The following is a 56499-nucleotide window of genomic DNA, read 5'->3' on the forward strand; positions in this document are numbered from 1 at the left end:
CCAGCTTCACCGTCGTGAACAACGGTTCTTGCATCTCGTCCATTCCACGCATCGGCTCATCTGCTCAAGATCATGAACACGATATCTCTAACGCACCGCCCTTCGAGCCCGCTTACACCGTTCCCAATTTCAACAGCCTGCTAGGCCTTGCTCGTTGTCCTTGCAAGCCTTGTGGCAACTCATGTCGAGTAAGCCTCAGAGAGATACGGAGGTAACTCGGTATTCCGATGTCGGAACAACCAATAAGTCAGAAGATGGCTCCGCTAACGGATTCCAATGGCAATTGGATCCTTGGTCAGGACAAAAGCCAGCCATGACACGGGAGCTGACTTATCAGATTGGTGGTAAAAATGTGATCGCAAGGAAGCCGAACTGTTGATCTTGTGGGCGATCGTCGAACGCGGCCTGGCTTTGTCATCGCTCACGACTGATGACGCGATCGCGTACCGGGCATTCATCCGAGGTCCAGCGCCGCGTGAACGGTGGGGCGGCCCGCCGCGACCGCGCGATTCAGTGGAGTGGTGACCGTTCTCGGGGGGCTGTCGGCTCGCTCGGCAGCCTATGCGCTGACCGTACTCTCAGCGCTGTTTCGCTGGCTGATCGAGCAACGCTACGTGCTGGCTAATCCGTTCGCCGGAGTCAAGGTTCGCGGACATGCATTGCGCCTGGCGCTCGACACGACGCGCGGCTTCACGGAAGGCGAATGGTTGCTGCTGCGCTCAATCGCGGACGGCCTGGAGTGGTCATACGGCTGGTCGGAACCGGCCGCACAACGGCTACGCTTCCTGCTCGACTTCGGGTACGCGACGGGCCTGCGTGCCAACGAACTCGTCGGGGCAACACTTGGCGACGTGCGCGTCGACGAGCGCGGTGACCAATGGCTCCATGTGACCGGCAAAGGAGGCAAACGCGCCCGAGTGGCATTGCCACCGCTCGCACGCGACGCACTCGATCAGTGTCTCGTACAGCGCCGATTACCAATTATGCCTGAGCAGTGGCAGCCCAGAACTTCATTGGTGGCGAGTCTCGGCGAAGACGGTGGCGCCGGCATTGCCGGCGCGCGACTATGGCACGTCATGCGCCGGTTCTTTCTGCAGGCTGCCGATATCATCAGGTCGGCTCACCCCGCGCTCGCCGAAAAGCTGCAGCGGGCAAGTCCCCACTGGATGCGTCATAGCCATGCCAGCCACGCCCTCGCTCGTGGCGCTGGATTGACGACGGTTCGCGACAACTTGCGCCACGCCTCGATCGCGACAACTTCAATGTACCTGCACGGCGACGATATCCTGCGCGCACGAGAGATCAATCAGGCGTTCGGACGACGGTAGCACCGACCCCGACCGGCCTTAGCGTGCAATATTTTCCGTTTTCTGAAGTCACCCCTAATGGTGCCGGCAGCAACGTGGCAAGACGCGGATTCGAACGGTGTCAAGACGGCAGGCGCCGTCGCGCAGTCGATCGAGCGTCGTCGCGTCGCGACAAGATTGCCCGGTTTAAAAACGCATCGGGCCGCAGACCCGCTACCATTAGCCGTTCCTTACATATCTGAAAGGATATCGTTGGTTATCGGTAACTACGATAATTTCTATTGTAGATACGTCTCTACTCGCAAAACCGGCCTTCGACTACTGTAGCTGTCACGTTACTACCGAGGCCATACATGTCCAAACTCAATCTCAAACTACTGGGTCCATGCCTGCTCGCCATTGCGATCGACGCGATGGGGTTCGGGCTCGTGTACCCGATCATGGCGGCGATCTTCTCCGATCCCCAATCCGGCATCATCGGCGCCGATACGAGTCCGCAACTCCGCAATTTCTACCTGGGGCTCGGGTACGGCGTCTATCCGTTCTGCATGTTCTTCGGTTCCTCGCTGATGGGTGAGCTGTCCGACGGCTACGGCCGGCGGAAGATCATGCTGCTGTGCGTGTTCGGGCTGGCTCTCAGCTACTTGCTGATGGCGCTCGGCGCGCTGCTGCCGAGTATCGCGCTGTTGCTGATCGGACGCGGCCTGAGCGGCCTGATGGCCGGTTGCCAAGGGATCGCGCAGGCCGCGATCACGGACATGAGCACGCCGGAAACCAAGGCGTACAACATGAGCATCATGTCGATCGCGTTCAGCGCGGGCGTCATCGTCGGCCCCGTGCTCGGCGGCGTCACGTCGGACCGCACGATCGCACCGTTCTTCAACTACGGCACGCCGTTCCTGCTGGTCGCCGCGCTGTCGGTCGTCTGCGGGCTCTGGACGTTCTGGTCATATCGCAACGCGGTCGCGCCGACCGGCAACACGCGTGTGGACCTGCTGATGCCGCTGCGGATCATCTACCAGGCCGGCACGCACCGCCGCATCGCGTTCCTGTCGATCGTGTTCTTCCTGATGCAGGTCGGTTACGGGCTGTATCTGCAGACGATCATGCTGGTGCTGCAGACGAAATTCCAGTACACGAGCTCGCAGCTCGGCCTGTTCAGCGGCCTGATCGGCATGTCCTTCGTGTTCGGGCTGATGGTGATCGTGCGGCTGATGCTGAAAATCTGGAACGTGGTCGACATCGCGAAGACGGGCCTGCTGATCGCGGGCGTCGGGCAAGTGCTGTCGGCACTGTTTCCGCACGAAAACACGCTCTGGGTGCTCGGCATGGTGGTCGGCTGCTTCGACATGGTTGCATACACCACCATGTACACCGCGTATTCGGACGCGGTGACCGAGGACCGCCAGGGCTGGGCGCTCGGCGTCGCCGGCTCCGTGATGGCGATCGCCTGGGTCGTGACGGGCTTCCTCACCAACCTGTTGCCCGTGCTCGGCGAGCTCGGCCTGCTGATGGTCGGCGGCCTGAGTTTCGTCCTCAGCTTCGTGATGATGCTGGCTTATGGCCGAAAGTGGTCCGCGCCAACCGTGTCCGTCGGCTCGCGCGCCTACGACTGATGTGTCTTCTCCCGGCGCGCGCATCGCTGCCGCGATGCCGCCCGGGCGCCAGCCGGATTCCAGGCCGGCGCATGCTCTCCCTGTATCGAAACGGAAGTACCCGATCAATCCAGCAACACGTTCATATTGAAGGACTGACATGGTGAATATCGCATCAAGAGACGAGGACGCCGCATTCGATATGGTCATCGTCGGCGCCGGCGTAGCCGGCCTGTACATGCTGCATCGGGCCAAGGAAGCCGGTCTGTCCGTACGGCTCGTCGACGCGGCGGACGGCATCGGCGGTACCTGGTTCTGGAATCGCTATCCCGGCGCACGCGTCGATATCGAGAGCTTCGAGTATTCGTACTCGTTCTCGCGCGAACTCGAACAGGAATGGCGCTGGACCGAACGCTATGCATCGCAGCCCGAACTGCTGCGCTATTTCGATCACGTCGCGCACCGCTTCGGGCTCTATGAACACATCCAGCTCGGCACGCGGATCGATGCCGTGACGTTCGACGAATCGCGCGCCCGCTGGACGCTCGTCACTCACGCCGGCGAACGACTGCACGCCCGCTACTGCGTGATGGCGACCGGCTGCCTGTCTGCGCCGAAGGTGCCGGACGTCCCCGGATACGGCAGCTTCGCCGGCGAAACCTACTTCACGTCGCGCTGGCCGACCGGCACGGTCGACCTTGCCGGCAAGCGCATCGGCGTGATCGGCACCGGCTCGTCGGCGATTCAGTTCATCCCGGTCGCCGCGCAATCGGCCGCGCACGTCACCGTGTTCCAGCGCACGCCGAACTACAGCATCCCGCTGCGCAACCGTCCAATGGACGCGGAATACGAGCAGCAAATGAAGGCGAACTACGCGGAACTGCGCCGCATGGAATGGCAATCGCCCGGTGGCTTCGTCTGTGTCGGCGGCGAACCGCGTCAACCGCTGCGGATTTCCGCGCTGTCCGTCACGCCGGAAGAACGCCTGCGCGAATACGAAGCGCGCTGGGCCGCGGGCGGGCTGTGCTTCTACACGTCGTACAACGATCTGCTGACGAACAAGGAGGCGAACGACACGCTCACGGCGTTCGTCCGCGCGAAGATCCGGGAGAAGATCGACGATCCCGTGCTGGCGGACAAGCTTACGCCGAGCGGCCATCCGATCCTGACGAAGCGCCTGTGCGCCGACAGCGGCTATTTCGAAACCTTCAATCGCGACAACGTGTCGCTGATCGACCTGAAGGAAACGCCGATCGAGTCGATCACCCGCAACGGCATCGTCGCGGACGGCCGTGAGATCGAACTCGACATGATCGTATTCGCAACCGGCTTCGATGCGGTGACGGGCGCGCTGCTGAACGTGGACATTCGCGGGCGTCACGGCGAATCGCTGCGCACCGCGTGGAAGAACGGCCCGCAGACGTATCTGGGGCTCATGAGCGCGGCGTTCCCCAACCTCTTCAACATCGCGGGTCCCGGCAGCACCGCCTCGCTGAGCAGCGCGGTGCCGTGCGACGAGCACCAGGTCGAACTCGTGATGAAGCTGATCGAGCGCGCCGCGCACCACGATGCGGCTACCGTCGAGCCGACTCGCGCGGCGCAGGAAGCGTGGACTGCTCGCATCCAGGCGATCGCGGAGAAGACGCTGATCCATCAGAGCAACTCCTGGTACGTCGGCGCAAACGTGCCCGGCAAGCCGCGTGCCGTCCTGCTCGATCTCGAGGGATTCGATTCCTACATCGCCGTATGCGAAGGCATCATCGAACGCGATTACGAAGGATTCCTGTTCAACACCGAAACTTCAGATCATTCACTTCCTGAAAGTGTGGCCGAAGTCTGACCCCGCGACATCCTCCCGCTGAATCGGTTTCCTACACCGGCGATTCGCGTCCGACGGGCGCGAATATCAATAAGGATTACGTATGAGTAAACTTCATTCGAGCGCTGCTTCAGCGCTCCGGGACATCGTGCGCGACGGCCAGACCTTCGCGATCGGCGGCTTCGGCCTGTGCGGGATTCCGGAGGCGCTGATCGCGGCGTTGCGCGATTCGGGCGTCAAGGGCATCACCTGCATCAGCAACAACGCGGGCGTCGACGGTTTCGGTCTCGGCCTGCTGCTGGAAACGCGCCAGATCAAGAAGATGATCTCGTCGTACGTCGGCGAGAACAAGGAGTTCGAGCGCCAGTACCTGGCCGGCGAACTCGAGCTCGAATTCACGCCGCAGGGCACGCTGGCCGAGAAGCTGCGCGCGGGCGGCGCGGGCATCCCCGCGTTCTTCACCAATACCGGCTACGGCACCGTGATCGCGGAAGGCAAGGAGACGCGCCAGTTCGGCGATCGCCACTACGTGCTCGAGCCGTCGCTGACGGCCGACGTCGCGCTCGTGAAGGCGTGGAAGGCCGACAAATCCGGCAACCTGATCTATCGCCGCACCGCGCGCAACTTCAACCCGATGTGCGCGATGGCCGGCAAGATCACCGTGGTGGAGGTCGAGGAGATCGTCGAGAACGGCGCACTCGATCCGGACCAGGTCCATACGCCGGGGATTTTCGTGCAGCGCATCGTGCTGAACGCGACGCCGGAAAAACGCATCGAACAACGCGTCGTACGCGCGAAAGGAGACTGACATGGCCTGGAATCGTGACCAGATGGCCGCGCGCGCGGCGCAGGAACTGCAGGACGGCTTCTACGTGAACCTCGGCATCGGCCTGCCGACGCTCGTCGCGAACCACGTGCCGGAAGGTGTCGAGGTGTGGCTGCAGTCGGAGAACGGGCTGCTCGGCATCGGCCCGTCGCCGACCGAGGACGAAGTCGACGCCGATCTCATCAACGCCGGCAAGCAGACCGTCACGACGCTGCCGGGTTCGTCGATCTTCTCGTCGGCCGACGCGTTCGCGATGATCCGAGGCGGCCACATCAACCTCGCGATCCTCGGTGCGATGCAGGTCAGCAAGCAGGGCGACCTCGCGAACTGGATGATCCCGGGCAAGATGATCAAGGGGATGGGCGGCGCGATGGACCTCGTCGCGGGCGTGAAGCGCGTCGTCGTGCTGATGGAGCACGTCGCGAAGGGCGACCAGCACAAGATCCTCGACGAATGCAACCTGCCGTTGACGGGGGTCGGCGTGGTCGACCTGATCATCACCGATCTCGGCGTGATCGAAGTGACGCCGGCCGGCCTCAGGGTCGTCGAGCTCGCCGACGGTGTGAGCGTCGGCGAGATCAAGGCGAAGACCAGCGCGCCGCTCGATGTAAGCGCCGTGTCCTGAGAACCGGCGGCGAACGGCAAAGCAACACGCCGTTCCATCTATTTCGATTTGCATTAGTCGTTTCGCTGTACTTAACGCATCACATTTATCACCAGGAAGTTGATTCAGATGTCGTCACATTCATAAATCTAATCTGCTGGAGAGGGCCGTCATGAGTCAGGATCAGATGTGGAAGTTCAAGCCGTATACGAGGCACACCGTTTCCCAATCGCCGCAATGGCAGCTGTTGCCGGGCGAGCTTCGGGAAGCCGTCGACGTCGTTTCGCGCGTGCTGCCGTTTCGAGTCAATCCCTATGTGCTGAATGAACTGATCGATTGGGACAAGGTTCCCGACGACCCGATCTACCGGCTCACGTTCCCGCATCGCGACATGCTGAAGGACGACGAGTATGCGGCGATCCGCGATCTCATCCAGGAAGGTGCCGACGAAGCGCGCATCGAAGCCGTCGTCCGCCAGATCCGCCTGCGGATGAACCCGCACCCCGCCGGGCAGCTGACCCACAACGTGCCCTATCTCGACGGCGTGCCGTTAAGCGGCCTGCAGCACAAGTATCGCGAGACGGTGCTGTTCTTTCCGAGTGCGGGGCAATCCTGCCACGCGTATTGCACGTTCTGCTTTCGCTGGCCGCAGTTCGTCGGCATGGACGAGCTCAAGTTCGACGCTCGTTCGTCGCAGGAGCTCACCGCCTATCTGCGGCGTCATCCGGAAGTCACCGACATTCTCGTGACGGGCGGCGATCCGCTTGTGATGAGTGCCCGCGCGCTCGGAGAATACCTCGAGCCGCTGCTCGCGCCGGAGTTCGACCATCTGCAGAACATCCGGATCGGCACGAAGTCGGTCGCCTATTGGCCGCAGCGCTTCGTGAGCGACAAGGACTCGGACGACCTGCTGCGCGTGTTCGAAAAGGTGGTGGCGTCCGGGCGCAATCTCGCGATCATGGGCCATTACAACCATCCGCGCGAACTGCAGCATCCGATCGCGCAGCGGGCCATGCGGCGCATCATCGGCACCGGCGCGAGCGTGCGCATCCAGGCACCGCTGATCCGGCACATCAACGAGGATCCGGCCGCCTGGGCCGAGCTGTGGACGACGGGCGTGCGGCTCGGAGCGATCCCGTACTACATGTTCGTCGAGCGCGACACCGGGCCGAGCGATTATTTCAAGCTGCCGCTCGCACGCGCCTACGAGATTTTCCAGGCCGCCTACCGCTCGATATCGGGCCTCGCCCGCACCGTGCGCGGCCCGTCGATGAGCGCGTTCCCGGGCAAGGTGATGGTCGACGGCATCGTCGAGTTGGCCGGCGAGAAGGTGTTCGCGCTGCAACTGCTGCAGGCCCGCAACCCCGAATGGGTGCGCCGGCCGTTCTATGCGAAGTTCGATCCGAAAGCGACCTGGTTCGACGAGCTCGTCCCCGCATTCGGCGAAAAAACCTTCTTCTTCCAGGACGAACTGGCCGCGATGGAGCATGGCGCTGGCGGATCGGGCCGGACCATCGCCGTGGCCCGTCACGACGCCGTGCGCCCCGATTTGCTGGAGGCCGTGGAATGAGCAGCCTTCTCGATCAGGAAAGCGCGGAGTACGAAGTCTTTGCGCTGCGTTACGCGACGCACGACGATCGGCGCAGTGGCGAGAACTATCTCGGCGACGATCCGCACGACGACATCTCCATGCCGCTCGACTTCTATGTCTGGGTGATTCGCGGCATGGGCCGCACGGTGCTGGTCGACACAGGGTTCGACGCGCCAACGGCCGCCCGGCGCAAGCGCCGCTATCTGCATTCGCCGGTGGCGCTGCTGGGCGAGCTCGGCATCGACGCGGCCGACGTGGACGACGTGATCATCACGCACATGCACTACGACCACGCGGGGAACATCCGCGCGTTTCCCGGGGCGACGCTGCATATCCAGGATGCGGAGATGGCGTACTGCACCGGGCGCTGCATGTGTCACGAAGCGATTCGCAAGCCGTTCGAGGCGCATGACGTGTGCGCGGCGATCGAACGGTTGCACGCGGGCCGCGTGCGATTCGCCGACGGCGATCACGCGGTGGCATCCGGCATCCACACGCACCTGATCGGCGGCCACACGGCCGGCCTGCAGGTGGTGCGGGTGCGCACGGCGCGAGGCCATGTCGTGCTGGCCAGCGACGCCGCGCACTACTGGGACCACATCCGCTCGAAGCGCCCGTTCCCGATCGTCTTCAACGTCGCGCGCATGCTCGACGGGCATGCGGCGATCGAAGCGCTGGCGGACGGCCCCGACCACATCATTCCCGGCCACGATCCGGCGGTGCGCCAGCGCTTCCCGCGCTGGAACGGGCATCCGGACATCGTGGCGCTGCACGCGCCGCCCTTGAGCGACGCGCACCTCGCCGCCGACGCGTCGCGCGCGGCGGTATCGAACCCGGCGACAGCAGCGGCCGACGTTCAACTCGAAACGGGAGAAACACAATGACGAACACGATTTCGATTGCGATCATTGGCTTGGGGCCGCGCGGCGTCACCGTGCTCGAGCGCCTCGTCGAGCACGCGCGCAGTATTCCGGCCGGCGTCGCGCTGGACATCACGGTGTTCGACGCCGGCGAGTGCGGGCAGGGCGCTCATCCGTCGAGCCAGCCGGATCACTTGATGATCAACACCGTCGCGTCGCAAGTGACGATGTTCGCGCCGTCTAGCGAGCTGGGCCGGCACGGCGCGCCGTCGCTCGTCGAATGGGCGCATGACAGCGGATATCGCTACGTCGACGGCGCGTTCCGGAAGACGACGGTCGATGCGGGCCGCCCGCTCAACGATGCCGACCATCTGCCGCGCAGCCTGCTCGGCGAATACCTGTCCTGGGTTTATGCACGGATCGTCGCCGCGCTGCCGCGCAGCGTCGCGGTGACGCATCGCCGCGCCCGCGTGGTCGATCTCGTGCCGGCCAAGCGCGGCTACGAACTGCAAGTCGACGACAGCGCGCCGGCCTTTGCGCACTACGTGTTCCTGACGACGGGCCACGGCACGCGCCGCCCCACCGAGAGCGACCAGCGCCTCGCGCAGTTCGCGGAGCGGCATCGGGTCAACAACGGGCAGCTCGCATACGTGCCGTCGCCATACCCGATCGAGACGCTGAACGATATCGCCCCCACCGCGACCGTCGCCGTACAGGGGTTCGGCCTGACCGCACACGATGTCGTGTCCGCGCTGACGATCGGCCGTGGCGGACGCTACGTCGAACGCGACGGCGAACTCGAATACCAGAAGTCCGGGCTCGAACCGCAGATCCTGCTGTTCTCCCGCAACTGCCTGCCGTTCGCCGCGCGCGGGATCAACCAGAAGGGGTTGACGGGGCGCCACCGCCCGCGCTTCTTCACGCCGGACGCGGTGGCGGCATTGCGTGCGGCCGCGCTGGACACCACGGGCAGCAGCCTGATCGATTTCCGCGCTGACGTGCTGCCGCTGATTATCAAGGAAATGGCTTACGCGTACCGGCTCGCGCTGCAAGGCGGCAACGTCGATGCCGACGGGTTCGAGCCGCGCCCGGATGAGCTGCACGCGATCGGCCAGATTCTGTGGCCGCTCGAGGGCAGGACGTTCGAATCCTTCGACGCGTTCCGCACGTTCTTTTTCGCGCTCATGCGCGACGACCTGCATCACGCGCTGCTCGGCAACCTGACGAGCCCGGTCAAGGCGGCGACCGACGTGCTGCGCGATACGCGCGACGCGTTGCGCGCGGCCGTCGAATACGGCGGGCTGACGCCCGATTCGCATCGCTACTTCGTCGACGAATTCAACGCCATCACCAACCGCGTGTCGTTCGGCCCGCCGCTGCGGCGCAATCGCGAGCACCTCGCGCTGCACCGCGCCGGCTTGCTCGACATCGCCGGCGGCCCCGGCGCGCGGCTTGTCGCCGACGAGACGTGCGCGCATTTCCGCATCGAGGCGCAATACGGCGAGCGGGTGGAGCGCCGCTACGCGGACGTGCTCGTCGTCGCGCGGCTCGATCCGTATTCGCCGGCCACCGACGGTTCGCCGCTCTCGACCGCGCTGCTCGGCCGCGGCATCGTCCGCCCGTACCGGAACGGCGACTACCACCCGGGCGGACTCGACGTCGATACGGGTATGCATCCGCTCGGCCGCGACGGCGAAGCGCAGTCGCGCCTCTGGGCCATCGGCTTTCCCATCGAAGGCGCGCACTTCTACACGCATGCGCTGCCGCGTCCGGGCATCGCGTCGCGGCAGACGCGCGACGCCGAGCGCTGCGTGCTCGAACTGCTCGACATGATCGCGGCCGAACAGGCCACCGGCCCGGCCCGCATCGGCGTGCCGGGCGACGACACCACCGCGGCACGCGATTCGCTCGCAGCCGCGCCTGAAGCCGCCTTGACAGCGGCGCTGGATGGTAACTAAACATGCTGACCCTGCACGATTTCCACCGCTCGTCCGCATCGTTCCGGGTGCGTATCGCGCTCAATCTGAAGGGCGTCGCCTACACGACGGTCGTTCAGGATCTCGATGCGCGCGCCCACCGCGCCGATCCGTATCTGTCGATCAATCCGCAAGGCCTGCTGCCCGCGCTGCGGATCGGCGACCGCGTGCTGACGCAGTCGTCGGCGATCGTCGAGTATCTCGACGACGAATACCCGGACCCGCCGCTGCTGCCTGCCGGCACGCAGGAACGCGCGCGCGTGCGCGCGCTGTTCCAGACGGTCGCGGCGGACACCCACCCGATCACGGCCATGCGTGTCGCCCAGTACCTGAAAGAGGCGACCGGCTGCGACGACGGCGTGGTGCTCCGCTGGAAGCAGCACTGGATCACCACGAGCCTGGGCGCGCTCGAGACGATGCTCGCCGGCAGTGCCGAGACAGGCCGGTTCTGTCACGGCGATCGCCCGTCGCTCGCGGACCTCGCGCTGGTGCCGCAAATCGTCGCGGCCCGCAACGTCAACATCGATATCGCGCCGTATCCGACCGTATCGCGCATTCATGACGCATGCATGCAGCTCGCGGCGTTCCGCGATGCCCATCCGGATACCTGTTCATCCCACCCTGCGTACAACAAGGAGTAACCATGCAGACGATCGAAGGCGACATTCTCTCGTTCTCGGAATATCTCGAATTGACGTCGAAACCCCCGGCCGACCCGGTGGTCTGGAAGTGGCAATCGATCGAGTCAATGGCGCTCAGCCGCCCACACAACCCGCAGGGCACGCTTGCGCTGTCCGGCGGCAGAGTCGATGAGCACGGGACAGTCGCTCCCGATCTGTCGCTTGTCATCCAGGTACTGAAGCCCGGCGAGATGACGGAGCGGCATCGCCATTCATTCTGGCATCTGTACATCGTTCAATCGGGCTCCGGAGAAATGGCGTTCGGCGAAAACCAGACGCGCGAGCGACTCGTGCCGGGCGACACGGTGTTCGTGCCCGCCTGGGGTTATCACGCCATCGGCAACCCGTCGGGCACCGAGCCGTTCGTGCTGTTCCGCCTGCAGAACCTTCCGCAGAACGCGAGTTCGGGCAATCTCATGCGCGAAATCCAGGGGGAGCTGCAAATCATCTATGCCGGCGCGGGTCTGGCATCCCATCGGTAAAACGACGCGCGGGCCGGCCGCACACGGCGGCCGGCCCGCGTACAGACGAAGGAGGTGTTCGTTGGCTTACACGTTCGAGAAGGGGCGCATCTATCGAATGCCCACGCACTTCGGACCGGCACCGGGCCCCCGGCAGGTGCCGAACGCGCTCGCAGTCGACCCGCACCGCAATCCGACGCGCATGACGGTGTCCGCGTCGTTTCTCACCGATGCCGCCCGGCTGGAACGGCATCTTCCGGAACGTTTCACGCTCGCCGGCGAGCCCGTCGTGACCGTCGAGTTCCACTACCTGACCGGCATCGACTGGCTCGCCGGACGCGGCTACACGATGGTTCACGTGAGCTGGCCCGCGATCTTTGCGGGGACGCGCGACCGCGCTGCCGGAAAGTTTCTCGCGGCGGTATGGGAAAACCTCGCGGATCCGATCATCACCGGCCGCGACGAGATCGGTCATCCGAAGCTCTATGCGGACGTCGCGGCGCCGCGGCAGTTCAACGGCGAACAGCATTGCGAAGCGAGCTGGATGGGCTTTCGCTTTCTCGAGCTCGGCGTGACGGGATTGCGGGAACCGGTGGCCGACACGCCGCCGGCCCGGTCCGACGGCACCTTGATGCTGAAGTACACGCCGCGCACCGGCGACTGGGGCGAGACCGAGCTGTGCCAGGTCACGCTGACGCCGGTCCACGACCCGTACGTCACGGTCGACCGGCGGCACGTCGGAGATGCGCGCGTGCGCTTCAACGTCGCGAGCTGGTCGGACCTGCCGACGATGGCGCACGTCGTCAATGCCCTCGCCGAGTTGCCGATCGTCGAGATGCGCGGCGGCTCGATCGTGCACGCGCACGGCGGGAAACCCTACCTCGACCAGTGCGTGCTGTCGTAGCGCATGCCCCGGCCCGTCCGGCATCGCGCCGCAAGCTTTCGCGCGATGCGCGGATGCCATCGGGCATTCAACGTTTGCTTGACCCGACCCGCCGGGCAGACCGGCGGGCACAACCTCAACCCACAGGTGCCAAGATGACCCGAGCCTTCACACAGAAATTCGACGTCACGTATCGCGACCAGGATCCCGCCGGCCACGTCAGCGCGACGATGTATTACGTGTACATGCTGAATGCTTACATGGCTTACGCGCATGAACTGCTGGAGGTGCCGCTCGATCAGGGCATTCCGCAGATCATGCTGAAGACGTCGTGCGAATACGTCCGTTCCGCGAAATGGGGGGAATCGCTCGAATTGAGCGCGCGAATCACGCGCCTCGGCACGAAGAGCTTCGACCTCGAATACCTGATCACGCTCGCGGGCGACGCCGACACCGTGATCGCGCGAGGCGCGTCGACGCACGTCGCTTACGACTATGTGACGGAATCGACGGTGCCGCTTTCGGACACGTTTCGCGCACGCGTCAGGCAATACCAGGAGGAGGAGGCGCCCGAATTGTCCGAAGTCGCCTGACAAACCGCGCCCTCGTTGCGCCCGGTCCGATGCCGGGCGCTGCGCCACGGTCGGCAGGGAAAAGCGGATTGCCGGGATCGAATGCCGGATTCACGGCGCGCGAGCGGTGTTGACTCATGCGAAGGCGCCCGGCTCACGACAGGTTGTACCGAAAAGGCTACGTTAGCGTGCAACCGGCCGGAACGGCACACGCGAGCGAGAAGATCAACGTTCAATACAGGGTGAACGTCGAAAGGTTGCGCAGTAATCGAGTGTGGTGACAAGCGAGGCAGGACCGGGGTTCGCCAAACCTGAATGCCTGCACCAGGAGAACAACGGGCGATATGGAGCGCTGCAACCCGTCCTGCCTGTCGAAACACATGAAAACTGTTGCAAACGGGACGCGTTCATATGGACTGGCATGTCCACTGTCGTCTCGATCCAGAATGGCGATCGCACGTCGGCGCTCTATCGCCGGCTCGACCGCCGCCTGCTTTCCTTTCTGCTCATCTGTTATTTGTTTGCATGCCTTGACCGGCTCAATGTTGGTTTCGCCCGGCTGCACATGCAGTCCGACATCGGCTTGACCGATGCGCAATACGGCCTGGCCGCCGGCATATTCTTCATCGGATACGCGCTCTTCGAGGTGCCGTCGAACCTGATGCTGCCGAAAATCGGCGCGCGCAAGGCCATCAGCAGGATCCTGGTGCTGTGGGGCCTGACGTCCGCAGCCATGGTCGCGACGCGCGATGCGACGACGTTCTATGTGCTGCGCTTTCTCCTGGGCGTCTTCGAGGCCGGATTCACGCCGGGCATCCTCTTCTATCTGACCTGCTGGTATCCCGAATCGCGCCGTGCGAAAGCCATCGCCGCGGTCATGATCGGCGGCCCCCTCGCGGGCGTGCTCGGCGGCCCGCTGTCGATGTGGATCATGACGACCTTCGCAGGCTTGGGCGGCCTGTCCGGCTGGCAGTGGATGTACCTGATCGAAGGGCTGCCGTGCGTCGCGCTCGGCATCATGGCCCGCGTGCTGCTTGCCGATCGCCCCGAGACGGCGTCGTGGCTGTCGCCCGAGGAACGGCAGGAACTCGTCGACATGGCCGCGAAGCCTCAACATGCGGAGCGGCACGGTTTCGCGGAAGTCGTGAAGGACCCGTACGTCTATTTGATGAGCGCCGCCTATTTCTGCGTCATTTGCGGCATCTACCTGATCAATTTCTGGCTGCCCGGCCTGCTGGCGGCCGGCGGCGTCACCGATCCGATGAAGATCGGCCTCTATTCGTCGATTCCGTTCGTTGCCGCGACCATCGGCATGGTCGTCGCCGGCCGTAGTTCCGATCGCCGCAACGAGCGGCGCTGGCACAGCGCGATTCCGGCGTTGGTCAGCGCGATTTCGCTCGCCGCTACTGCCGTGTCGAGCGACAGGCTCGATGTTTCGCTGATTTGCATCACGGTTGCGACGACCGCGATGTGGATGGCCTACACGGTATTCTGGACCATTCCATCCGCCTATCTGAAAGGGCCCGCCGCCGCGGGCGGCATCGCGCTGATCAATACGATCGGCGTGTTGGGCGGCTTTTTCAGTCCTGCGGCAATCGGCTGGCTGCGGACGTCGACCGGGAGCTTCCGCGCGTGCCTGCTGTTGATGGTGGCCATCATGGCCATCGGCGCCGCGCTGCTTGCGGCCACCCGACCCGCTGTCCGCCGATCTTGATGCAGGTCCCCGTTCATCCGCCAACTTTTGCCGACCGGCCGCTTGCGCGAGCGGAACGTCTTTTCCAGTTTCGGCAGCAGCTTCGGCACCCATCGATAGACCGTCGAATGGCCGACCGCGAGACGGCGCTCGGCCATTATCTCCTCAAGGTGACGCAGGCTACAGCGGGTAGGCCACGTACCAGCGCATGCATCGCAGCATCACATCGAAAGGATAATGCGGCGTTTGAACACCCGTCTCAGACTCGTATCCGGCATCGGCTTCATCGGCTCGCGCTCCGTTTGATGTCGTCGGCTTATCTGACCGTCCTGACCGCGGCACCTCCCCGGCGGAATCGCGGTCGGTGCCGTTGCCTGCCAGCCGCGCGCGATGCGCGGCCGATCATTCCAGCGCGGCGCGCTACATGTCGAGCGCGCCGTCCGCAGCCCGCGCCATCGCCTTTGGCAGATACTCCTCGATGATCTTCACGACGACCTGTGTCTTCGAAGGGACGGGCCGCGTGACCGGCAGCAGCGCATGCAGGTCGAATCCCGGTACCGTGTAATCCGGCAGCAGCCTGACGAGCCGGCCGGATTCCAGGGCGTCGATGCAGACGTGTTCCTGAAGGACGCCGATACCCGCACCGTTCAGCAGTAGCTCGTAGACCGGCCGCCAGTGGCTGGTGCTGATGACGACGTTGATCGGCGTCGGCCGCACCGATTTCGACGGGCACATCAGGCGAAGCTGGCCGTCGTTGAAGAGCCCCGTGACGCGAATGAATGGGTGCCCGACGATGTCGGTCGGTTCCTCTGGCAGCCCGTGCTTTTCGATATAACGCGGCGACGCGACCAGTACGCGTCGTACGTAACCCAACCGACGCGCGACGAAATTGCCATCGCCGATCTGGCCGAGCCGCAATGAAATATCGACGCCCTCGGTGACGGGGTCGGTGATTTCGTCATTCAGGACGAGATCGATATAGAGCTGCGGATTATGTTCGCGGATTACCGTGAGGATTTCCGGCAGTACGACTTCGCCCAACCCATGCGGCGCGGCAATGCGAATGCGCCCACGCACGATCTTGTTGCCGAGCGTGACGACGGCCCGCGCCTCGTCGGCCGCGTCGAGCACGATCTTGCTTCGCTGATAGAACAGAATGCCTTCATCGGTGCACGACACCGCACGCGTGTTCCGGAGCAGCAATTTGACGCCGAGAAACCGTTCGAGCCGATCGACGCGGTCGCTAACGGTAGGTTGGCCCAGGCCGAGATCTTTCGCGGCCCTCGATAAATTGCCGCGCTCGACAACCCGCACGAATATTCGCATGGCCGCCAGCAAATCCATAGTCCCTCGATAATCGGAAGAATTTAGTTATTCTGGAAGACGAAAAAGCAGGTTCGTCCGTTGTTTTCCGGCCGGCGGCGAGCGACAGTGCCCATTTGGAATGTTGCGATCTCGTTACGTGGGGCGGATGCGTAACTATACCCAATCCTGTCAACTTAAGCTGAAACTTTTGACGCATAGGAAATTCATAAGTGCCGGAGGCGGTCGGTCTGGCGTGTTTTGTGCAGCAATCAAGAGGCTGAACAGCTGGGTCGCCACGTCACTATCTAACGACTTTCGCAAATCGGCAGCATTATCCGCAGCATTTATTGAGTCCATCGCTACTGAGCGAGCTTGGCCCAAGGGCCAAGTCCGAAGAAGGCCAAATTGATGAATTTTAATGGTAATTATTTCGAGGTGGTCAAAAGTGCTGTTCGGGGCGTGTGCAAGCAATGCTGAACACTTGTCGTGCAGACGAAGCAGTTCCATTCACTCGTTGGGCATGGAGAGCAATGTTGACGTCACGACGGAACACGGGGAAGTCTGGACGGCATGAATGGCGGCAATCTCGCGCTGTCGGTTCCGTCCGGCAACGGCGTGGCGGCGATCAATCGCCTGGTTGACGACTTCAAGCAGTGCACGGGAATCGAATGGTATTGCACCAACATCGACAAGAACTTCGAGGATCCGGATGACGAAACGCTCGTTGATTGGTGGGTGAGAAACTGAGTCTTCGGCCAGCCGGTGCCGCTGACATCGACGCGCGCCGCGATGCCGGCAGTCGCGCGGGCGCCGTCTCCACACGCAACCCGCCGCTACGCCACTGGCCATTACATCAGCGACAGCATCTCACCCACTGCAGGGGCGCACCGCCGCGCATCGGCCAACGCCTGGCCGATCGCGTGCTGAACGACGGCCGGTTTTCCAATAGATGGAAGTGCCCGCCGTCGAACTCGCGGAAGCTGACCGGGTGCTGCGACGCGCGCAACCAGTCACGCTGCCCGGCGGGGCTCGGCAACGTGCCGTCGCGGCCGGCAATCTATCGGTTCGCATATTTACGAAACAATGATCGAGATTATTGGCTATCGGCGTCGATGATTTATTCGGTTTCAATGTAATGAAAATGAAATTAATTTTAGATGGCTTACGGCAAAGTCTGCTGGCTTCGATTTGAAAATAATTGAATCGTTGTCCGGCACGAACGGGCATGCAGTTCTTGTCGAAATATCGAATCATGTGACGCGTGTGATCGACTATTGAAACGAGAGAGGCATGGAGGCCGAAACGCCGCAAAACTACGCCGTTTTCAAGGTGGTCGTCAATTACGAGGAGCAATACGCGATCTGGCCGCACGACATGACTGGCCGGCCCGTGAATATTTTGAAGTCGATCGTCGATTTCGCATGGAGGCGGCGCTCCTCGCCGTAGGTGCCGAGAGTCCGCAACGCTTCGTTGCTGAGTGCGATCGCGCGTGGGGCGATGCGTATCTCGGCGCCTTGTTTCGCGGCTACCGACCGAATACCGGCGACGATCTCCGAAGCGATTTCTTCCAGCGCCCGACGGTGGCAACCGACGAGCGCATCGTTGCCGCCGGAGAAGTTTTCCCGGATCACGCCATGGCAAGTCAGCGTTTGATGGCCGTGTGCGCGGCGCACGCTCCATATCGCATCAATCGGGACGTGCGAACCTGGCCGCGACTCGAATCGCCGAATCTCGACGGCAATGCGATATAGGGGAAGGTCGTCGTCGTGCGAATGCGTCAGTCAACGAAGCGGAGCATCGCCACGTTCGCGTGCGCGGCCGATACCCATGCATTGAAAGTCATCGTCGAAGTCGCCTAGCGCGAACAGGGGACGCTGCGCGTCGTCGACGGCGCCGCCGGGCAATCCGGGCGGCGCCGTTGTTTTTTTCGAGGGACAGTCGGAACCGCGCCGACGCTTGATAAAAGTCAACGCCGCGGAATCCGAAGCTTCGAAGATGAATGCATGGTTTCGTGCGGCAGGCAGCGCGGGCAGAGGCATGGACCGACCTGCCGTCCCGGAGACGCGGCGGCATCCGGCGCGCGGTGCCGGGCAGTGTGGCCGAACGGTTCCTGCGCGTGGCCACGGTCCGGTGCCGATGATTTCCGCCGCCCGGGCAAACGATGCGGATGCCTGAAGCGTCGCAGTCGTCATCCCTTTCCAGGAGAGCGGCATGTTTCCCGACGTTTTTCGCCAGTGTTTTGCCACCGTCGCGATTTTCGCGTCGCAAGCCGGGCTCATCGCAACGGTGCACGCCATGCTGGTCCACGACGGCTCGGCGCTTTATGTGGGCCTGCTGTCCTGTTGTTCGGGCGTCGCGGGATTGGTCGCGATGCGGCAACCGGCACTCCCGCGAACCGTGCGGGTCCGGCGCGATCACCCGTAGCAGGATGCGTGATGGCATCCTGGTCGAAGCCGCCCCGACGTCCGTGCGGGCCCAGCCTTGCGTGACGCCGAAAATTCAGTTGTCCGCCCCGCACACCGGGCGGTCGATGTGCGGGTGTTGCCGGTCATTTTCCGCGTCGCGCTCCATCCGGGCGGGCCCGCGGCTGTTCCCCGGGCAGACCGTCGACGTCTGCCTCGTCTCCACCGAACGAACGGGTCGCCGTCGCCCGGCCGGCCGGCTGGATGGTCGGCGCCGGTTTCACGAAACCGGTGCCGGTTGGCGGGCAGCGTGCGACGATGCCCGTCGGTTGACGCACATCAACGAGGCAAGGCCGACGCTACGGAAGATGGAAGTACGAAATCAGGTATTGCGAGCGCATCACACTGATGAACCGGCTCTCGCCATCGATCGACGCGATCAACAGGAGCGGAACATGGGAATCGGGATGCAGATCGCTTACTTCGGCTTTGCCGGGTCGGCCCGGCTGGAGGCGGAAGCAAGCATCCAGCTGATGCGTCTCGAGCCGTTCGGTACGCAACTGGCCGGCTGCCATCTCGCGATCGAGGCCATGGGCGCGTCGACTCGCCAGCCGAAGTATGACGTGCGACTCGATCTGATCACGCGCAAGGGGGAATTCCGGCCCGTTCCGCATATGACGGGGGGGGATCCCATGGACGCGCTGAAGCGGGCATTCGACATCGCCGAGCGGCAACTTGCCGGGATCGCGGCTGCTGAAGCCCACGAGAATCCGCGCTGACGCGTCCCGCGCATCGGACGCGATTCGCCATGGCAAGATGCATCGGCCCGCCGCGGTTCGCGAGGCGTGAGTCGATCCGCCACGGCGATGGGGGCCGCGCATCCGGGGCGTGTTGACTCAGGTCAAGCGCGGTGGCGGCGCCGCGCGTTCCAATGGATTCAGCCAGGACGACCTCGGATGAAGCCTTGTCCTCGCGGGAGAGCGGTGATGAATCAGGATCGGTTGTTCGCCTCGTTGGCGGCCTTGGCGCGCGACCTGTCGATTTCGGACGACGCGTTGCGGCGGATGCTCGACGACGAAATCGCGACGCTGACGAAAGATGCCCGCGTGCATGATTACCTGCGGATATTCGCGATCCGTCGCCTGAGGCAGCGCATGCGGTCACTGAACGCCGCCGGCGGGTATCCGGAGCGACCGAAACTGGGACGATAGGCGATGCGCGTGCGGGTATTCGACGGAACGGGATCGAGCCTGCGGGATCCCTCCTGGTGCCGGACCTGGCTCGGCGCCGCGCGGGCGGCCAGCGCTCAGACGCGGGCGAGCCCGGCCAGATCGATGATATGGATCTGCTTGCCGTGCGGGTCGATCAGGCCGTCGCGCTGGAATTTCGACAGCATCCGGCTGACCGTTTCGAGCTTGATCCCGAGATAGCAGCCGATTTCCTCGCGCGTCATGCGCAGATTGAAATCCGCCGGCGAATAGCCGCGCGCCCTGAAGCGTTCGGACAGGTTCAGCAGGAACTCCGCGACTCGCTGTTCCGCCGACATCGTGCCAAGCATCATCATCAGGCTCGACTCGCGCACGATCTCGCCGCTCATCATCTTGTGGAGGTGGTGCTGCATCGACCTCACCTTGGCGCAAACCTTCTCCAGCTGGCCGAACGGGATGATGCAGACCGTGCTGTCCTCCAGCGCGATCGCATCGCCGTTGTGACGCCCGCTGCACACGCCGTCGAGACCGAGCGTTTCCCCGGCGATCTGGAATCCGGTCACTTGCTCCTGGCCGTCGCGATGCATGACGATCGTCTTGAATGAGCCGGTGCGGACCGAATAGAGGCTCTGGAAAGTATCGTGCGCCCGGAACAGCGACTCGCCCCGCTTGACCGAGCGGGTCGTGCAGACCACCTCGTCGAGAACGGCCAGGTCGGCCGCGTCGAGTTCCTCCGGCATGCACGCCGAACGGACCGAGCAGATCGAACAGCGCGCGCCGGGGCGCTTCACTCGCTCGTCCCGATCGACGGGATGAAGCGCGTTCGTCATCGCATGCGCGACGGCGGGGTGGGCATTTTCGCGGGATTGGGCAGTCAGCATGATCTGCTCCTGGTCACTCGGTTGAGTGCGGCGCCGCGGCATGGATGGTGCGTCATGCCATGCCGCGGTCGGTCTGGTCGAGAAATTCGTTCCTGGTCATTTGTCGGCCGTGCACGGCGTGGAACCTGGCGATTTCGTCGGTGCGACGGCGACGACCCGGGACGCGGAACGGTGCAGCGCAATCGACGGGCAGACCGACGACGGCATGATCGGCGCTCGGGCATCCATGTAAAGCAGTATGGTTCGCGCGCGGCCGGACTGAAATCGGCGGGGATGGAAAGTCAGGTAGGGTTTGGAGAACGGCTGTAGGAGGATGCTGACAACGGCTGCGTCTGGTGAAAACCCTCGTTGGCGTCGCCCGGGTGCTCCAGCATGGTTAAGCGCCTGCCGTCGGCTGTCAGATGCCGTCCTGGTCGTCGAACAGCTTGTGCTGCATCGCATAGCGTACGAGCGCCGTATCGTGCGGCATCTGCATCTTGTCGAGGATCCGTGCCTTGTAGGTGCTCACGGTCTTCGTGCTGACGCATAGGGCCTGAGCGATCTCGGAAATCGTCTCGCCGGCCGCGATCCGCCGGAACACGTCGAACTCGCGGTCGGACAGGCGCTGATGCGGCAGCGAACCGGGGGGCTCGTTGAGGCGCTGCGCCAGTTGCTCCGCCATCGCCAGGCTGACGTAAACGCCGCCCGCTGCGATCTTCGACAGCGCCGCGACCAGTTCGGCGCTGGCGCTTTCTTTGGTCATGTACCCGGATGCGCCGGCGCGGAACGCGCGCGCCGCATATTGCTGTTCCGCGTGCATCGTCAGCACCAGCACGCGCAGCGTGGGTTTCTCGTCCTTGATCTGCTTGATCAGCTCGATGCCGTTGCGGCCCGGCATCGACAGATCCAGCACCAGCACGTGCGCTTCGGTCGAGCGGACGAGCGCGACGGTCGTGACGCTGTCCCACGCCTCGCCCGCGATCTCGAAGCCGCTGGCGCCCCGCAGGATGTGTCGCAGGCCGTCGCGCACGAGCGCGTGATCGTCTGCGACGAGTACCTTGATCATCGCGGCATGGCTCCTTGTTGCGCCGCCTGAAGCGGCAACGCGCCCGCCCTCGTGAAACGGCCGGGCGCGGCGGCCGGAGCCACGATGAAGACGAGCGGAACCGCCAGGGGCCCGCGCCTGCCGGGGTGAGCCGGGCGCGGTATCGGGCTGCGGGAGGTCCGGCTGGCCATCGTGACTGTACTCCCCGGGCATGGCGCAACCGCGATATCGTGTGCCGGGCTATGACGCGGCGCTATCGCTCGCCGTGTCGGCAAAACTTCAATTCGTACATTGTGCGCCGGCACAAGGGCTTGTGCCAGGAGCGCCAGTTCGCTCCGGGCAAGACGACCTTGAGCAACGAGAGAGCCCGACGGGATGACAGGGCTTTCGCGGCGCAGCCGGGGCATCGCCGCGTCGTTCGGTTCGGACACGCTCTGCACGCGCGGCAGTCGTGTCCCGCCGGCGACGCCACGATGCGCCGCGCGATGCCCGCGACACCCACCGGCAGCACTCCGCGGTGCGCTTGAAATGTGTCACGCGCACCGGTCGGCGCGGCAATACAGTCGAAACCGGGGCGCATGCGCCATCGACGGGCATCTCGCCCGGATAGCGCGGCCGGGGGGCTCGATCGGCGCTAAGCCGTGGCCGCCCTCGGTGCATGCGAGCGACTCACAGCATCGGATTCCGGCTGCCCGGCGTCGCCTGCCAGCGCCAGTCGCGGATTTCCGGCAGGTCGTCGCCGTACCGGTCCACATGGCGTCGATGCTCGACCAGCCTGTCGCGCAGGTACTGCCGGAAATGCGCGCCCGTCTGCACGTGTTCGCCCACGTGATCGAGCACGGCCTCGCACAGATGGAAGCGGTCGACCCGGTTGAGGACCGTCATGTCGAACGGCGTCGTGGTCGTCCCTTCCTCGATGAAACCATGCACATGGAAATTCGCGTGATTCGTGCGGCGATAGGTCAGCCGGTGAATCAGGGCGGGGTAGCTGTGATGCGCGAATATCACCGGCCGGTGGGTTGTGAACATCGCGTCGAAATCCGCGTCGCTCAATCCGTGCGGATGGTCGTCGGCAGGCTCCAGCGTCATCAGGTCGACGACGTTGACGACCCGGACGCGCAACGCCGGCAGATGGGTGCGCAGCAGGTCGACGGCCGCGAGCGTCTCGAGCGTCGGCACGTCGCCCGCGCAAGCCATGACGACATCCGGCTCGCCGTCGCCGTCGTTCCCCGCCCACTCCCAGATGCCCGCGCCGGCGCTGCAATGCCGGATCGCAGCATCCAGGTCGAGCCATTGCGGCGCCGGTTGCTTGCCGGCGACGATCACGTTGATCCGGTTCCAGGTGCGCAGCGCGTGATCCGTGACGACCAGCAGCGTGTTCGCGTCGGGCGGCAGATAGACGCGCACCGTGTCGGACTTCTTGTTGACCGCGAAATCGATGAAGCCCGGGTCCTGGTGGCTGAAGCCGTTGTGGTCCTGCCGCCAGACGTGCGATGTCAGCAGGTAGTTGAGCGACGGCAGCGGCCGCCGCCAGCGGATTTCCCGGCAGGCCTTCAACCATTTCGCGTGCTGGTTGAACATCGAATCCACGATATGGATGAACGCCTCGTAGCACGACATCAGCCCGTGCCGCCCGGTCAGCAGATAGCCTTCGAGCCAGCCCTGGCAGGTATGCTCGCTGAGTATCTCCATGACGCGGCCGTCCGGTGCGAGCTGGACGTCGTCCGGATCGGTCGCGGCCATCCAGGTGCGCGCGGTGACGTCGAATATCGCCGACAAGCGGTTGGATTCCGTCTCGTCCGGGCCGAACACGCGAAACGTCCGGTCGGCCAGATTTGCCGACATCACGTCGCGCAGGAAGCCGCCCATCACGCGCGTGGCCTGCGCGTCGACCTGCCCGGGAGCCGGCACCGCCACCGCGCGGCGGGTGAAATCCGGCATCCGCAACTCGCGCGCTTCGCTGCCGCCGTTCGCCACCGGATTCGCGCTCATCCTGCGCGGTCCGGCCGGCGACAGCGACCGGATTGCCTCGCACGGACGCCCGTGCGCGTCGAACAGTTCGTCGGGGCGATAGCTGTTCAGCCAGGCTTCCAGCAATTGTAGGTGTCCCGGTTGTTTCAGGTCGGCGATCGGCACCTGATGCGAACGGAAGTGCCCCTCCGTTTTCAGGCCGTCGACGCGCTTCGGGCCGGTCCAGCCCTTGGGCGTGCGCAGCACGATCATCGGCCAGCGAGGGCGGACGAGCTTGCCTCCGCTGCGCGCCCGCGTCTGGATGCCGCGAATGTCGTCCAGCGCGTCGTCGAGCGCGGCCGCCATGCGCTGGTGCGCGGCCATCGGCTCGTCGCCCGAGACGAACAGCGGCCGATAGCCGTAGCCGGTCAGCAGGCTCTCCAGTTCGTCCTGTCCGATGCGGCTGAGGATCGACGGACTGGCGATCTTGTAGCCGTTCAGATGCAGGATGGGCAGCACCGCGCCGTCCGATGCCGGATTGAGGAACTTGTTCGAATGCCAGGCGGTGGCGAGCGGCCCGGTTTCCGCCTCGCCGTCGCCCACGACGCAAGCGACGATCAGCCCGGGATGATCGAAGGCCGCTCCGAACGCATGCGACAGCGAGTAGCCCAGTTCGCCGCCTTCGTGAATGGAGCCCGGCGTCTGCGGCGCGACGTGGCTCGGCACGCCGCCGGGGAAGCTGAACTGGCGGAACAGCGCCGCCATGCCCTCGGCGTTCTGCGGCACGTTCGGATAGGTATCGCTGTACGCGCCTTCGAGCCAGGCGTTGGCGAGCACGCCGGGACCGCCGTGGCCCGGGCCGGCGATGAACAGCACGTCGAGGTCGCGCGCGTTGATCACCCGGTTCAGATGGGCGTAGATGAAGTTCAGCCCCGGCGTCGTGCCCCAGTGACCGAGCAGGCGAGGCTTGACGTGCGCGATCTGCAGAGGCTCGCGAAGAAGCGGATTGTCGAGCAGATAGATCTGCCCGACCGACAGATAGTTGGCGGCCCGCCACCACGCGTTCATGCGATGCAGCAGCGCGTCGGAAAGCGGGGCGGGGGAGGTCCGGTCGGCTTGATTCATGCAACGCTCCTGAAAGCGGCCGTGCCGCATGGAAGACAGCGCGATTCGCGACGAATCGCCCAGCGTCCACGGTACGGCGAGTGGCCCGGCGGCGCTTGATCGTCATCAAGCCGGCGCAACGATCGGCCGGCGAATTCGTCATACGGCTGGCCGATTGGAGGGTTCCGCCCCGGTCATGCACGCCGTCGCCACCCCGGCACGGGCAGGCGGCGGGATCGTCAGTAACGCAGATAGCGGCTCCGCAACGCGGAAAACGATGCACTCCGCCGTTCGGCGACGGCCTCGATCGCATCGAGGCCGTCGCCGGCGCGAATCGCCTGCCACACCTGCGCATCCCCGATCGAGTCGCGCGTCGCGTCGAGATCGAATGTCGCCGGGTAGAGCGCATGCAGGACGGACAGCAAGGCGAGGCCGAGCCGCGCCGGACGTCGCGGCTCGCCGCCGGCGTGGAGGCTGACGCCATGGCACGGCACTCCCCGGTACGTGGACTCGGTGGGCACGAAGTCGACCGGCTCGGCCTGCACGCCGAGATCCAGCGCATTCAGCATCGCGGCCACGCGCGCACTGTCGAGCCACGGCGCGCCCACCCATTCGAACGGATGCGGCGAGCCGCGCCCGACACTCACGTTGGCGCCTTCGATCAGCGCGACGTCGGGGTAGAGATCGAGCTGCGCCGCCGTGCGCAGGTTCGGCGACAGCGGCGTCCATCCCAGCCCGGTGTCCGCGAACCGCATCGACCGCCGATAGCCGCGCAGCGGGATCACGCGCAGATCGGCGCCGATGCCGCGCTCGCGATCGAACAGTGCCGCCAGCTCACCGACCGTCATGCCGGGCAACAGCGGTAGCGGGAAATAGCCGGTGAACGATTCGCGGCCCCGATCGAGCGTCGGGCCGCCGACACGGTCGGCGCCGAGCGGATCGGGGCGATCGAGGACGAAGAGCGGAATGCGATGGGCGGCGGCGGCTTCCAGCGCGTAACCCAGCGTCGTCTCGTAGGTGAAGAAGCGCCCCCCTGCGTCCTGAAGATCGAACACCAGGGCATCGAGCCCCTCGAGCGCGGCGTCCGGAATCCGTCGGCGGGTGCCGTAGAGGCTGTACACGGGCAGCCCGGTCGGCCCGTCGCGCGCATCGACGACCCGCGCGTCCTGATCGGCACCCAATCCGTGTTCCGGCGCGAACAGGGCGGCCAGTTCGACATTCGGCGCGTGCGCGAGAAGGTCGATGGTACGCGCGCCTGCGCGGTCGAATCCGGTGCGATTCGTGATCAAGCCGACCCGAAGGCCCGCGAGCGGCGCAAAGTGCAGCGCTTCCAGTACGTCGATGCCGGTGTCCACCGGCCCGGCCCCGTTCGGCGGGCGCTCCGCTGCTGCAATCGCCGGTCCGGCCGACGGCAGCGCCAGTTCCTGCCCGGCGGCCGATTGCGGCGGCGACTGGCTGGCCAGCAGTGCGATCGCCTGTGCGCGAAGCGGCCGAGCATCGCCGCGGTCGTCCGGATGCACGCGGTTCGTCAGGATGACGGCGAACTGGCGGGACACAAAGTCGATCCAGATGGCGGTGCCGGTATAGCCGGTGTGCTCGACGGCGCCGACCGGAACCAGCCGGTCACGGTTGGCCGTCAGCGGTCCGCTCGACACCCATCCGAGGCTCCGCCACGTCGGCGGCGAAAGCGGCGTGGCCGGCGTCGCCAACGCGGCGATGCTTTGCGGCTGCAGAATCCGCGCGGCGCCCGCGCGGCCGTCGTCGAGCAGCATCTGCGCGAACCGCGCCAGGTCGTCGGCCGTCGAGAACAGGCCCGCGTTGCCGGCAACGCCTCCCATCCGGGCGGCGGTCGGATCGTGCACCCGCCCGCGCCGCATCCCGTTGCGATCCGCGGTCGTCGCCGCGCTGCGTGCCGCCCGCGCGGCGTCGGGCAGGAACATCGTGTCGTGCATGCGAAGCGGCGCAAAGATTCGATCGCGACAATACGCGGCCAGCGTGCGATGCGTGATCTGCTGCACCAACTCGCCCAGCACGACGAAATTGATGTCGCTGTAGATCACCCGTTCACCCGGCTGCGCGCGCAGCCGCTGCGCGACAACTTCGCGCAATACCCCGTCGCGCGTGGCCGCATCGGGGCCGAGCGGCAGATCCGGCGGCAGGCCCGACTGGTGCGTCAGCAACTGGCGCACGGTCACCGCCTGCTTGCCGTTGGCTGCGAAGGCGGGCCAATAGCGGGCGACGGGGCTGTCGAGATCGAGTTGCCCGCGCTCCACCAGTTGCATGACCGCGGTCGTCGTGGCGACGACCTTCGTCAGCGATGCCAGATCGAACACCGTGTCGACGGTCATCGCTTCGTTGCCCGGCACCTGCACGCGCTGCCCGAATGCCTGCCGATAAAACACGTGATGCGCGTCGCCGAACGCCAGCACCGCGCCAGGCACTCGGCCCGCCGCAATCTGTGCCGCGACGATCCGGTCGAGCTGCGCGCGGGCGCCGGCGTCCAGGTTCGCGCCGTGCGCGGCCCAGGCAACGCATGCGCACGCGCAGCCCACGGCCCGGCAGGTCCGCGCCAGATGCCGCTTCAGCGCGGCAATTGCGCGGCGTCGTAACGGTTGCGCGGATTCCACAGCATCCATCCATCGGTGTCCGCGGCGTCGGCCGCGTCGGTTTGCGCGCGGATCTGGTTCGCGTCGAAGGCCCGCCGGTCGAACGCGTAGTCGCGAAATGCCTGCAGCCATGGACGGAAGCGCACGCCCGGGAGCCCGGTGCGCTCGCGCGCTTCCGCCAGCGAGCGCCTGACGATCTGGCCGGGATCGGCGACGGGATTGGTGCAGCCCGGCAGGCCCCACGTGAAGCCTGACGGATAGAGCATCGGCGAAATGTAGTCGAGCGCGGCGCCCAGCGACTCGATCTGCTGCCCGATCGCGGTGTCGTCGAGGTTCCAGCACACGTAGCCGAAGATGTCGGCGGACACGAAGACGTTGTACGGCGCGAGCCGCGTGCGCGCCGCCTGCAGGAAGCCGACGATGGCCGATGTCCGGTTGGCGCGGGTGTTCGGCTGCGCGAAGCGCAAGCCGCGCGCATCGGGAAAGCGCACGTAGTCGAACTGGATCTCGTCGAATCCCAGGCGCGCGGCCTCTTCGGCAAGGTCGAGGTTGTGCTGCCAGACGTCATGGGAAAACGGATCGACCCATTGCAGGTGCTCCCGATCGTGCCAGGCCGCCCCGGCTGCATCGCGTACTGCCCAGTCGGGGTGTGCGTTGGCGAGCGGGTCGTCCTTGAAGACGACGATGCGGGCTATCAGATAGAGATGCCGGCGATGCAGGTCGGCGAGCCGCGCCGGGAAGTCGCGGTCGACCGGCGCATGTTCGCTGAGCCGGGCCGCCGCGCCGATCGCTTCGCGCGCGGTGCTCCGGTAGGGCGTCAGGCCGCGATCGCCCTTGACGTCGATCACCAGCGCATTGACGGCGGTCGTCCCGCTCAGACCGACAGCGGCGTCGCGGATGGCCGCGCTGTTCACGCCGTAGACCGACAGGTAGACGGCCTTCGGGCGGAACTGCGTCAGGCTCAGCGTGACCGGGCGGCCGTCGTCGATGTCGGTTTGCGTGCTGCGCAGATAGCCCGGCGCTCGGGCGGCGACGGTCGATCCCGGTTGCGCGATGTCGAAGCGGCCGTGGTCGTCCGTGCGCCCGGTGGCCGCGGCCGTGGTGACGATCGCGCCGGCGATCGGGTGCTGTGTGCTGCCGTCGATCACGATGCCGGTCACGGCCTGCGTGCCCGCGCTGGCCGACATCGCGGCCAGCGCCAGCACCGCGCACTTCGCAAGCCGCACCGGCCAGCCGCCGCGGGTCATGGCTGTTGCTCCCCGGTGCGTGCCGGCTGCGCAGGCGCGTCGCCCAGCAGCCGCGCCAGCGCGGTCGGCCCATGGGCGTCGGTCATCAGGAAGCGCGGCAGCGCGAGCAGTGCCGCGTGCCGGTCGGCGCGGCGGCCCACCAGCGTGAAGCTCGCTGCATAGCCTTGTTCCGCCGCGATCGACATTAGTTCGTCGTCGTAGATGCCGAAGGGCCAGGCAAGCATGTCCACGCGGGCGCCGGTCTCCGCTTCGAGACGCTTGCGCGAGCGGTCGAGCTGGGTCCGGACGAACTGGCGGAAATCGGCCGCGCTGCGCCGGCGTCGTTCGACCTTGAAGTTGGGATGCCAGTACGTATGCGACTGGATGTCGAACAGCCCGGTTTTCTCGAGCGTGCGCAACTGGTCCCAGGTGAGCGCATACGACGCGTTCGAGATGGCGGACGGGTAGATGAACAGCGTGACCGGCAGCCGGTCACGCAAGACGATCGGCAGGAGTGCTTCGAATACCGAACGATGGCCGTCGTCGAGCGTCAGCGCCACCGGCCTGGACGGCAGCACGGCGGCCGGATCGAGGATCCAGTTCACGATGTCGCGCAGCGGCACGAAGTGATAGCCGTGTTCGCGCAGATAGCGCAGTTGCGCTTCGAAGGTGACGACGCGCACGGTCATCGAATCGTCGGCGGTGGCCGAGAACCGGTGATACACGAGGATCGTCGCGCTCGATTCGGCGACCTGCGCGAAAGCCGTCGCCGGATGTGCCAGCCAGCATGCGACGACCAGCAGCCGGCCGAGGCTGCCGAGCATGGCGCGCGTCGTGCGGAACGGATGGCGGGATGCCGCGATCCGGACACGCGCGCGGCCGCGCTCGGGCCGGTCGGTCGCGGCTTTGCCGTCAGCGCCCATCAGGATCGTTCCGGACGTGTTCGTGTGTCGCATGGAGGCTTGCGAAGGAGAGACGGGCCGTGCTGTCTCGTGATGTGCCATGGTGTGGCCGGCATGCGGCGCGGCTCATGATGCAGGTCAACGGCTGGCAGGATCGGCGGCCGGGGGCGGTGCGTCAGGCCCGCGCCCGTGCGCGGCCCGGCCGAACGGACCGGGGTATCAACGGGGGAAGGCCGGCGCCGCGCCGGGAAACGGACCGATGCGCGGACGCTTCGCCGCATCCGCGGCGGCGCGGCCGGCAGCGGCCGCCAGTACCCCGCCGACCGGAACCGATCGATCGGCACCGCGGTATCGAAGGGAAGCGATATCGCCGCTTCGTCCGGCGTCAACGGTTCGGCGTCGCGCATCCATGGCATCAGCTATCTGACGATTCAGTCGAATGCGTTGTAGCCGCCATTGCTGCGCGAAGCAGACGTTGCAAACCAGTCAATGTCCGTGCAATAACGCTTCGAGTCCGTGAAGGCCAACGGGTGGATCCGCCTGCCATGGCAGCAACGCCGACCGCGTTGCGTCCTGCTTGATCACTCGCTCGATGAACGGCACCTCATGGCGACCTCGCTCGGCCAGGGCGGGATCGTGGGTACCGCTTGCCAGCAGGCTTTGGTCGATAACCCACGCATACGGCTCGATCTGCGCCCGGCGGAGGTCGGCTTGCAGGCGCTCCGCTTCATGCACCGGCGTCGCTTCGGCGAGCGTCACGATCAACACATGCGTGAACTCGGGGTCACGGAGCCGCGGCAGAAGCTGGCGGACGGCTTCCGGCATATCACCCTGTGTGCGCATGACATCGCGATGGTAAGCCTCCGCCGAGTCCATCAACAGTATGGTGTGCCCGGTCGGGGCCGTGTCCAGTATCACGAAAGAGTCTCGCGCTTCGTCTACCGTCCGGGCGAAGGCACGAAACACCGCGATCTCCTCGGTGCATGGCGAGCGCAGGTCTTCCTCGAGCATTGCCTTCGCCGGTGCATCGAGGCAAGCGCCGGCCCTGGCGAGAACTTCATCGCGGTAACGGTCGATTTCCCGCGCCGCGTCGATGTGAGCCACGCTCAAACCAGGCAGCGACTCCTGCAGCGTCCACGCCACATGAGCCGCGGGGTCTGTCGTCGAAAGCAGGACGTTATGGCCGCGCTGAGCAAGTTCAAGCGCTATCGCGGCGGCCACCGTCGTCTTGCCGACGCCGCCCTTGCCCATCGTCATGACCAGGCCATGTCCGGTCTTCTCGATGTCGTCGATGAGTGGCAGAAGGCCGCCGGGCAACTCGACGCTCAAGCTGGCATCCGCCTGAGAGACGGTCGTCAGCTCCGGGTGCAAATAGGCCTTTAGCGCGCGCAGGCCAACCAGTCCCATCGGAATGAACCCCGTTTGACTTCGTTCCAGTGCTGCGAGTCCCCGCGGCATGGCCTCGATCGCGGCAGCCTGCTGCGCTTCCATCGCACGGGCGATGACGTCGTCAGGTGAAGTCGCCTTGAACACACCGTTGACGGCGAGTACCAGGTTCCTGACGCCGAGGTCGGCCAGTTCGATACGGGTGCGCTCGGCCTCGCGGAATGCCGACGTATCCGGACGGGCAACAAGGACCACCGTGGTGTGGTCGCGGTCAGTCAGTTCGGCAACGGCCGCCGCGTACAGCTTCTTGTTGGGCTCGAGGCCTGAAAGCGGGCCAAGGCATGAATTTCCCGTCGTGTTCGTCGACAGGAAATTGCTCCACGCCGACGGCAGCGTCAGCAGGCGCAATGTATGCCCCGTAGGCGCCGTGTCGAAGATGACGTGGTCATAGGCGTTCGTGACGTCGCTGCCTGCGAGCAGGTTGGCAAACGCATCGAACGCGGCGATCTCAACGGTGCAGCCGCCGGAAAACTGCTCTTCCATGCTGCGAATCGCTGCATCGGGGAGTACGCCTCGATAGGGAGCGACCATGCGCTCGCGGTACGCGTTTGCAGCACGCACCGGGTCGATGTTCAGCGCCTGGAGGTTCGGAACCCGGCTGACGGGCGCTGGCTGCGTGGAGAGCGAGGTCTCGAGAACTTCGTCGAGATTGGATGCCGGGTCGGTGCTGACCAGCAGCACGCGCTTTCCGTCTTCAGCCAACCGAAGGGCCGTTGCGCAGGCAAGCGATGTCTTGCCGACACCGCCTTTGCCCGTGAAGAAAACGTGGCGAGTATTAATGGCCGGCAGCGTCATGTCAGTGTGTCCTTCAACATTCGCCGGGCTTGCAGCCACAGGCACTTGCTCTTATGTGCGGCTTTTCGGCGGCGGAAATCTTGAGCCCCATTTTCTGAATCAATTGGGCACGCGATGGATAGGCGCCGATCGAGATGATCTTGCCGTCCACCATCGCGATGGGCAGGCGGTCCATGCCGACCTGCATTTCCCGGACGACTTCCGGATTGGCGGCAAACGCCGCCGCGTCGTGTCCGAGGCCGTGCCGAACAACGTCGACACCATGGCCGGTCAACCATTGAAGGTCGGCGTTGAACTGAATCAGTACCGGGTCAACGTCGACTCCGCACAAGCCGGTCGGACAACACATGGCTGGTTCAAACACTTCGAGCTTGCTCATCTGCGCTCCTGCGGGTAGATCCGGTCTTGCGGCAAAACTGCAACAGCGTTTCACGGCACATGTTGGCACTGCAGGGGAACCAGTGGTTGACCTCGGTCAAGGTGGAGACCAGGAAACGGCGTTTTCCGCTACCTCCACTCGCAATGAGCGTATCTGCCCCGTTCAAACGACGCATTCCATGAAGGGGCTGCAGCAGTGCGTCACGAACGCCAGCCGCCGAGGCAGTCGGCGCAAAGACGCAGTTGACCTGCGTTGTGTCCGCGCTCTGTATTACCGCACGGCATCGCGTTGACTGGCCGGGAGCGTGCCCGAAGCTCAACGCGCATTTTTACTTGGGATGATCGCTTGATTTGAGTCAAGGTCGAATGAGCAAGCGGCGGGATGCTTGGCATGCCAGCAAAGCGATTCATATACGGCATCTCCACTGCCGCTTCACGCACCGCATATCCGGGTAGACGCGGAGGCAAGGATGCCACGTGCAAGCGGAGAGAATCATGTCGACCAGAATCATCGGCGCGCTGTGCGCGTCAATATGTATGCTTACCATGGCAGCGGGTAGCTTTGCCGATACTGTGTTGACGCCCGTCGAACACGACGGGGTGACATATGTGACGGGCGGCATCGGTTCTGACGAAGCAGGTGCGTTTCGCGAGGCGGCCTCCCGCTATAACCTGCGGATGACATTCACGTCGAAGACAGGCGAGTACTTGTCCGACGTGGATGTCACGATCTCGTCGGGTATGCGGCATCTCCTCACCGTACGAACGACGGGCCCATTCCTGTATGTGCGTCTGCCCGCGGGCCGCTATACGGTATCGGCACGCGATCGTCACATTCACGAGACGAAGCAAGTGCGGATCGATTCGCATCGAGGCGCCGATATCCGGTTTTACTGGGAAGATCCCGATCAACACGATGTCATGCGCCTGTGCACGGGGTGCGCAAAGGCGAGTCCGTCCATTTCGCAATGACGACGACATCGCGCTGACTACGGGGCGCCGACGCGTTAAGAATCCGGTAAGGAATCTGCCCGAACATGAACGCATCGCTCAGGAGAATCACGATGCGGCCATCCCGTTCATTTCGCGTGCTTTGCGCTCCGTGCCTTTGGGTTGCGACGTTGTTTGCCACCGTTGTCGGTGCACACGCCGACACGACTGCCCGTTTGCTCGACGGCTACACGGCACAGGCAGGCGCCGGCGCAATCCCGTCGCGGGGTCAACAATTCTTCACGTCTCGACATGGGCGCGACTGGAGTTGCGCAAGCTGTCATGGCAACACGCCGACCGGACCCGGCCGGCACGTCGTTACCGGCAAGACCATCGAGCCGCTCGCTCCCGCGTTCAATCCCGCCCGGTTCACTGACGAGGCCAAGACGGAAAAATGGTTTCGCAGAAACTGCAAGGACGTTGTCGGGCGCGAATGCTCGGCAGCAGAAAAGGCAGACGTCCTCAGTTGGCTCATGAGCCTGAAACCTTGATGGCGAATGATCATGAATAACGTCGACCCGACGATTTCGTCGCGCAAAATCGCCGCCCTGCGATGTGTGCGGGCAAGCCTGGCCACGCTGCTGCTGATGTTGCTGCTGCCGCGCGCCGCACTGGCGGAAGAGGAGATGCGCGGCCTCGCGATTCCGTTGCTGCCCAAGTACCGGCAGGAGTGCGCGACCTGCCATATCGCTTATCCGCCCGGGGCGCTGCCGGCCGAGTCGTGGCGCCGCATCCTGAATCGTCTCGATCGCCACTTCGGCACCGACGCGACGTTGGACGCGGCAACGGTGGGACAACTGGAGACCTGGCTGACCGCGCATGCCGCAGCGGGCTCCCGGGCACGTCCGCCGGAGGACAGGATCACGCGATCGTCATGGTTCATCGCCGCACACGATGAAGTTCCCATGTCGTTGTGGCACAGCCCGGCAGTCAAGCGGCCGTCCAACTGTGCCGCATGTCATACCCAAGCCGATAAAGGAAATTTCGATGAACGATTCATCCGCATCCCGGGCGCACGGTGAACCGGAGAAATCACGTCCCGCCAGGATACTGATCTGGGACGCCCCGATCCGCGTATTTCACTGGCTGATGGTCGTTTCGTTTGCCGGCGCGTGGCTTACCGCGGAGAGCGAACGATGGCGGCTGATGCACGTCGCGTTCGGATACACGATGCTGGGACTCGTTTTTTTCCGCGTCGTGTGGGGTGTGGCCGGCACGCGTCATGCGCGGTTCTCGTCGTTCGTGCGTCCGCCGGCAACCGTTATCCGGTACCTGGTGAGCCTTGCAAAAGGCCGGCCGGAACATCACGCCGGCCATAATCCGGCCGGGGCGGTTGCAATTGTCGCCATGCTGGCGACAACGATCGTCACCGTGGCGACCGGCTGGGCAACCTATACGGGAAATGGCGAATCGTTCGGCGATTTCCATGAGGGGGCGGCGAACGCCATGCTGGCGCTCGTTGCGGTACATGTCGCCGCCGTACTGGTCAGCAGCGTCGCCCATCGCGAGAATCTGGCTGGTGCGATGGTGACCGGCTACAAGCTCGGCGCGCCGATTGACGGCATTCGGCGCGCCTGGTGGGGCGTTGCCGCCCTGATGACAGCCGCGGTGATCGCCTGGTGGTGGACACAATGGCGTGCCGCACCGCAGTCCCCCCCGATGGAGCGGCCTGTCGCGACGGAAAGCGACAGGCCCGCGAACGGGGCGGGCCGGGATGCCGACTGACGGCCCCGGGTGGAGCGATACATCGTGCGCATCCTGCTTGTGGAAGACGACATCCTGCTCGGCGACGGCATCCGTGCCGGATTGCGCCAGCAAGGTTTCCAGGTCGACTGGGTGCGCGACGGCGATGCGGCTCAGCGTGAACTGCGTGCGCACGTTCATGCGGCGGCGATCCTCGACCTCGGTTTGCCGCTCGTGGACGGCATGGATGTCTTGCAGCGCATTCGTCGTGACGGCATTGCGCTACCGATCCTGATCCTTACCGCGCGCGATGCCGTGCCTGACCGCATCAAGGCGCTCGACGTGGGTGCCGACGACTATGTGATCAAGCCCGTGGACCTGTACGAACTCGGTGCGCGCCTGAGAGCGCTGGTTCGGCGGGCCCATGGCAGACCGACCGAGCGGCTCCACGCGCAGGACGTCGAACTGGAGCCCGCTTCGCGAACAGCGCGCCGCGCCGGCGTTCCTGTTGCGCTGTCGACGCGCGAATTCGACCTGCTGCACATACTTATGTTGAATGTCGGTCGGGTTTTGTCGCGAGAGCAGATCGAGCAGTATCTGTACAGCTGGGGACAGGAGGTGGAAAGCAATGCCGTCGAGGTGCATATCCATCGGTTGCGAGCCAAGCTCGGCAGCGAGCTGATCCGGACCGTGCGTGGCGTGGGTTACGTGCTGATGCGGGATGCCGCATGAAAGCCATGCTGCCTACACGCTCGTTGCATGGCCGGCTGTTGATACTCGTGCCGGTCGTGGTTCTTGTGGTCTGGCTGTCGACGCTGATGCTGACCTGGCTTGACGCTCGGCGCGAGATCGACCGGTTACTCGACGGTCACCTCGCGCAAGCGGCGGCACTGCTCGTCGCGCAACAGGCGCGGGCGCCGGATGACGACGACAAGGCGATTGACGCGCCGATCCTTCATCCTTACGGGCCCCGCGTGGCATTTCAGGTGTTTCATGACGGGCAGCTTGGCCTGCATTCCGAGAATGCGCCGTCGAAGCCGATGGTGGCATCCGAGCTGACCGGGCGCGATCCGGCTTCCGGATTCTGGACCGTCGGGATCGACGGCGATGCGTGGCGGGTGTTTGTCGTGCGCGAATCGCGCGGCGATGTTCAGGTGTTCGTGGGTGAGCGAATCGATTCACGCCAGGCGATTTTGCGCGCCGTCATGCGCAGCGCGTTCTGGCCAATGGCGGCTGCCTTGCCGTTGCTGGTGCTTGTCATCGGCTGGGCGGTTCGCCGCGGCACGGCACCCCTGCGCGATTTTGGACGAGCGCTGGCGAAGCGGAATCCGCAGGCGCTCGACACGATCCGGCTGGATCGGACGCCGCTCGAGATGCAGCCGATGCTGGATGCGCTGAACCGCCTGTTCGATCGGATTCGCACCGTACTGGACGCGGAACGCCGATTCACTGCCGATGCGGCTCACGAGTTGCGGACGCCGATTGCGGCCGTCAAGGCGCAGGCGCAGGTGGCAATGGCAGAGCGAAATGACGAGCGGCGCCAGCATGCGTTGCGGGGCGTTCTTGAAGGATGCGATCGGGCGGCACGTCTCGTGGATCAGCTATTGCTGCTTTCGCGTCTTGATGCAGGCGCACTGGCAGAGCACGCGTCGGTCGATGTTTCAGCCGTGGCGAGGCAGGTGGTGGCCGAGGCTGCTCCACTGTCGATCGGGAAACGGCAGAAACTGGAGCTCGACGCGCCGCTGCCGTGCATTGTCGGCGGAAACGAAGCATTGCTCGCGTCGATGGTGCGCAATCTGGTCGACAACGCGATTCGCTATAGTCCGCCGCAGGCTCATATTTCCGTGTCGGTTCGCCGCCAAGACCGGTGCACCACGCTGCGGGTCGAGGACAGCGGCGCCGGCATTGGCGACGCCGATCTGCGCAGGCTGGGGGAGCGGTTCTTTCGGCCGACGGGAACTCGGCCGAGCGGGAGCGGCCTTGGATGGTCGATCGTGCGGAGAATCGCGTCGGCGCATGACGCCGACATTCAGGTAGACCGATCGCCCTTGCTTGGCGGACTACGGGTGAGCGTTTCGTGGCCGGATGCCGACGCAACCGGTGCGACCATGCGTTAGACGATCATGCGCGTTGCCGATCAGACAGGACAATTTCAACGCTCGGCCGGAGCTCGCGAAATCGCTCGGTTGCAACCGAAACGGTGCGTTCATTACCTGACGCGCAGAACCATGCGATCACTGACCGAGCGCGCCGCTTCCCGGACCGCCGGGCTGGCCGTGCATGTAGCCCGGGCCCATTCCCGTGCCCATGCCCATGCCTCGCCCCCGATGCATACCCCACATGGGGGACACGTCCGGGAGCTTGATGCCGCGCGCCTTCGCGCGCTTTTGCATCTCGGCATGATGTTCGTCGCGGATTTTTTCGCGCTCGGCATCCGACGCCGCGGCAAGCATACGGGTCCGGTATTCATTCCGCTCGGCCGGCGTCATCAACTGGCTACCGTAGATCATGCCGCCGGCCTCGCTTGCCGGACTGCCAGCGGGCTGACGTGGCTGGGCATCGGCGAAACTGACCGTCATCGCGATCGCGATGCCGAGCAGACAGGTAACGGTGAACGTATTCGCTCTGGACATGACGGTCTCCAAGCCGGTTGAACGTGTTCAACCGTACACGGAAGGGCGGTAAATCCTTTGCCTCAGATCAAGCCCCCCGTGGTGGGCGTCAATACCATCGAAATGCATACCGGCGATCGCGTTCGACGAGCTTTCGACCTGAATGCCGGCGTTCGGCCGTGCCGGAACGCCATGCGTTCCGCCGCCGCGCGTGCGACTTTCGACTTTGTTCAACCTTGGAATATGAGCTGAATCGTGACGTCAAAGAACCCCGATGTTTTTCCGGAAACCGTCGCTGAAGCGACACCGGCGACGGCCGTGGCAGCCACTCGAAGCACATGGGTGAGCGTCGCGGTGAATCTCGCGCTGAGCATCGGACAGGTGGGGATAGGCATCCTGTCTCGGTCGCAGGGTCTCGTGGCGGACGGCATTCATTCGTTATCCGATCTGATCGCGGATTTCGTCGTCCTGGTGGCCAGTCACCACAGCAAGAAGCCCGTTGATGCAAAGCATCCGTACGGACATCAGCGCTTCGAAACAGGCGCATCGCTCGCGCTTGCATTGATCCTGCTGCTGGTCGGGAGCGGCATGCTCTGGTCAGCGATACAGAAGCTCGAGCATCCGGAAGCAATCCCGCGCGTCCACGTTGCCGCGCTATCGGTAGCGATCATCGCGCTTGTCGCGAAGGAAGGCCTGTTCCGTTACATGCTTGCGGTTGCAACCCGGGTGAAATCTAGCATGCTGGTCGCCAACGCGTGGCATGCGCGTTCGGATGCCGCATCCTCCCTTGTGGTCGCGTTCGGCATTGTCGGCAACCTGCTTGGCTATCCGCTTCTCGACCCCATCGCCGCGCTGATCGTCGGCGGGATGATCGTGAAAATGGGCGCCACGTTCGGTTGGGATGCGTTGCACGATTTGATGGATCGATCGGCCGACGCCGAAGATGTACAGGCAATCCTCGCGACACTGCGTACGACACCGGGCGTGCTCGACTTGCACGATCTACGCACGCGAAAGGCGGGCGATCTGATCCTCGTCGACGTGCATCTCGACATCGATGCCGATCTCACCGTCGCACAAGGGCACGATATCGCTGTCGATGCGCGTGCTCGCGTGATGAGGCATCACCGTGTTCTGAACGTGATGACGCACGTCGATCCCCGCAAGCGGGAAAGCGTCACCGAAGTTGCGTCGGAGATTCGAAACGGGTAGACAAAAAACGGGCGGCGGCGCTTTCGTTCAAAACGCCGCGCGCGCTGATGTTCATTCAGAGCGGTGTGGGTGATGGCCACGCCGGAACGTCAACCGACGCTCATTGACCAGCGTGCTCCAATCGAGCTTCATCAGTGCGAAGACGAAGGCGAGCAATACCAGTTGCGTGACGACGAAATATCCGCCGAGGTAAGTCCCTTCGAGCTGGGATTCCACGTCCAGCCGGGTCGATGCAAAGCGACCGAGGTGCGCCCAGATCGCATAGGTCATTGCGCGGCCGATGAAGAATGCCGCGGCGATGACCCTGAGCGGCAACCCGGAAAGGCCATACGCAATAAAGAGGTAGTTGGATGGAAGCGGGCTCAATGCGTAGAAAAAGAACGCGCCGGCAGTCAGCGTCTTGTGCTTCCGAAGCCAGCGGGTGGCGATGCCGATGTTCTCGCGATCGGATTCCATTATCCAGCGGGACCGGACGAGTGACCTCGCGAAGGTCGCCAGAATGACGCGGCCCGTTGTCGCGGCGCCAGCCGCTACGACGGCAAAGATCAGTGGATTTCCGTCGGGCAGATTGAACCCGACCCACGACATCGCCATCCAGGTCGGTGGGGCAAACGCCGGTATGAGATTCAGCAGAAGAATCACGACGAAGAGCACGGCCAGCGTTAACACGATATCGACTCCAGGCCATCCGGCATCACAGTGTCATTGTGCTGACGAAAGGAATCGTCAACTTGACTCACATCAAGCAAGAAGACGTGCCTGGTATTCCGCCGGAGGTACATCGTCCTGACCCATGTCAAGCATCGAGCAGAGGCGCTTCTTAGACTTGATGCAGTTCCAGCTGCGACCGGATTCGGACGCGGCGGTTACATCCCTGCATGAGGATCCGAAACATCGGCATGTCACGAATTCCCCGGTCAATCGATTTTGTGTTGCTGGTCTTTGCGGCCGTTACGCTCGCCGGAGGAGGCATGTGCGTTGCGTTCGGTCTGCCTTCGTTCGCGCGAGTTGTCTGGCTGCTTGGCGCGTTGCCGGTCTTGCTCGCCTTGACCGTATCCATTGCAAAGGCAATCGTGAGGCGGCAGGCCGGCATCGACGTTCTCGCATGGTTGGCGATCGGGCTGGCGATGGCGCTCGACGAGACGCTCACCGCGGCAGTCATTGCATTGATGCTGGCAAGCGGGCGTACCCTCGAACAGTATGCGCAAAACCGCGCACAACGCGAGATGACCGCGCTGCTCAACCGTGCCCCCCGGCAGGCAACCCGATTCGAGGATGGTGAATGGCGTTCTGTCGCTCCGGAAACCATCCGCCCCGGTGACCGGCTTCTCGTGCGAAGCGGCGAGTTCGTGCCGGTTGACGGCACGCTGACCGGCGATGCGGAACTGGACGAATCCATGCTGACGGGCGAGTCATCGACCCAGCGACGACGATCCGGGGAGGGCGCATGCAGCGGTGTGGTCAACGCCAGCGCTCCGTTCGAGATGGTCGCCCGCGCGAGCGTCGGCGACAGCACGTTTGCCGGCATTGTCCGCATGGTCGAAAGTGCACAGCGCGAGCGCAGTCCGGCCGTACGCCTCGCCGATCGCTATGCAGCGTTCTTCGTACTGGTTTCGTTGCTTATCGCGGGTATCGCCTGGCTGGTGACCGGCGACGTCGCGCGCGCGCTTGCCGTGCTCGTCGTAGCCACGCCATGTCCGCTGATCCTGGCAGTGCCGGTAGCAATCGTTTCCGGCATGTCGCGCTGTTCGAAACGAGGCGTTCTGGTCAAAGGTGGCGGCGCGCTGGAACGTCTTGCGCAAGCAACGATTCTTTTCTTCGACAAGACCGGGACCCTCACGGGCGGCCGGGCGCGTATCGTTTCGATCGAGTGCGGCCCGAATGTCGAGGCAGACGATGTGCTGCGTGTCGCGGCATCCCTGGCACAAGCTTCGGGTCATGTCATTTCGGATGCGTTGACGGTCGCAGCGCGGGAACGTCACATCAAACTTTCACCGCCGTCGGCCGTCACGGAAACGGCCGGCGAAGGCGTGACAGGCCAGGTTGACAACCGGACTGTCGCCATTGGCAAGTTCGGCTACGTATCTGCCCGCTCGACGGTTGTGCCCTGGAGCGACGCCTTCCTTCGACGGGTCGGCAGCCAGGGCGGGGCCGCGGTATTCGTCGGGGCGGATGGTGTCATGATCGGCGCAATTCAAATGGCCGACCAGGTGCGGCTGGAAACGCCGAGGGCATTGCGGCTGCTGAAACGTGAAGGCGTCGAGCGCCTCATCATGCTGACTGGCGACCGACGGGACATTGCGGAAGCCGTTGGTGAGCTATTGGGCGTAACGGATGTGCGCGCGGAGCAAACGCCAACGGACAAGCTTGCCGCAATCCAGGCAGCTCGCAAGGAAGGCGTGGTGATCATGGTCGGCGACGGCGTGAATGACGCGCCGGCGCTCGCGGCCGCCGATGTCGGTATCGCGATGGGCGCGCGGGGCGCGGCCGCGTCGTCGGAAGCGGCCGACGTGGTACTGCTGGTGGATCGGCTGGATCGACTCGTGGATGCGATGCGTATCGCTCGACGGTCGCGCCGGATTGCGCTCGAGAGCGTAGTGATCGGCATGTCGTTGTCGGTCGCCGCGATGACGATTGCCGCGTTGGGATTCCTGCAGCCAATCGCCGGCGCGGTGATTCAGGAGATCATCGACGTCGTCGTCATCATCAATGCGTTACGGGCGTCGATTGTGCGCAGGAGGTCGACGGAAGCTCGCCTGGCCGACGTCAATGTCGATGTCGAACAGCTCAAACGCGAGCACGCGGAATTGTCACCGCTGCTGGGCCAGATCAGGGATCTCGCAGATCGCATACCGAAGCTGCCCGGTGAAATAATGACCCGCGAGCTTGCCGATGTCATCGACGCGTTGGAAAAACGGCTATTGCCTCACGAACGATCTGACGAAATCAACGTCTACCCGCGTCTTGCGTCACTTCTCGGCGGCGAGGATCCGCTTGCGGCAATGAGCAGCGCGCACAGGGAGATTTTCAAGATAGTTCGATCGCTCAGGCAGGCGGTCACTGACATACCGCATGACGGACCGGAAGTCATGCAGATGCAGGCGATACAACGCTTGCTATACGGGCTGGATGCAATCGTCCGCCTGCATTGTGCTCAAGAGGAGGAGCTGTTCCACGCAGTCGAAGCAGACGCTTGACGATAAATGCGTCACGCACGAGGCGGATTCACGAGAAGGACCGGTGTCTTCGTGATCCGCGCGACGCGCCCGGCAACGCTACCGACCATCCAGCCCGCGGTGCCGCGCCGTCCATGGGTGCCCATTACGATCATGTCCGCATTCCATTTGATCGCTTCGCGCACGATTACGTGAGAAACGTCGGCGTCGGTTCGATCGGTATGAATCAGTTGTGACTGTGAGTGCCCGGCTACGCCATCGAGTACGGCCGTGGCTTCTTGCAGTACATGTTTTCCTTCGCTGACCAACGCATCCTCCAGTGTCTCGACAGGTACGAAGTCACCAAACGATACGGCGGGATCAAGTACGTATATCGCGCGTAACTCGGTATCGGGTCTCGAGAATTGCATCCCGACTTGCAATGCGTGGCGTGCCGGAGAGCTTCCGTCTACGGCAAACAGCATCCGCCGCGGCAGATGCTCGGCAACCGACGAGAAACCTTCCGGAACGATAAGCAGCGGGCAACGAACAAGTTTGGCAAGCGGACCGGAAACCGTTCCTTCAATCCATCTGCGCAAGCCGTGGTGCTGGCGTGCGCCCACGATCAGGAGTTCGGCTTGCCGGGCTTCCGTGCTTTCGATCAGCGCATGCACGACATCCCCGCCATGCCTGGACAGGTCGATCACTTCCGTGTCGATGGTGATATCGTCGCGCTTCATTTCGCTTTTTGCGCGTGACAGCGAATCGGTCGCGTCTCTGAGCAATTCGTCGCGCGCTGCCTCGAGAAACGCCATGGTCTGCGATCCGAGCGGAACGAGTGTTCTCGGATTTTCCGCAACGCTCACGATCTGTACCGATGCATTCGACGGAACGATACGTTTGGCATAGGCGAGTGCATGCTCGGTTGCGATCGAGCCGTCGATCGCGATGACTACCCTTTGGGGAGGGCGTCCCGCCGGTAAGGTTGGGGTGCTGGTGCTCATGAATGTCTCCTGGTGGCAACCCGAGGTCATGCATAACGTGATTTTTCGCACGTACGGCTTGTCCCGGTTTGATCCTGGTCAAGCGCAGTCACGTTCAGGGTCGGTGCGTCGCGAAGAAACGCGATCGATTCGTAGCATGTCTCCCGGATCCGCCATGGATTGAAGTGTCGGAGGATTTTCAGGAAATTCGATGGGCCCGATGTGACGACGCTGGCGCATCACGGGTACCCCGTCCAGGTTGACGTGACGATCGGGACGACCGCCGCCGATCGGTTAAGCAGGAGCGCGACGAAGGCTGCCTGCGCTAGTCATCACCGGCGCCGAACATGCGGGTCGCGTCGTCGTAGGTGTAGAGCCCCGAAGCACGGCCCCAGTCGATGACGGTTCGCAGCGTATCCGCGGCGTCCTGCCGGTTGAGGTGATCTTCCAGCTCGAGCTCGAAACGTTCGCGCGGTGCCCGATGCCCGTCACGCTCGTCGAGGACGGCCCGGATGTGGCCGGCAAGCGGGACGAAGTGCTCGAGATGCTCGCGCAACAGCCGCTTGCGGTCGGCCGCACGTCCCTGCGCATAGACCCGGCCGGCGGCGGTCAGCCGTATCGCTCCGTCGCGCAGTTCCGCGAACGCCAGGATATGCAGCGCGGCAGCGGCGGGCAGCAGTTCGTTCACCTTGAGCAGCGGCCCGGCGATCTTCGACAGCTCGGCGTAGCCGTTGCTCGAACCGGCGGCAAGCGTCTCGATGAAGCCGTCGATGCGGTGGCTCGACACCACCGGCAACCGTTGCGTGAAATCGGCCAGCCCCTTGCTCTGCGCATCGAGCGATTCGACCAGCCGCGCGGTCAGGATGGCGTAGATTTCGTTGGCAAGCGCCTGGAACTGGCTGTCGAGACGCTGGCGCGGATGCGGCAGCGGAATCCCGAGTTCGGCGACGATATGACCGGGATGCGCGCCCAGCACGAGCACGCGGTCGCACATCTGGACCGCTTCCTCGATGTTGTGCGTGACGAGCAATACCGCCTTGGTCGGCAACTGCCGCGCGGCCCAGAGATCCAGGAAATCCATGCGCAGCGTGTCGGCGGTCAGCACGTCGAGCGCCGAGAACGGCTCGTCCATCAACAGCAGCGCCGGTTCGCCGACCAGCGCGCGCGCAAACCCGACGCGTTGCCGCATGCCGCCCGAGAGTTCGCGTGGAAACGCGGACTCGAAGCCGTCGAGACCGATCAGTTCGATGACCGACAACGCGCGCCGGCGAATCACGTCGCGCGGCAAGCCGCTCGCATCCAGTCCCAGCTCGACGTTGTCCAGCACGGTCAGCCACGGGTAGAGCGCGAAGGTCTGGAACACGACCCCGATTCCTTCCGCCGGTCCCGCAAGCGGCGCGCCGCGATAACGGACCTGGCCGGACGAGGGCTGGACGAGGCCGCCCGCGATGCGCAGCAGCGTGGATTTACCGGACCCCGACCGCCCCAGCAAGCCAAGAATCTCGCCTTCGCGCAGCGTCAGGTCGACGCCGGCCAGTACCGGCAGCGGCGCGCCCGAGGGTTTCGCGAACGACATGCAGATATCGTGCAGTTCGATCACGGGCGGCGCTTCGCGAATGGCCGGCGCGGCGTCGGGCTGAATGGAAGCAGGCGTAAGCTCGGACATGGGCGGACTCAATCCAGTCGGGCGCGGCGTTCCGCATACGCATAGAGCGGACGCCACAGCAGGCGGTTGGTGGCGATCACCAGGATCGACATCATCGCGATGCCGAGTGCGATGCGCAGGTAGTCGCCCGCAACGGTCATGCGTGCGATATAGGCGCCGAGCCCGCCTCCGTCGAGCGCGGTCGGCCCCCAGCTGACCGCTTCGGACACGATGCTGGCATTCCACGCGCCACCCGACGCCGTGATCGCACCCGTGACGTAATACGGAAAAATGCCGGGGAGCACCACCTTGCGCCACCACGCAAGCGGCCGCAGGCGCAAGCTCGCGGCGGCTTCCCGCAGATCGTCCGGCAGCGCGGTCGCGCCCGCGATCACGTTGAACAGGATGTACCACTGCGTGCCCAGGATCATGAGCGGGCTCAACCAGATCTTCGGTGCGAGGCCGAAGCGCACGATCAGGAAGACCGCCACCGGAAACAGCAGGTTGGCGGGGAATGCCGCGAGAAACTGCGCAATCGGCTGCACGCGCTCCGTCATCCTTGGACGCAGTCCGATCAGCACCCCGAGCGGCACCCAGACGATCGACGCGACCACGATCAGCACGACGACCCGCGACAAGGTCAGCAGGCCGTCGTGCGCGACGACGGCGACATCGTTCCAGACGAGGCGCGGCACGGCGACGCGCAGCAAGACCGAGACCAGGTACGCGAGGCCGGCGGCGCACGAGGCCAGCCAGATCGCGTCGCCCGCGCGCCGGGACAAGGACAGACGCAGCGCGAGCGCATGCCGCGGCAACGCGAGGCGCGCGTGCGCGGCCCGCTGCAGGATCGAGCCGAGCGGTGCGCTTGCCTGCCGAATCAGGCTGGAACGCCGCAGCAGATCGAGCACCCAGCTGTGCGGCGCGCTTCGGCTGACCGTCTGCTCGAAGCGGAACTTGTCGGCCCAGGCGACCATCGGCCGAAACAGTAACTGGTCATAGAGCGCGATTGCGACGGTCATGGCGAGAATCGCATAGCCGACCGCGCGGAGATCGCGCTGCGCGATCGCTTGCGCGACATACGAACCGACGCCCGGCAGCGCGATTCGCAGGTTGCCGACCGAAATCGCTTCGGAGGCAACCACGAAGAACCATCCGCCCGACATCGACATCATCGTGTTCCAGATCAGCCCGGGCATAGCGAACGGCACTTCGAGCCGCCAGAATCGCTGCCAAGCCGACAGCCGCAGGCTGCGGCTCGCTTCGTCCAGATCGTGCGGCACCATCCGCAGCGACTGGTAGAAACTGAACGCCATGTTCCATGCCTGGCTGGTGAAGATCGCGAAAATTGCCGCCAGTTCGGCACCGAGCACATTGCCGGGAAACAGCGACACGAAAAACACCACCGTAAACGACAGATAACCGAGAATCGGCACGGATTGCAGGACGTCGAGCAGCGGAATCAGCACCATTTCCGCGCGGCGGCTCTTCGCGGCGAGCGTCGCATAGGTGAAGGTGAAACACAGCGAGGCGAACAACGCGGCCAGCATGCGCATCACCGTGCGCAGCGTGTATCCCGGCAATGCGCCGGGCGCGAGCGTGACGCTTGCGTGCTGCGCGATCACGAGCGGGCCGACCATCTGCCGCGCGCCGGCGCCGACGAGCACCACCAGGCCGAGCACCAGCAAGACGGCAAGCGGGTCGCGCCAGTCGGGCGCGCGCGGGTACCAGCGTCCGCCGTGCAGGATGTCCGCATGGTGCTCCAAAGTGGCCCCCCCGTTCCGTGTCGTCACATCGTCGGCCACGCTTGCCGGCGGGCCATTGACATGGGTCAAGCATCGCCTGGGCCGCTCGGGACAGCCGACGGCGCCGGGTGGCCGGATCGGGGGCATGCGCGCGGATGAGGTGTCGCCGGGCGGGTGCGGTCCGGCCGGTTGCGCGCGCAGGCGCCCGGGTCATGCGCCGCCGCCGCGAATCCGCCCGGCTCCTGTAAACCGTCGCGACATCAACGGGGCGCGTTGAGATGGATCAATCCCGTTGCCGGATCCCTGAATACTCTGCGAAAGAGGGTGCGCAAACGCGCGTGGACGACGCTTTCGCGCCGCCATGCCGGATTCGCGGCACAGGGCGCCGCCTCGGCCAGGCTGCATCGACGCATGCACCGGCCGGTCAATCGCATTTACCGTCAGGTCTTTCTCATGGAATACAAGGATTACTACGAAGTGCTGGGCCTGGCGCGCGACGCGACGCAAGACGACATCAAGCGGGCGTATCGCAAGCTCGCGCGCAAATATCACCCCGACGTCAGCAAGCATCAGGATGCCGAAGCGAATTTCAAGGAAGTCGGGCAGGCCTACGAGGTATTGAAGGACCCCGAGAAGCGGGCCGCCTACGACAGACTCGGCGCCGGCTGGCATGGCGGCGAGGCATTTCGCCCACAGCCGAACTGGGACGAAGGGTTCGAATTCAGCGGAGCCGGCGCGCCGCCCGACTTCGACGACTATCTGGCGTCGATCTTCGCCGCCGGGCGGGCCAGGCCGGATGGGTCGCTCAACGCCGGGCGCGATCACCATGCAAAGCTCGTCGTCGATCTGGAAGACGCGTATCGCGGCGCGCAGCGCGTCATTTCGCTGAGCGTGCCGGTCGTCGACCCGCAGGGACACGTGCGGCTGCAACCGCGGACGCTGAATGTCTCCATCCCGAAAGGCATCCGGGCCGGACAGTTCATCCGGTTGGCGGGACAGGGTGGTGCAGGGCATGGCGGCGCTGCACCCGGCGACCTGTATCTCGAGATCGCGTTTCGCGACCATCCGCGTTTTCAGGTGAACGATCGGGATGTGACGGTCGATCTCCCGGTCGCGCCGTGGGAAGCGGCACTCGGCGCCATGGTCACGACGCCGACTCCCGACGGCGAGGTCGCGGTGACCGTGCCCGGGAATTCGCCATCCGGAAGACGGCTGAGATTGAAAGGCAAGGGTATTCCCGGCGATCCGCCCGGCAACCTGTACGTGAAGCTGAATATTGTCCTGCCGCCCGCCGACAGCGAGCGGAGCAAGGCCGCCTACGACACCATGCGCCAGTCGTTCGATTTCGACCCGCGCGCGCATTTTTACGGGTGACGCATCATGAAAGAATCCGAAACCGCCTGTCTGCAAGGACAGGTCATCGACGAGCGTGTCGAACTGACGTTCGTCGAGCTGTGCCGGATCAGCGGCGCGTCCGAGGAGGAGCTGACGCTGTGGGTCGCCGAGGGCGCACTCGATCCGATGGGCGCGTATCCGCGAGAGTGGCGTTTCAGCGGGGCAGTGCTGCGCCGTGTCGCGATCGCGCAGCGCCTGTCCCGGGATCTGATGATCAACCCGCCCGGCATCGCGCTCGCACTCGATCTGCTCGACGAGATCGATGCGCTGCGCGCCCGCACCCGGGCCACCCCGGCCGCGCATCGGGAATCGGGGCCGCCCGCGGGCCCCGCCTGATTCAACTCAAGGACACGAACCGGTCTCGGGCGCCTGTCGAGCGGACTGGCGGACGTTGCGCGGGCTGATCGCGAGCGCCGCGCCCGCCGTCCCGATTTCCGGCGTCCGGGCGCGCACGGTGGCAGCGGGTGTCGATCGACGCGGTGGTCGACCGATGGGCTTGATGTGCGTCAAGGTGCTCGGTGACCCGAGGGGCGAGATTGATCACGGGGACGGCCACGACGAAGCGCGGCCGCCACGACTGCGGCCCGGGGAGAATTGATCATGGGAAACGATCTTGGAAAGGAGATGCGAGCGGAAGAGTCGCAGCGCGTATCGGGCGGCGACGATGTCGGCCTTCGGGAGTATGTGCGGCGCATCTACAACTATATGGCCGGGGGCCTGGCGCTGACGGGCGCCGTTGCCTACCTAGGCGCATCAACCGGGTTTTACCGGTCGATCGTCGGAACGCCCCTTTTCTGGGTCGTGCTGTTCGCACCGCTGGCGCTGGTCATGTTTCTGAGCTTCCGCATCGAGCGCATCGGCTTCGGCACGGCGCAGGTCAGCTTCTGGGCCTACGCCGCGCTGGTCGGGCTCTCCCTTTCCGGCATCTTCCTCGTTTACACGGGCGAGAGCATTGCGCGCGTATTCTTCATCAGCGCGGCCACTTTCGGTGCAACGAGCCTCTATGGCTACTCGACACGGGCCGATCTCTCCCGCTTCGGCTCCTTTCTGTTCATGGGGCTGATCGGCATCATCATCGCGGGGCTCGTGAATCTCTTCCTGGCTTCCTCGGCGCTGCAGTTCGTCGTTTCCGTGATCGGCGTGCTCGTGTTCACGGGACTCACCGCGTACGACACGCAACGCATCAAGCGTATCTACATAGCAGGCGAAGAGGGCGAGATCGCCGGCAAGAAGGCGATCATGGGGGCGCTTGCGCTCTATCTCGACTTTCTGAACCTCTTCTTGATGCTGCTGCGGCTCTTCGGTAGCCGCCGCAGCTAGGCGAGCGATTGCGGATCGGGACAGGCGGCCGGGCCGCGATGAGCCCGGTCCGGCTCTCCGCAACCGGCCGCACGTCACGTCGGTTTGGTTTGAACGTTGACGCCGCCCGACGCCTCGAGCGCGGCGAGTCGGGCATCCATCAGCTCCGCATGCAGCTTGATCGCCCGGATCAGAAATTGAACATCCTCGTTTTCGCTTTTCGAAGCAAGGTCATCAAATTCGGCCCACAGCTCCTTTACCCGTTCGGCACGCATGGCAACTCCTTTGACGTGTGTATGGATGACGTTGTACGGCAGGCGGGAACACCGTTGACGCCGTATGAACAGCATCGCCACTGGCCTGCCTTGCGTGCTGATCTGGATCAAGGGGGCACCACGTCGGGGTATCGCTCGACATTCGGCACCGGGCTCGAACGGGCCTTGTCTTGCCGGAAGCGCGCGTGCCGCGGCGATCGGCCATGTCGCTGAGCTTTGTACGACAGCGTGCAGACGAGACGCGTTCATGGCCCCATGCTTTCAAACAAATCGGCGCCAGTGAATCGCACGCCGTTCCGGGTTCGTTCACCTGCCGAGTGGATGGGTGTTTGTCATGATCAAAGTGGTGATTTCCGACGCGCATGCTGTCATGCGGGCCGGTGTGCGCAACGTCCTCGAGGAGGCCCACGGCTTCGATGTCGCAGGTGAAGCGACAGATGGGGCCGGCACACTCGAACTCGTGTGCGCTGTGAAGCCGCGCGTGCTGTCGCTCGGATTGATGATGTCCGGTATTCACGGAGTCGACCTTATCAGGCAAATCAAGAACGAGCACCCGGATGTCCGGGTGCTCGTTCTGACCGCGCATTCCGCACAGACCCATGCAGTGCGCGTTTTCAGGGCCGGGGCTTCGGGATTTCTTTCAAAGACCTGTTCGAACTCGGATCTGACCGATGCGGTTCGAAAGCTTGCCGACGGCGGGGTATACGTGAGCACGATGGTGGGCGATCTGTTGGCGCAAGTCATTAACGGCGACGGTGAGGCGCTCGCTCATCATCGCCTGACTGCGCGGGAGTTCGAGGTCCTGGTTGGTTTGGCATCCGGACAATCCATTTCGCAGACGGCAGGTAGCCTGGACATCAGCATCAAAACGGTCAGCACATACAAGTCGCGCATTATGGAAAAACTGGATCTGGCCAATGAATCGGACATGATTCGTTTTGCGCTACGTCACCAGTTGCTGGATCTTGGCGACAACACGCTCGGGTAGTCGATCGCTACTATGGGTGGCACGCCATTCGTGTGAGAAATCGCACGGCAGATCCTGCCATGCAGCTTCTGCATTGAAATCCGGTGTGATACCAGGTCAGGTCGGCGCCGGTTTCCTCCGCGACGATCGGGATCCGCTGCGCGACATCTTCGCCGCCCGGTTCGACATTGGCGATCTTCGGCGTGCCGGTTACGCCGCGCGCAGCGATGCGCTCCGCGGCGGCGTCGGTGAGTGAGCCGCGCGCTCGATTCCGACGCAAGCGTCAGTGCGGCGTCGATCGAGTTGGTGTACCGCATCGCGCACCGCGATCCACGCTTCGTTGGTCGGCTCGACGACGACCGTCACCGCGCTCGTGGCCTACAGGATCCGGCCGAGCGCGTCGTGCGACAGATGCTCGACCTCGAGCAGGTGGAGCACGACGCCGGGATCGGGCGGGTACTCATCATCAGGCTCAGACTTCGCACGAGCGGTGTGATTGATGTCATGCCGACTCGTACTTAGGATAGCGTCATAATTTGACATAATGAAAGTTAGCGTACGAAAATTTGTAGTAGGAGTGCCTTTGATTTCCACGCATTTTTCCGGTCAGCTGCCGTTAGGCCCAGTAAGGCTTTGACTCCTTTGTCGGCATTATCGCCGGCTCGGGCCCCGGACGACCCACTTGTCCGGCTGCCCGAATTTGCGCGCCCACCTCGCATCAGTTGCCGTTCGTCTCTCCGGACGATTCATGTCGCGTATAGACCGCAAGACCCCACGTCAAAAGCGCGGCGAGCGCGAGCGACACCGACATCGCCAGCATTCCCGGTGCATACGAATGCGTCGTGTCCTTGAGCACGCCGACCATCCACGGGCCGACGTAGCCGCCGAGGCTGCCCATCGAGTTGATGAACGCCATGCCACCCGCCGCCGCGATCCCGGTCAGATATCGCGACGGCAGGCTGTAGAACGCAGGCCGCGCCGCGCTCAACCCGATCACCGCGAACACCATGCCGACGAGCGCGGGCAGCAGCGACGAAAAAACGACGGCGAATATCAACCCCGCGGCGGAGACGACGCACGCCAGCGCGAGATGCAGCAGGTGCCTGCCGTGACGCTCCATCAGCCTGGCCCACACGATCATGACGACCGCCGCGACGAGATACGGCACCCCCGACAGCAGGCCCACCGAGAACGTCGACAATCCGTGCCCCTTGAGCATCAGCGGCAACCAGATCGCAATGCCGTTGATGCCGATCCAATAGCAGAAGAGAATGCCGACCATGAACCAGACCCTCGCGTCGCGGAGCACGGCGCCGAAATTCCTTTTCGGCAGTTCGGCCGATTCCCGGGCCAGGACTTCGGAGAGCGCCGCGGATTCCTCCCGCGTCAGCCAGTCGGCCTGTTCGGGGCGGTCGCGCAGGAGCCACAGGGTCAGCAGGCCGAGCAGGCACGCAGGCAACCCTTCGACGATGAAAAGCCATTGCCAGCCCTTGAGCCCCCCTGCCCCGTCCAGTTGCATGATGAACGCCGCCAGCACGCCGCCCACTACCGACGACAATGGAATCGCGACCAGAAACCACGCCAGCACGCGCACACGCCACGCTTTCGGAAACCAGCACGACAGATAGAACAGCACGCCGGGAAAGAAGCCCGCTTCGGCCGCACCGGTCAGCACGCGAAGCACGTAGAAGCTGGTCGGCCCCTGGATGAACGCACAGGCGGCGGACAGCAGCCCCCAGCTGATCATGATGCGGGCCAGCCAGCGCCGCGCGCCGAACCGATAGAGCGCGAGATTGCTCGGCACCTCGAGCACGCAGTAGCCGACGAAAAACAGACCGGCGGCCATGCCGAACTGGCTGCCGGTCAGGCCGAGATCGCGGTTCATCGTCAGCGCCGCAAAGCCGATGTTGGTGCGATCGATGTAATTGAAGAAATAGCCGATCGCCAGCAGCGGGACGAGACGGATCAGGTTCTTGCGCAACGCGCGCTGAAGCGCGGCGTCTTTCGTCACATCCGGTCGGTCGTGCGCAATAGAGAGCGTCGATGCCATGGGTTCACCTGAATCCGAAGAAGTGAGCGGGATTGTCGACCAGCATCTGGATGCGGCGCGTCTCGTCCGGCACGATCCGTGCGATCAGATCGACCAGGTCGCCGTCGTCCGGCATCGGATGGCTCAGGTTGACGTGCGGCCAGTCGCTGCCCCACAGAACGCGCTCGGGCGCGTGTTCGGCAAAGCGGCGCGCGACAGGCAGAGTGTCCTCGAACGGCGCCCCGGCCTTCGACATCCGGTCTGCGCCCGACAGCTTGACCCATACGTTTCCCGTATCGAGCAACGCACACAACGCCCGCACCGACGGGCTGTCCGCCCCTTCGTCGATGTCGAGACGCGCCATGTGATCGATGACAACCGGCATGTCGAGCGAACGGATGAACGGCGAAAACTCGATGATGTCCTGCCCGGACACGTGAATCGCCAGATGCCAGCCGAGCGGCCTGATGCGCGCGGCAACCGTCCTGACCGCGTTCAAATCCGGACGGCCGCCGAGATGCGCAAGGAAGTTGAACCGTGCGCCGCACACCCCGTTCGCGTCGTACTCCGCGAGGAGCTCATCGGGATCGCCCGGCCGAACGAGTGCGACACCCTTGTAACGCCCGGCTCCGTCGCGCAACGCGTCGAGCATCGGCCGATGATCGAACCCATGGCCCTGGCTCTGCACGATCACGGCGCGCGAGAAGCCGAGGCGCTCGTGCAGTCGTCGCAACGCAGTTTCGGGTGCCGCAGATGGATCGAAACTGCGGTCGTCGGGCAGCGGATAGCGGTCGAACGGCCCGAACACATGACAATGCGCGTCGCAGCTGTTTGCCGGCAGGCGCAAGACCGGGCGACGCGGTTCCGCCAGCGGCGGCGGAGAAAATTTGAGTGAGTGCCCCGAGGAATTCGGAGAAGGCATGGTCATGTCGACAGATTCCTTGAAGGTAGGCGAAAGGTACGGGTACCGCACCGGAGAACGCATCGTTCGGCGCGCGCGCGTGGTGCGAATCCGGCATTCGTACGCACGTAGTCGGGCGCGAGACTGCGCGTGTCCGATCGAGGCGATCGAGCTGTGCGATCAAGTCTTGAAGTCTTGATTGGTAGTTCGGAATCCTGTATTCAAGGCCGAACTGGTTGCAGATCGGGCACGCCGATCCGACACAAGCCCCATCTGCATTTACGGGTCGGCTGACAGGCCGGAATCACGCAGGTACGGCGTGTAGACATTGAATACCGTCAGGGAGTGGCCGGCTGCGCCCCGGCGCGTCGCGTCGAGGAGTGCGTGCTCCATGGGCGCGACGAGCGCGGCAATGAACCATGCGATGCCTGCCGGTACTGCGCTTTGATGCGGGCCGTCGTGCGTCGGCTGAACGCGTGATTCGAAAAATCCGCGAAGCTGAAGCACCTCGTTCGACGAGGCCAGTTGACGTTGCAGCCCCCCGGCGACATCCAGCGCGTCGCCATGCGTCTCGACCGGAATGCCCATCACGACGAGCCGCGACGTTTCCCATCCGGCATGCTGGATCGCCGTGGTTCCGGCAAGCGCCGTTGCCACGACGCGGCGTCGGCCCACCGTGCGCGACATGATCCGGCGTGTCCAGGGCGTCGATTGCCTGCCCGACATCGAACGATACGCGTCGCTTCGCAGCACGTCGACGCTCGCCAGATCGTAAAGCGCCATCCAGCGGGGCCACCCTTGCACACATACCCATCGCGAAGCCGCGATGCATCCGGGCAGCGATCGGCGCTGGGGGAAATGTTCGGTGTCATACCAGTCGTTGAACTCGTCCTCGAGATCGGACGGCGGTTCCATCATGACCATCAACATGGCGCTCGGCAGCGTCGTGGCATCGTGCAAGCTCGTCTCCTGTTTATGCCAGTCACTGTGAACACTTTTCCCGGGATTGACCAAAACCTTTTATCGATAGAAACCTATAACCGGAATGAATAGGTCCGCACGGATCTGCCGTATGCGGACCGTCTCGGCGGACGTCGAGCTATTTGGCGGGCGGCAGGTCGACCTCGAGAAACACCGCCGGAACCGAGCCGGTATTGCGCAGCGCGTGCGCGCGCGGGCCGGACGTGGTGTAGGCCTGACCTGCCAGTGCTTCCCGCGGTGCCTGGGCGCCGTCGAGATATTCGGTCACGGTCCCGCTCAGAACATACGAGACGGACGGCCGATCGCGATGGCTGTGCATCGGTAATACGCCGCCGGGCTGAATGGTGACTTCGCGCATTCGCAATTCGCGACTGCCGCCCGCCGCCAGGAACTCGGCGCTCAACGGGATCGACCCGAGCGTCTTCCCGTCGACGCCGACCCGCTGCGAGGGCAGCGCCTGCGCATGCGAGATGCTCCAAGCCAGTGCCAGTACCGCGCCGACGAGATGGTGCCAACGCAACTTGTCCAATTTACGATGCATGATCGATTCCTCAAATGGTCTTTCATTACCCGAATGCACGCTCGCGCGCATCATCGCATCGTCTTCGCGATCCACGAGTGGATCACGGCGGCGACGTCCAGGTTGTTTTTTTCCTGCATCATCAAGTGCCCGTTGCCGTGAATGCCTATTGCGTCGAGGCGCACGAATGTCGTCTTCACACCGGCCTGTTCGAGAAATGACGCCGTACAGTGGTCATAGGGCGCGTGATAGGACGCCTCGCTGATCAACACCAGCACCGGCACATGCTGAAGATTCACGAGCTTGCGGGCCGGCTCCTTCTGGAGCCAGCATTTCGTCAGATCCTTTCCGTCTGGTGTGTCCTGCTGTTCGATCGTCAGCTGCGCCGGGTCGGTGACGGGCGGGTCGTACTGAACGGGAATGTTCGTCAGCCCCCACGCGAGTTCGGGTTTCGCTTGCGTGGCGTTCTGGAACGGCGGCCCCGACGGCTCGACCGATACGATCCCCTTGACAAGCTGCGGCCTGGTGTCGGCAATCGACCAGCCGAACAGGCCGGCCTGTGAATGGACGAGCAGGATGGCGGGTCCGATCTTGTCGAGCAGCGCGGCCGCCGCATTTTTGACGAGCAGTTCACTCTGCACGTTGTCGGCAAGCGACGGCACGAGTGCGGCATAGAACGCATCGAACACCGGGTCGCCACGCCGCCCGGCATCGGGCCATTGCGTGTGCTTTTCCGCCTGCGGCCATCCCTTGTCGCGCTCCGGCGACGTAAAGAGGCGCTGCGCCATCGCGACATCGGTCACCCGAAACCGGCGATCGGCGTCCGTCGACCAGGACGAGCGGCCGCGATCGGGCTGATCGATCATGTAGACCACGTAACCCTGATCGACAAAGTAGTCGGCCCACCCTTTTCGCCCGTCCGCCGTGCTCATCCAGTTCGTCGCCGTCTGGCCGAGACCGTGAAGAAACACGATCGGATACCGATGCGTGATGCGTGCGGGCGCCCAGCCCTCGACATACATCTGTCCGTCCATCGTCGTCTTGCCGTCCGTCTCGACATACCGCCCGCCGACATAGAACGACGCATGCCGCGTGACTTTCGTCGGGATGAACTGCTACGGACCGAACTCCGCCGCGGACGCCATACCGCCTGCGGCGGACGTGATCGCCACGGCCGTCGCCAGACAGGCCAGCGTCCGGCATCGTCTGAGATGTCTGAATACCATCGATACGTTCCTCGCTAACAATGCAAAATAGATTAGTACCCGAGCCCTTCACCCATTCGATAGGACACCGGCTCGTTCGTTTGCTCGTGAAGGCGATCGGTCAATACCAGGTCGTACGGCAGGCGAGCGACAGGGCCGGACTCGCCGGTCAGGACATCGACGATCGCGTCGGGCGTCGCACCGAAATTGGCGACGATCGCCGTCGCGCGGTTCGCGATACCGGACAGGTCGATCGGGCGCTCCATGTATATCGACGCGATGGTCGGCACGGCGGCGGCGGTTTTCTCAAGCATGGCGAACGCCGGATCGTCCGCCCTGAAACGCGTGCTGCCTTCGCGGTACCGTGCACCGAAGAAAAAGTTCGGATGCAGCACCTCGAACGGCGTCGCCATACCGACGACGGCAAAATCCGCTTCCTCGGGATGCCGCACGACCGTGAACCCGCGCCGTCGCATGGCCTCCGCGTCGAACCCATACACGAATACCTTCGTCATCGTCCGGCTCACCGGCAGCAGATGGCGGCTATTCTTCAGCAATACCTGCGAGCGGTGCTGCGCATCGAGTGCGATCCGCCTGAATTCGGCATTTCCCACGATCGACGAGGCACGGCCGGCATCGACGTACGGATCCTCGAAGAGCCCCTGCTCGAACTTCTGCGTCATGATTCGCCGCACGGCCGCATCGACCCGCGACACGTCGAGTCTTCCGCTCGTGACGAGACCCACGACGATCTCCGGGTCGCTCGTGCCGCCGAACTGGTCGACCCCCGCGTCGATCGCCTTCAGGTAAC

55 protein-coding genes and 3 pseudogenes (1 of these 58 only partly in view) are annotated in these 56499 nt (G+C 64.4%); 33 read left to right on the plus strand and 25 right to left on the minus strand.

Annotated features, from left to right (window positions below; genetic code table 11):
- Positions 1-357: 357 nt before the first annotated feature.
- The 13 genes and pseudogenes from ACNQQL_RS05830 to ACNQQL_RS05890 all read left to right on the plus strand — a co-directional run.
- Positions 358-1328, plus strand: a pseudogene (locus tag ACNQQL_RS05830) (tyrosine-type recombinase/integrase); the annotation flags it as partial.
- Between the two features lie 332 nt (positions 1329-1660).
- Complete coding sequence (locus tag ACNQQL_RS05835; RefSeq protein ID WP_072445214.1) at positions 1661-2923, plus strand: MFS transporter; 1263 nt, start codon at positions 1661-1663, stop codon at positions 2921-2923.
- 139 nt (positions 2924-3062) lie between these two features.
- A complete protein-coding gene (locus ACNQQL_RS05840; RefSeq protein ID WP_347063528.1) occupies positions 3063-4742 on the plus strand; it encodes an NAD(P)/FAD-dependent oxidoreductase in 1680 nt (559 codons plus the stop codon).
- A gap of 82 nt (positions 4743-4824) precedes the next feature.
- A complete protein-coding gene (locus ACNQQL_RS05845; protein ID WP_347063529.1) occupies positions 4825-5529 on the plus strand; it encodes a CoA transferase subunit A in 705 nt (234 codons plus the stop codon).
- Between the two features lies 1 nt (position 5530).
- Positions 5531-6172, plus strand: coding sequence for a CoA transferase subunit B (locus ACNQQL_RS05850; RefSeq protein ID WP_034184335.1), 642 nt, complete (start codon positions 5531-5533; stop codon positions 6170-6172).
- Positions 6173-6323: 151 nt separating this feature from the next.
- Positions 6324-7721: a KamA family radical SAM protein gene (locus tag ACNQQL_RS05855; protein WP_072439829.1), complete on the plus strand. Its 1398-nt coding sequence runs from the start codon at positions 6324-6326 to the stop codon at positions 7719-7721.
- A complete protein-coding gene (locus tag ACNQQL_RS05860; protein WP_204421194.1) occupies positions 7718-8626 on the plus strand; it encodes an N-acyl homoserine lactonase family protein in 909 nt (302 codons plus the stop codon). Before ACNQQL_RS05855 ends, ACNQQL_RS05860 begins: the two co-directional genes overlap by 4 nt.
- A complete protein-coding gene (locus tag ACNQQL_RS05865) occupies positions 8623-10560 on the plus strand; it encodes an FAD/NAD(P)-binding protein (protein WP_347063530.1) in 1938 nt (645 codons plus the stop codon). The genes ACNQQL_RS05860 and ACNQQL_RS05865 overlap by 4 nt, the downstream gene beginning before the upstream one ends.
- Before the next feature lie 2 nt (positions 10561-10562).
- Positions 10563-11219 (plus strand): maleylacetoacetate isomerase, encoded by a 657-nt coding sequence (gene maiA / locus ACNQQL_RS05870; protein ID WP_204421192.1) that lies wholly within the window; start codon positions 10563-10565, stop codon positions 11217-11219.
- A gap of 2 nt (positions 11220-11221) precedes the next feature.
- Positions 11222-11740, plus strand: a complete 519-nt coding sequence (locus tag ACNQQL_RS05875; protein WP_347063531.1) for a cupin domain-containing protein — start codon at positions 11222-11224, stop codon at positions 11738-11740.
- 61 nt (positions 11741-11801) lie between these two features.
- Positions 11802-12623 carry an acetoacetate decarboxylase family protein gene (locus ACNQQL_RS05880; protein WP_072439818.1) on the plus strand — a complete coding sequence of 274 codons (822 nt, stop codon included), beginning with the start codon at positions 11802-11804 and terminating at the stop codon, positions 12621-12623.
- 134 nt (positions 12624-12757) lie between these two features.
- A complete protein-coding gene (locus ACNQQL_RS05885; protein ID WP_204421191.1) occupies positions 12758-13195 on the plus strand; it encodes an acyl-CoA thioesterase in 438 nt (145 codons plus the stop codon).
- A gap of 400 nt (positions 13196-13595) precedes the next feature.
- Positions 13596-14888 (plus strand): MFS transporter, encoded by a 1293-nt coding sequence (locus tag ACNQQL_RS05890; RefSeq protein ID WP_072439815.1) that lies wholly within the window; start codon positions 13596-13598, stop codon positions 14886-14888.
- An 11-nt stretch (positions 14889-14899) separates the two neighbouring features.
- Here ACNQQL_RS05890 and ACNQQL_RS05895 read toward each other — a convergent pair.
- The 3 genes and pseudogenes from ACNQQL_RS05895 to ACNQQL_RS05905 form a co-directional block, all read right to left on the minus strand.
- Positions 14900-15145, minus strand: a pseudogene (locus tag ACNQQL_RS05895) (IS6 family transposase); the annotation flags it as partial.
- Positions 15146-15287: 142 nt separating this feature from the next.
- The gene (locus ACNQQL_RS05900; RefSeq protein ID WP_072439813.1) at positions 15288-16211 is read right to left on the minus strand and encodes a LysR family transcriptional regulator; all 924 of its coding nucleotides are present in this window, start codon (positions 16209-16211) and stop codon (positions 15288-15290) included.
- A 150-nt stretch (positions 16212-16361) separates the two neighbouring features.
- Positions 16362-16679: a hypothetical protein gene (locus ACNQQL_RS05905; protein WP_347063532.1), complete on the minus strand. Its 318-nt coding sequence runs from the start codon at positions 16677-16679 to the stop codon at positions 16362-16364.
- A gap of 63 nt (positions 16680-16742) precedes the next feature.
- On the opposite strand from ACNQQL_RS05905, the gene ACNQQL_RS05910 reads away from it, so the two are divergent.
- Both ACNQQL_RS05910 and ACNQQL_RS05915 read left to right on the plus strand, forming a co-directional pair.
- Positions 16743-16919, plus strand: a complete 177-nt coding sequence (locus tag ACNQQL_RS05910; protein ID WP_347063533.1) for a hypothetical protein — start codon at positions 16743-16745, stop codon at positions 16917-16919.
- Positions 16920-17462: 543 nt separating this feature from the next.
- A complete protein-coding gene (locus tag ACNQQL_RS05915) occupies positions 17463-17618 on the plus strand; it encodes an MbtH family NRPS accessory protein (RefSeq protein ID WP_347063534.1) in 156 nt (51 codons plus the stop codon).
- A 158-nt stretch (positions 17619-17776) separates the two neighbouring features.
- Here ACNQQL_RS05915 and ACNQQL_RS05920 read toward each other — a convergent pair.
- Positions 17777-17953: pseudogene (locus ACNQQL_RS05920) on the minus strand (ABC-type transport auxiliary lipoprotein family protein); the annotation flags it as partial.
- Positions 17954-18211 carry a hypothetical protein gene (locus tag ACNQQL_RS05925; RefSeq protein WP_347063536.1) on the minus strand — a complete coding sequence of 86 codons (258 nt, stop codon included), beginning with the start codon at positions 18209-18211 and terminating at the stop codon, positions 17954-17956.
- A 172-nt stretch (positions 18212-18383) separates the two neighbouring features.
- Between ACNQQL_RS05925 and ACNQQL_RS05930 the strand changes: the two genes are divergently transcribed.
- The 3 genes from ACNQQL_RS05930 to ACNQQL_RS05940 all read left to right on the plus strand — a co-directional run bounded on the left by ACNQQL_RS05930 (position 18384) and on the right by ACNQQL_RS05940 (position 19785).
- Entirely contained in the window at positions 18384-18596 is a 213-nt protein-coding gene (locus ACNQQL_RS05930) for a DUF2964 family protein (protein WP_347063537.1), read from the plus strand.
- Between the two features lie 445 nt (positions 18597-19041).
- A complete protein-coding gene (locus ACNQQL_RS05935; RefSeq protein WP_347063669.1) occupies positions 19042-19353 on the plus strand; it encodes a hypothetical protein in 312 nt (103 codons plus the stop codon).
- Positions 19354-19560: 207 nt separating this feature from the next.
- Complete coding sequence (locus ACNQQL_RS05940; protein ID WP_347063538.1) at positions 19561-19785, plus strand: DUF3562 domain-containing protein; 225 nt, start codon at positions 19561-19563, stop codon at positions 19783-19785.
- A gap of 95 nt (positions 19786-19880) precedes the next feature.
- On the opposite strand, the gene ACNQQL_RS05945 is transcribed toward ACNQQL_RS05940, so the two are convergent.
- The 6 genes from ACNQQL_RS05945 to ACNQQL_RS05970 form a co-directional block, all read right to left on the minus strand.
- A complete protein-coding gene (locus ACNQQL_RS05945) occupies positions 19881-20663 on the minus strand; it encodes a helix-turn-helix domain-containing protein (RefSeq protein ID WP_416392541.1) in 783 nt (260 codons plus the stop codon).
- A gap of 397 nt (positions 20664-21060) precedes the next feature.
- A complete protein-coding gene (locus ACNQQL_RS05950) occupies positions 21061-21708 on the minus strand; it encodes a response regulator transcription factor (protein ID WP_347063539.1) in 648 nt (215 codons plus the stop codon).
- A 648-nt stretch (positions 21709-22356) separates the two neighbouring features.
- A complete protein-coding gene (locus ACNQQL_RS05955; protein WP_347063540.1) occupies positions 22357-24762 on the minus strand; it encodes a phosphoketolase family protein in 2406 nt (801 codons plus the stop codon).
- 218 nt (positions 24763-24980) lie between these two features.
- On the minus strand, positions 24981-27377 hold the full coding sequence (locus ACNQQL_RS05960) for a serine hydrolase (RefSeq protein ID WP_347063671.1): 2397 nt from the start codon (positions 27375-27377) through the stop codon (positions 24981-24983).
- Positions 27323-28594 (minus strand): putative glycoside hydrolase, encoded by a 1272-nt coding sequence (locus tag ACNQQL_RS05965; RefSeq protein ID WP_416392529.1) that lies wholly within the window; start codon positions 28592-28594, stop codon positions 27323-27325. The genes ACNQQL_RS05960 and ACNQQL_RS05965 overlap by 55 nt, the downstream gene beginning before the upstream one ends.
- Positions 28591-29529 (minus strand): polysaccharide deacetylase family protein, encoded by a 939-nt coding sequence (locus tag ACNQQL_RS05970; RefSeq protein WP_347063541.1) that lies wholly within the window; start codon positions 29527-29529, stop codon positions 28591-28593. The genes ACNQQL_RS05965 and ACNQQL_RS05970 overlap by 4 nt, the downstream gene beginning before the upstream one ends.
- A 135-nt stretch (positions 29530-29664) precedes the next feature.
- Here ACNQQL_RS05970 and ACNQQL_RS05975 point away from each other — a divergent pair, with 135 nt between their 5' ends.
- On the plus strand, positions 29665-29925 hold the full coding sequence (locus tag ACNQQL_RS05975) for a hypothetical protein (protein WP_347063542.1): 261 nt from the start codon (positions 29665-29667) through the stop codon (positions 29923-29925).
- A gap of 36 nt (positions 29926-29961) precedes the next feature.
- Here ACNQQL_RS05975 and arsA read toward each other — a convergent pair whose 3' ends face one another.
- The gene (gene arsA, locus ACNQQL_RS05980; RefSeq protein ID WP_347063543.1) at positions 29962-31716 is read right to left on the minus strand and encodes an arsenical pump-driving ATPase; all 1755 of its coding nucleotides are present in this window, start codon (positions 31714-31716) and stop codon (positions 29962-29964) included.
- A 13-nt stretch (positions 31717-31729) separates the two neighbouring features.
- The gene (arsD, locus tag ACNQQL_RS05985) at positions 31730-32095 is read right to left on the minus strand and encodes an arsenite efflux transporter metallochaperone ArsD (RefSeq protein WP_347063544.1); all 366 of its coding nucleotides are present in this window, start codon (positions 32093-32095) and stop codon (positions 31730-31732) included.
- 494 nt (positions 32096-32589) lie between these two features.
- On the opposite strand from arsD, the gene ACNQQL_RS05990 reads away from it, so the two are divergent.
- From ACNQQL_RS05990 to ACNQQL_RS06015, 6 genes are all read left to right on the plus strand, one after another.
- Entirely contained in the window at positions 32590-33066 is a 477-nt protein-coding gene (locus ACNQQL_RS05990) for a carboxypeptidase regulatory-like domain-containing protein (RefSeq protein WP_347063545.1), read from the plus strand.
- 92 nt (positions 33067-33158) lie between these two features.
- Positions 33159-33575, plus strand: coding sequence for a DUF1924 domain-containing protein (locus ACNQQL_RS05995; RefSeq protein WP_347063673.1), 417 nt, complete (start codon positions 33159-33161; stop codon positions 33573-33575).
- A 12-nt stretch (positions 33576-33587) separates the two neighbouring features.
- Positions 33588-34106 (plus strand): diheme cytochrome c, encoded by a 519-nt coding sequence (locus ACNQQL_RS06000; protein ID WP_347063546.1) that lies wholly within the window; start codon positions 33588-33590, stop codon positions 34104-34106.
- On the plus strand, positions 34072-34809 hold the full coding sequence (locus ACNQQL_RS06005) for a cytochrome b/b6 domain-containing protein (protein ID WP_347063547.1): 738 nt from the start codon (positions 34072-34074) through the stop codon (positions 34807-34809). Before ACNQQL_RS06000 ends, ACNQQL_RS06005 begins: the two co-directional genes overlap by 35 nt.
- 24 nt (positions 34810-34833) lie before the next feature.
- Positions 34834-35499: a response regulator gene (locus tag ACNQQL_RS06010; RefSeq protein ID WP_347063548.1), complete on the plus strand. Its 666-nt coding sequence runs from the start codon at positions 34834-34836 to the stop codon at positions 35497-35499.
- Between the two features lie 5 nt (positions 35500-35504).
- Complete coding sequence (locus ACNQQL_RS06015; RefSeq protein ID WP_347063674.1) at positions 35505-36884, plus strand: ATP-binding protein; 1380 nt, start codon at positions 35505-35507, stop codon at positions 36882-36884.
- Positions 36885-37001: 117 nt separating this feature from the next.
- Here the strand turns inward: ACNQQL_RS06015 and ACNQQL_RS06020 are convergent, their stop codons facing one another.
- A complete protein-coding gene (locus tag ACNQQL_RS06020; protein WP_347063549.1) occupies positions 37002-37400 on the minus strand; it encodes a hypothetical protein in 399 nt (132 codons plus the stop codon).
- A 234-nt stretch (positions 37401-37634) separates the two neighbouring features.
- Here ACNQQL_RS06020 and ACNQQL_RS06025 point away from each other — a divergent pair, with 234 nt between their 5' ends.
- Positions 37635-38591: a cation diffusion facilitator family transporter gene (locus ACNQQL_RS06025; protein WP_347063550.1), complete on the plus strand. Its 957-nt coding sequence runs from the start codon at positions 37635-37637 to the stop codon at positions 38589-38591.
- Between the two features lie 51 nt (positions 38592-38642).
- On the opposite strand, the gene ACNQQL_RS06030 is transcribed toward ACNQQL_RS06025, so the two are convergent.
- Positions 38643-39260 (minus strand): hypothetical protein, encoded by a 618-nt coding sequence (locus tag ACNQQL_RS06030; RefSeq protein WP_347063551.1) that lies wholly within the window; start codon positions 39258-39260, stop codon positions 38643-38645.
- 230 nt (positions 39261-39490) lie between these two features.
- Between ACNQQL_RS06030 and ACNQQL_RS06035 the strand changes: the two genes are divergently transcribed.
- Complete coding sequence (locus ACNQQL_RS06035) at positions 39491-41788, plus strand: heavy metal translocating P-type ATPase (RefSeq protein WP_347063552.1); 2298 nt, start codon at positions 39491-39493, stop codon at positions 41786-41788.
- An 11-nt stretch (positions 41789-41799) separates the two neighbouring features.
- Here ACNQQL_RS06035 and ACNQQL_RS06040 read toward each other — a convergent pair whose 3' ends face one another.
- From ACNQQL_RS06040 to ACNQQL_RS06050, 3 genes are all read right to left on the minus strand, one after another.
- Complete coding sequence (locus ACNQQL_RS06040; protein ID WP_347063553.1) at positions 41800-42750, minus strand: universal stress protein; 951 nt, start codon at positions 42748-42750, stop codon at positions 41800-41802.
- Positions 42751-43054: 304 nt separating this feature from the next.
- The gene (locus ACNQQL_RS06045; protein WP_416392530.1) at positions 43055-44395 is read right to left on the minus strand and encodes a nitrate/sulfonate/bicarbonate ABC transporter ATP-binding protein; all 1341 of its coding nucleotides are present in this window, start codon (positions 44393-44395) and stop codon (positions 43055-43057) included.
- An 8-nt stretch (positions 44396-44403) separates the two neighbouring features.
- Positions 44404-46137 (minus strand): ABC transporter permease subunit, encoded by a 1734-nt coding sequence (locus ACNQQL_RS06050; RefSeq protein ID WP_347063554.1) that lies wholly within the window; start codon positions 46135-46137, stop codon positions 44404-44406.
- Between the two features lie 432 nt (positions 46138-46569).
- On the opposite strand from ACNQQL_RS06050, the gene ACNQQL_RS06055 reads away from it, so the two are divergent.
- From ACNQQL_RS06055 to ACNQQL_RS06065, 3 genes are all read left to right on the plus strand, one after another.
- Entirely contained in the window at positions 46570-47490 is a 921-nt protein-coding gene (locus tag ACNQQL_RS06055) for a DnaJ C-terminal domain-containing protein (protein ID WP_347063676.1), read from the plus strand.
- A 6-nt stretch (positions 47491-47496) separates the two neighbouring features.
- Complete coding sequence (locus ACNQQL_RS06060; protein ID WP_347063555.1) at positions 47497-47847, plus strand: chaperone modulator CbpM; 351 nt, start codon at positions 47497-47499, stop codon at positions 47845-47847.
- A 264-nt stretch (positions 47848-48111) separates the two neighbouring features.
- Positions 48112-48831, plus strand: coding sequence for a Bax inhibitor-1/YccA family protein (locus ACNQQL_RS06065; RefSeq protein ID WP_347063556.1), 720 nt, complete (start codon positions 48112-48114; stop codon positions 48829-48831).
- Between the two features lie 74 nt (positions 48832-48905).
- Here ACNQQL_RS06065 and ACNQQL_RS06070 read toward each other — a convergent pair whose 3' ends face one another.
- On the minus strand, positions 48906-49196 hold the full coding sequence (locus ACNQQL_RS06070) for a hypothetical protein (RefSeq protein WP_347063557.1): 291 nt from the start codon (positions 49194-49196) through the stop codon (positions 48906-48908).
- A 223-nt stretch (positions 49197-49419) separates the two neighbouring features.
- Here ACNQQL_RS06070 and ACNQQL_RS06075 point away from each other — a divergent pair, with 223 nt between their 5' ends.
- The 3 genes from ACNQQL_RS06075 to ACNQQL_RS06085 all read left to right on the plus strand — a co-directional run bounded on the left by ACNQQL_RS06075 (position 49420) and on the right by ACNQQL_RS06085 (position 50574).
- Positions 49420-50073: a response regulator transcription factor gene (locus tag ACNQQL_RS06075; RefSeq protein ID WP_347063558.1), complete on the plus strand. Its 654-nt coding sequence runs from the start codon at positions 49420-49422 to the stop codon at positions 50071-50073.
- Positions 50074-50146: 73 nt separating this feature from the next.
- Positions 50147-50308, plus strand: a complete 162-nt coding sequence (locus tag ACNQQL_RS06080) for a hypothetical protein (protein ID WP_347063559.1) — start codon at positions 50147-50149, stop codon at positions 50306-50308.
- Positions 50305-50574 (plus strand): hypothetical protein, encoded by a 270-nt coding sequence (locus ACNQQL_RS06085; protein ID WP_347063560.1) that lies wholly within the window; start codon positions 50305-50307, stop codon positions 50572-50574. Before ACNQQL_RS06080 ends, ACNQQL_RS06085 begins: the two co-directional genes overlap by 4 nt.
- Before the next feature lie 196 nt (positions 50575-50770).
- Here the strand turns inward: ACNQQL_RS06085 and ACNQQL_RS06090 are convergent, their stop codons facing one another.
- From ACNQQL_RS06090 to ACNQQL_RS06115, 6 genes are all read right to left on the minus strand, one after another.
- Positions 50771-52102 (minus strand): MFS transporter, encoded by a 1332-nt coding sequence (locus tag ACNQQL_RS06090; RefSeq protein WP_416392531.1) that lies wholly within the window; start codon positions 52100-52102, stop codon positions 50771-50773.
- A gap of 4 nt (positions 52103-52106) precedes the next feature.
- On the minus strand, positions 52107-53066 hold the full coding sequence (locus ACNQQL_RS06095) for an amidohydrolase family protein (protein ID WP_347063562.1): 960 nt from the start codon (positions 53064-53066) through the stop codon (positions 52107-52109).
- Positions 53067-53261: 195 nt separating this feature from the next.
- Complete coding sequence (locus ACNQQL_RS06100; RefSeq protein WP_347063563.1) at positions 53262-53942, minus strand: hypothetical protein; 681 nt, start codon at positions 53940-53942, stop codon at positions 53262-53264.
- Positions 53943-54081: 139 nt separating this feature from the next.
- A complete protein-coding gene (locus tag ACNQQL_RS06105; protein ID WP_347063564.1) occupies positions 54082-54579 on the minus strand; it encodes a cupin domain-containing protein in 498 nt (165 codons plus the stop codon).
- On the minus strand, positions 54555-55517 hold the full coding sequence (locus ACNQQL_RS06110) for an alpha/beta hydrolase (protein ID WP_347063565.1): 963 nt from the start codon (positions 55515-55517) through the stop codon (positions 54555-54557). Before ACNQQL_RS06110 ends, ACNQQL_RS06105 begins: the two co-directional genes overlap by 25 nt.
- A 224-nt stretch (positions 55518-55741) precedes the next feature.
- Positions 55742-56499, minus strand: the final stretch of a protein-coding gene (locus ACNQQL_RS06115; protein WP_347063566.1) for a glycoside hydrolase family 3 protein. 1189 nt of this gene lie beyond the right edge of the window; only the last 758 of its 1947 coding nucleotides appear in the window; its start codon lies beyond the right edge, outside the window; its stop codon occupies positions 55742-55744.

Origin of the sequence: Burkholderia sp. LFS061, from assembly GCF_047978125.1 — a bacterium.
GTDB classification, from domain to species: domain Bacteria; phylum Pseudomonadota; class Gammaproteobacteria; order Burkholderiales; family Burkholderiaceae; genus Burkholderia; species Burkholderia pyrrocinia_C.

What these genes read in the sequence shown, in the direction of transcription:
- ACNQQL_RS06055 (WP_347063676.1), top strand. Translation starts at nt 46,570, where the DNA reads ATGGAATACAAGGATTACTACGAAGTGCTGGGCCTGGCGCGCGACGCG.
- ACNQQL_RS06015 (WP_347063674.1), top strand. Translation starts at nt 35,505, where the DNA reads ATGCTGCCTACACGCTCGTTGCATGGCCGGCTGTTGATACTCGTGCCG.
- ACNQQL_RS06110 (WP_347063565.1), bottom strand. Translation starts at nt 55,517, where the DNA reads ATGGACGGACAGATGTATGTCGAGGGCTGGGCGCCCGCACGCATCACG.
- maiA (WP_204421192.1), top strand. Translation starts at nt 10,563, where the DNA reads ATGCTGACCCTGCACGATTTCCACCGCTCGTCCGCATCGTTCCGGGTG.
- ACNQQL_RS05850 (WP_034184335.1), top strand. Translation starts at nt 5,531, where the DNA reads ATGGCCTGGAATCGTGACCAGATGGCCGCGCGCGCGGCGCAGGAACTG.
- ACNQQL_RS05835 (WP_072445214.1), top strand. Translation starts at nt 1,661, where the DNA reads ATGTCCAAACTCAATCTCAAACTACTGGGTCCATGCCTGCTCGCCATT.
- ACNQQL_RS05930 (WP_347063537.1), top strand. Translation starts at nt 18,384, where the DNA reads ATGTTTCCCGACGTTTTTCGCCAGTGTTTTGCCACCGTCGCGATTTTC.
- arsA (WP_347063543.1), bottom strand. Translation starts at nt 31,716, where the DNA reads ATGACGCTGCCGGCCATTAATACTCGCCACGTTTTCTTCACGGGCAAA.
- ACNQQL_RS05945 (WP_416392541.1), bottom strand. Translation starts at nt 20,663, where the DNA reads ATGCTGACTGCCCAATCCCGCGAAAATGCCCACCCCGCCGTCGCGCAT.
- ACNQQL_RS06075 (WP_347063558.1), top strand. Translation starts at nt 49,420, where the DNA reads ATGATCAAAGTGGTGATTTCCGACGCGCATGCTGTCATGCGGGCCGGT.
- ACNQQL_RS05910 (WP_347063533.1), top strand. Translation starts at nt 16,743, where the DNA reads ATGAATGGCGGCAATCTCGCGCTGTCGGTTCCGTCCGGCAACGGCGTG.
- ACNQQL_RS05865 (WP_347063530.1), top strand. Translation starts at nt 8,623, where the DNA reads ATGACGAACACGATTTCGATTGCGATCATTGGCTTGGGGCCGCGCGGC.
- ACNQQL_RS05900 (WP_072439813.1), bottom strand. Translation starts at nt 16,211, where the DNA reads ATGGATTTGCTGGCGGCCATGCGAATATTCGTGCGGGTTGTCGAGCGC.
- ACNQQL_RS06060 (WP_347063555.1), top strand. Translation starts at nt 47,497, where the DNA reads ATGAAAGAATCCGAAACCGCCTGTCTGCAAGGACAGGTCATCGACGAG.
- ACNQQL_RS05855 (WP_072439829.1), top strand. Translation starts at nt 6,324, where the DNA reads ATGAGTCAGGATCAGATGTGGAAGTTCAAGCCGTATACGAGGCACACC.
- ACNQQL_RS05915 (WP_347063534.1), top strand. Translation starts at nt 17,463, where the DNA reads ATGGAGGCCGAAACGCCGCAAAACTACGCCGTTTTCAAGGTGGTCGTC.
- ACNQQL_RS06035 (WP_347063552.1), top strand. Translation starts at nt 39,491, where the DNA reads ATGTCACGAATTCCCCGGTCAATCGATTTTGTGTTGCTGGTCTTTGCG.
- ACNQQL_RS06090 (WP_416392531.1), bottom strand. Translation starts at nt 52,102, where the DNA reads ATGGCATCGACGCTCTCTATTGCGCACGACCGACCGGATGTGACGAAA.
- ACNQQL_RS05860 (WP_204421194.1), top strand. Translation starts at nt 7,718, where the DNA reads ATGAGCAGCCTTCTCGATCAGGAAAGCGCGGAGTACGAAGTCTTTGCG.
- ACNQQL_RS05990 (WP_347063545.1), top strand. Translation starts at nt 32,590, where the DNA reads ATGTCGACCAGAATCATCGGCGCGCTGTGCGCGTCAATATGTATGCTT.
- ACNQQL_RS05905 (WP_347063532.1), bottom strand. Translation starts at nt 16,679, where the DNA reads ATGGAACTGCTTCGTCTGCACGACAAGTGTTCAGCATTGCTTGCACAC.
- ACNQQL_RS05925 (WP_347063536.1), bottom strand. Translation starts at nt 18,211, where the DNA reads ATGCCTCTGCCCGCGCTGCCTGCCGCACGAAACCATGCATTCATCTTC.
- ACNQQL_RS06000 (WP_347063546.1), top strand. Translation starts at nt 33,588, where the DNA reads ATGAATAACGTCGACCCGACGATTTCGTCGCGCAAAATCGCCGCCCTG.
- ACNQQL_RS05875 (WP_347063531.1), top strand. Translation starts at nt 11,222, where the DNA reads ATGCAGACGATCGAAGGCGACATTCTCTCGTTCTCGGAATATCTCGAA.
- ACNQQL_RS06045 (WP_416392530.1), bottom strand. Translation starts at nt 44,395, where the DNA reads ATGTCCGAGCTTACGCCTGCTTCCATTCAGCCCGACGCCGCGCCGGCC.
- ACNQQL_RS05840 (WP_347063528.1), top strand. Translation starts at nt 3,063, where the DNA reads ATGGTGAATATCGCATCAAGAGACGAGGACGCCGCATTCGATATGGTC.
- ACNQQL_RS06020 (WP_347063549.1), bottom strand. Translation starts at nt 37,400, where the DNA reads ATGTCCAGAGCGAATACGTTCACCGTTACCTGTCTGCTCGGCATCGCG.
- ACNQQL_RS05960 (WP_347063671.1), bottom strand. Translation starts at nt 27,377, where the DNA reads ATGGATGCTGTGGAATCCGCGCAACCGTTACGACGCCGCGCAATTGCC.
- ACNQQL_RS06005 (WP_347063547.1), top strand. Translation starts at nt 34,072, where the DNA reads ATGAACGATTCATCCGCATCCCGGGCGCACGGTGAACCGGAGAAATCA.
- ACNQQL_RS05890 (WP_072439815.1), top strand. Translation starts at nt 13,596, where the DNA reads ATGTCCACTGTCGTCTCGATCCAGAATGGCGATCGCACGTCGGCGCTC.
- ACNQQL_RS05935 (WP_347063669.1), top strand. Translation starts at nt 19,042, where the DNA reads ATGCAGATCGCTTACTTCGGCTTTGCCGGGTCGGCCCGGCTGGAGGCG.
- ACNQQL_RS05965 (WP_416392529.1), bottom strand. Translation starts at nt 28,594, where the DNA reads ATGACCCGCGGCGGCTGGCCGGTGCGGCTTGCGAAGTGCGCGGTGCTG.
- ACNQQL_RS05995 (WP_347063673.1), top strand. Translation starts at nt 33,159, where the DNA reads ATGCGGCCATCCCGTTCATTTCGCGTGCTTTGCGCTCCGTGCCTTTGG.
- ACNQQL_RS06040 (WP_347063553.1), bottom strand. Translation starts at nt 42,750, where the DNA reads ATGAGCACCAGCACCCCAACCTTACCGGCGGGACGCCCTCCCCAAAGG.
- ACNQQL_RS05955 (WP_347063540.1), bottom strand. Translation starts at nt 24,762, where the DNA reads ATGAATCAAGCCGACCGGACCTCCCCCGCCCCGCTTTCCGACGCGCTG.
- arsD (WP_347063544.1), bottom strand. Translation starts at nt 32,095, where the DNA reads ATGAGCAAGCTCGAAGTGTTTGAACCAGCCATGTGTTGTCCGACCGGC.
- ACNQQL_RS05970 (WP_347063541.1), bottom strand. Translation starts at nt 29,529, where the DNA reads ATGCGACACACGAACACGTCCGGAACGATCCTGATGGGCGCTGACGGC.
- ACNQQL_RS06065 (WP_347063556.1), top strand. Translation starts at nt 48,112, where the DNA reads ATGGGAAACGATCTTGGAAAGGAGATGCGAGCGGAAGAGTCGCAGCGC.
- ACNQQL_RS06095 (WP_347063562.1), bottom strand. Translation starts at nt 53,066, where the DNA reads ATGCGTTCTCCGGTGCGGTACCCGTACCTTTCGCCTACCTTCAAGGAA.
- ACNQQL_RS05845 (WP_347063529.1), top strand. Translation starts at nt 4,825, where the DNA reads ATGAGTAAACTTCATTCGAGCGCTGCTTCAGCGCTCCGGGACATCGTG.
- ACNQQL_RS05885 (WP_204421191.1), top strand. Translation starts at nt 12,758, where the DNA reads ATGACCCGAGCCTTCACACAGAAATTCGACGTCACGTATCGCGACCAG.
- ACNQQL_RS05940 (WP_347063538.1), top strand. Translation starts at nt 19,561, where the DNA reads ATGAATCAGGATCGGTTGTTCGCCTCGTTGGCGGCCTTGGCGCGCGAC.
- ACNQQL_RS05950 (WP_347063539.1), bottom strand. Translation starts at nt 21,708, where the DNA reads ATGATCAAGGTACTCGTCGCAGACGATCACGCGCTCGTGCGCGACGGC.